The organism is Pseudomonas quebecensis (genome assembly GCF_026410085.1).
Lineage (GTDB): Bacteria > Pseudomonadota > Gammaproteobacteria > Pseudomonadales > Pseudomonadaceae > Aquipseudomonas > Aquipseudomonas quebecensis.
Map to the genome: position 1 here is coordinate 3,125,186 of NZ_CP112866.1, position 54,820 is coordinate 3,180,005.

Here is a 54,820-nt window from a genome sequence, read left to right on the forward strand (position 1 = left end):
AGGGGATATGATCTATGACACTATAAAATTCATAAAACCAAAAGTTTTTACAATAGGATCCGGGTGGGTCGCTAGCGCTGGCGCACTGATATATGTAGCGGCTGATAAGGAAAATAGATACTCCCTACCCAACACTCGCTTTCTTCTCCATCAACCATCTGGTGGCTTTCACGGTAGAGCAGAAGATTTCGGCGCCTACTCAAAAGAAATTAGCTTTATGAAAGAGCGACTAAACAAAATATTCTCAGACGCCACTGGGCAACCCATAGAAATAATCAGACAAAATACAGAGCGCGACTTTTGGTTAAGCGCCGAAGAGTCAGTAAAATATGGACTGGTCCACAAAATAGTGACCTCTGAACATGAAATATTCTAAAACTTGCCGGCTTAAACAAAAATCTCATTTCTCATCCTTCGGCGAAAACTCAAAGAATGCGAAAATTTTAGAACAGAAAAAATCTTATACGATAAAAACCATAGACAACTTAGGCTATGACGAAAACCTAAATAAATGCAGTGATTTTCTGAACCCCCTTTCTGGTCCGTTCAGCTTGAAAGGAGCAAAATTTGGTGAAACCATTGCGCTAAATATAGAAGGCATTATACATACTCGTGATATTGGACTTTCATCTTGTGGACTTCTACCTACCCATTTAGATGAAACACTAAAAAAAGATGTTCTCGGTGAGCCAGTCATTTTTTGGAAAATTGAAGATGAATTTTGCTATCCCATTAAAGGCCGCCAAATTGATCGCTCAATCGCTTTGAGAAAGTCTCTAATGATCGGTTGTTTAAGAAGTGCTGAAAATCTTGGTGAAGCCTCCTTAAGCTCGTTGGATGTGGACCAATATGGCGGCAACTTTGATTGCAAGCTTTTTAAACAGGACGCATTAATTTTTCTACCCATTAGAAATGACAATGCTGAGTTTTATATAGGAGACGTTCATTATTGCCAATCCGATGGCGAAGTCGGCGGAACGGGCATAGAAGTTACAGCTGAAATAACATTTTCAGCAGAGGTCTGCAGTGCCCCCATACACAAGGGCCTACACGTCACTGTAGATAACCTCGTATATTTTATGGGCGTCGGATCGACCATAAACGACGGGATAGCCAAGGCTTTTTCACAAGGTTACGAAGCATTAACTCACAAAGGAATTAATGACAACCTAACTAGACTACTACTGGCCCATGGAAGCACATTACAGCTTATAAAAATTGGATATCCAAATATTGTAGCGATAGGTATAGAGTTAAAATACTTTTCATAGGCATTGGGGAGCAATCCATGAACGCCATCACAACTCCAAATATAAATATCGCCAAATAACTATTTTTAAACATCTCAGAACGTTTGTGGAAAAGCTTTGACTATTTACTAAAGAAAAACAGTCTAAACGATATGCCTTTTGCGGCATTAATAAATCAATTTCGAGACTCAAAAAAAGCACCTCCATTTTTCTTTGCCGCTCACCATATTATTTTAAATCATTGTACAAACAGAAATCCCATCTACAACTCTGCAGCATCTGAATTACTTAAAATTAATGCTCACACCAATTACAAAAAACTGTCCATAAACCCATTCTTGAAATCAACTAGCTCTCAAGAGTCAATCTGCCTTAACGCGATATTTTCCGACATTAGACATACTTATGGAAATGATGACTTCTTGCCTATTGCGTTTGACAGTCCCGAGCAGTCCTATCCTACAAAGCTCATGATTGAGTCAGCCATCGACATCATAAAAACCGCCGCACCCTCACTTTATGATGAAATTGAATTTATCATTGAGGAAATAAGAATATTCAGCTCTGGAAACATTAGAGCCGGGTCAAACTTTAATACACTAGGCCTCATCTACATCAGCCAGCAAGAAGAAACAGATGATGTGTCGAGGTATATTGAACATGTCACTCACGAATCAGCTCATAACTTATTGTACGCACACTGGACAATCGATCCAATTTTCAACAATCATTCAGAACAGCTCTATTACACCCCTTTCAGGAATGACAAACGGCCTTTAAGCGCAATATTTCACGCTATGTTTGTCCTCGCGAGAACGGTATACATCTTTGATCAAATTCATCGTAGCTCACCGCACAGCCTAAACTTCAAAAACATTAAAACAAACTATAATGAACGTGGAAACCCCGCTTCATTCAGAACTAAATTCTTACAGACCGCCAGCATTATTTCGAAAAATGCAAAACTCACGATCTACGGCCAAGAAATTTATAATGGCTGCCTGCAAATGGTTGAAGATTGTGAGTTAGAAATATGAGAAAACCAATCGATACCTAACTGTTGGTAGTTATATTTTAACCCGCGAAACCAGAGTTTTTAGGCTTCCTTTTACTTTTATATAAATAGTTCCTCTCCACCCTTTCCAAGTGAATGACCGTTTTCTTGTATTGGCGATGTGGGAGGCCCCTCCCACATTGGTTCTGCAAAACTCTCCCAACCGTTATTTGGAAACCGGCATCGCAAACTCCGCGCCCTGTTCGATGCTCTCCGACCAGCGCTGCATGATCGACTTCTGCTTGGTGTAAAAGCGCACGCCCTCAGTGCCGTAAGCATGCATGTCGCCGAACAGGCTCCTCTTCCAGCCACCGAAGCCGTGCCAGGCCATCGGCACTGGGATCGGTACGTTGATGCCGACCATGCCCACTTCGATGCGTCGCGCAAATTCGCGGGCGATGTGGCCGTCGCGGGTGAAGCAGCTGACGCCGTTGCCGAACTCGTGGTCGTTGACCAGCTTTACCGCTTCGGCGAAGTCATTCACGCGCACGCAGGCCAGTACCGGGCCGAAGATTTCTTCGCGGTAGATGCTCATCTCTTTGGTCACGTGATCGAACAGTGTCGCGCCGAGCCAGAAGCCGTTTTCCAGGCCCGGTTCGCTGGGCACGTAGTCACGCCCGTCCAGCAGCAACTGTGCGCCGGCCTGCACGCCTTGTTCGATGTAGCCGCTGATGCGTTCCAGGGCGGCGCGAGAGACGATGGGGCCCATCTCGGCTTTAAGGTCGCGGCCATCAGTGATGCGCAGGTGCTTGGCGCGTTCGGTCAGGGCGGCGATGACTTTGTCACCCACATCGCCCACCAGCACCGCCACGGAAATCGCCATGCAGCGTTCGCCGGCACTGCCATAGGCGGCGCCCATTAAGGCGTCGACGGTTTTTTCGATGTCGGCGTCGGGCATTACCACCATGTGGTTTTTCGCACCGCCCAGGCCCTGCACGCGCTTGCCGTGGCGCGCGCCGGTTTCGTAGATGTACTGCGCAATCGGCGTGGAGCCGACGAAGCTCACGGCCTTGACATCGGGGTGTTCGATCAGCGCGTCCACCGCTTCCTTGTCGCCCTGTACCACGTTGAACACACCCTTGGGCAGGCCGGCTTCACGCAGCAACTCGGCCATGAACAACGACGCACTCGGGTCGGTCGGGCTGGGTTTGAGGATGAAGGTGTTGCCCGCCGCGATGGCGATGGGGTACATCCACATCGGCACCATCACCGGGAAGTTGAACGGCGTGACGCCGGCCACAACGCCCAGGGGTTGGCGCATGGTCCAGTTGTCCATTCCCCGGGAAACCTGGTCGGAATGCTCGCCCTTGAGCAGGTTGGGAATGCCGCAGGCGAATTCGAGGATATCGATGCCACGGTCGACCTCGCCCTGGGCGTCGGTGAACACCTTGCCGTGTTCGGCGACGATGATGCGCGCCAGGTCGTCTTTGCGTTCACGCAGCAGGTGCAGGTACTGGAACAGCACGCGGGCGCGGCGGATCGGCGGGGTGTCGGCCCAACCGGCGAAAGCGGCCTGGGCGGCGGCGACGGCTTCGGACACAGTCTGTTGGCTGGCCAGCGCAACGCGAGCGGTTTTCTCGCCGGTGGCCGGGTTGTAGACATCCTGATAGCGATCATCGCGGGAAACGCGCTGGTCGTTAATGTAGTGCTCGATGGTGCTGGTCATGGCAGTCGATCCCGGTGGGTAGCGTTGGGACACACCTTAGGCTTTCGCTTTGTTTCGAACCAGAGCAGAATCCAGAACTTATTGTCCTTACAGATGAACAATCCAGGCATGGAAAAATCCGAGATCGAAGGCTTGTGGACCCACATACACTGGCTCTCCGTGCTGGAAGAACACGGCACCTACACCGCCGCCGCCGCGCGTCTGGGGGTGAGTAAGTCCGCCGTCAGCCAGCGGATTTCCGACCTGGAAAAAGCCACCGGCACCCGCCTGGTGACGCGCACCACCCGCAGCGTGCGGCTGACCGAGGCCGGGCGATCATTGACCCGCGACGTGCGCAGTGCCTATGAGCAGATCGCTCGCAGCTTTTCGTCGGTGCGCGACGCCGCCGGGGAAATCCGCGGCCTGGTGCGCCTCACCGCGCCGGTGGCGTTTGCCCGCCAGCAATTGGTGCCGCACCTGTCGGGGTTCCTGCAGCAATACCCGCAGGTGCGAATCCAACTGGACGTGTCCGATGCCCTCAGTTCACTCGCCGCCGAGGGCTATGACCTGGCGGTACGTCATGGTTTTCAGGTGCCGGAAACCCATGTGGCCTGGAAGCTGTGCGACACCGGATCGGTGCTGGTCGCCACCCAGGATTACCTGCAACGCCACGGCGAACCGCGCGAGCCCGGCGAGCTGTCGGCGCACAACTGCCTGTTCTACCCGCGCGGCAGCGACCAACCGGCCTGGACCTTCGAACGCAACCACAAAACCGTCGAACGCATCACCGTGCCCATCGCCGGCAGCTTCGCCACCAACAATAGCGAAGCCTTGCGCGATGCGGCCCTGCACCACCTGGGCATCGCCCTGCTCCCCGATTTCAGCGCCCACGCCGCGCTGGCCAGCGGCAAACTGGTACAGGTGCTTAAAGGCTGGACCCTCAAGGGCGCGTTTGCCGATGAGATCTATTTGATCCGCCCGTACTCACCCCATGTGCCCAAGTCGGTAAGTGCGTTGGTGGGATATCTGAAAGGCAGGCTATCCGGTGGGTTTGCATTCAAAGGGTAATATTTATCCGTTGCCAGAAAGAACTAAAAGTCCATAATGGACAAATTAGTTTACGCCGGAGACACCCATGCTCACTCCTCCTTTTGTGATCGACCAGACCCAGGCCCGCCAACACCTGGACCGCCTCGACGTACCGCAGATCCTGCGGGCGCTGTTCCGCGACCTGGCCGCCGGGCACGCGGTGCAGCCGGCGCAACAGCTCGTGGCATTCCCCCACGGCGCCGGTGACTTCATTAACTACCTCGGTGTGCTGGCCAATGAGGGGGTGTATGGGGTCAAGACTTCGCCCTACATCGTGCGCGAACAAGGGCCACTGGTGACGGCGTGGACGCTGCTGATGTCGATGCACACCGGCCAGCCGTTGCTGCTGTGCGACGCCGCCGAACTGACCACCGCACGCACGGCCGCCACCACGGCGCTGGCGGTGGACGCACTGGCCGCTCCGCAGGCCCAACGCTTGGCGATTATCGGCAGCGGCAAAGTAGCCCAGGCCCATGTGCAGTATGTGAAGAACCTGCGGGACTGGCAGAGCATTCGTGTGTTTTCGCCGAGCGCGGTCACGGCCAATCACGACACCCTCCATTGCCTTGACCCGCGCCTGAGCGTCGCCGCCAGCTGCGAGGCGGCGGTGGACGACGCCGACGTGATCCTGCTGTGCACTTCCTCGGCAGGCCCCGTACTCGACCCGGCGCGCCTGAGTAAGCCGGCGCTGATCACCTCCATCAGCACCAACGCACCGCGCGCCCATGAAGTGCCGCCCCACAGCCTCACGAACATGCAGGTGTTCTGCGACTATCGCCAGACCACCCCCGCCGCGGCCGGTGAAATGCTGATCGCCGCCGAACAGCACGGCTGGCACCCCCGCATGGTGCTCGGCGACCTGCCCGAGCTGCTCAGCGACCTGGCGCCACGCCCGACCTATGATCGCCACGTCTTCTTCCGCTCCATCGGCCTGGGCCTGGAAGACATTGCCCTGGCCAATGCCCTCTGGAGACAGCTATGAACCACGCGGACTACATCATCATCGGCGGCGGCATTGCCGGAGCGTCCACGGGGTTCTGGCTGTCGCCGCACGGCAAGGTGATCGTGCTGGAACGTGAAAGCCACCCGGCCTATCACTCCACCGGGCGTTCGGCGGCGCTCTATACCGCCGCCTACGGCACCCCGCAGGTGCGCGCGCTGACCCTGGCCAGCCGCGACTTTTTCGACCACCCGCCCGCCGGTTTCTGTGAACACCCGTTGCTCACGCCACGGGGCGAAATGACCGTGGACTTCACCGGCGACCCAGCCGAATTGAACGCGCAATACCTCAGCGCCAAGGCCACCGTGCCCCAGGTCGTGCAGCTCAGCGTCGATGAAGCCTGTGAGATGTTACCGATCCTGCGGCGGGAAAAAGTCCACGGCGCACTCTACGACCCGACCGCCAGCGACATCGACACCGACGCCCTGCACCAAGGCTATCTGCGCGGTATCCGGCGCAATGGCGGCGAGGTGCGTACCGACAGCGCTGTGCTGGGGTTGAGTCGCGAACGTGCCGGCCTTTGGCAGGTCAGCACCGGGGACGCCACCTTCACCGCGCCGATCATTATCAACGCCGCCGGCGCCTGGGCCGACCTTATCGGCGAGCTGGCCGGCGCGGCGCCCATTGGCCTGCAACCCAAGCGGCGCTCGGCGTTTATCTTCGCCGGCCCCGAAGGCGTGGACAGCCATGGGTGGCCGATGCTGGTGGCGCTGGACGAAGCCTTCTACATGAAGCCCGACGCGGGCATGTTCCTCGGTTCGCCGGCCAATGCCGACCCGGTGCAGGCTCAAGATGTGCAGCCTGAAGAGTTGGATATCGCCATGGGCATCTACCAGATCGAAGAAGCCACCACCTTGAGCATCCGCCGCCCCACCCGCACCTGGGCCGGGCTGCGCAGTTTTGTGCACGATGGCGATCTGCTCAGCGGCTTCGATCCCCAGGTGCCGGGGCTGTTCTGGGTCGCGGCACAAGGCGGTTACGGCATTCAGACCTCACCGGCGATGGGCCAGGCCAGCGCGGCACTGGTGCGCGGAGCACCGCTGCCGCAGGCACTGACCCGCTTCGGGCTGGACGCTGGTATGCTCTCCCCCGCCCGCCTGGAGCCCCATTGATGAATACCGCCGAACACGACAAGGCCCTGCAGAATTTCCGCGCGATTGCCGACGCCATCGCCACGTTGTTTTTCCCACATGCCGAAGTGGTGCTGCATGACTTGCGCACGCAGACCGTCGATTACATCGCCAACAACCTGTCCAAGCGCGCCATCGGCGATGATTCGGCGCTGGAGGACCTGCTCAGCGATGACGTCAGCGAAGTAAATATCGGCCCGTACGAAAAGCTCAACTGGGACGGTCAGAAAATCCGCAGCCTGAGTACCGTGCTGCGTGACACCCAGGATCGTCCGCTGGCGGTGCTGTGCATCAACCTGAACATCTCGCTGTTCGAAAACGCCAAGGCCGCGCTGGACCTGTTCCTGTCGCCGAGCAAACTGATTCCACAGCCGGATGCCCTGTTTCGCGATGACTGGCAGGAGCGTATCAACACCTTCCTCCACGCCTGGATGCGCGAACGCCAACTGAGCCTGAACCTGCTGACCCGTGACCACAAACGCGAACTGGTACTGGCGCTGCATGCCGAAGGCGCGTTCAAGGGCAAGAGTGCCTCGAACTACGTGGCCAATGTGCTGGGCATGGGGCGGGCGACGGTCTACAAGCACTTGAAGGAACTCAAGGGCTGATCGAATGGGGTCACGGGCCTGATTGCAGTAGTGACTGACATTTATCGGGGGCAAGCCCCTCCCACACTTGGAGCACCGGGCATCAGCCATACCCTTTGGAAGGGGGCTTGTCTGTGGGAGAGGGCTTGCCCCCGATGGCGCCCTTTCAGTCGCCGTAAATATCCGACTTGAAGTACCGCTGTGAGATTTTCTGATACTCCCCACTGGCGCGAATGCCGTCGATGGCGCTGTTGAGTTCGCTGACCAACGCGCTATTGCCCTTGCGCACCGCGATGCCCGCGCCTTCGCCCACGTATTTCGGGTCTTTGAGTTCCGGACCGACGAAGGCGTAGCCCTTGCCGCGTGGCATCTGCAGGAAATCGTTCAACGGGATGGTGTCGGCAAAGATCGCATCCAGGCGCCCGGCCGCCAGGTCCATGTAGATTTCTTCGTTATTGCCGTAGCGCTTGACGTTGATGCCCTTGGGCTCGAACACCTCGGTGGCGTAACGGTCGGTGGTGGTGGCGCGCTGTACCCCGACGGTCTTGCCCTTGAGGCTGGCGTACTGGTCATCCACCACCGCGCCTTCCTTCATCACCAGGCGCGAGGAGGTGAAATAGTATTTGTGGGTGAAGTCCACCGACCTCTTGCGGTCTTCATTGATGGTCATGGACGACAGGGCCATGTCGATTTTCTTCACTTTGAGGGAAGGAATCAGGCCATCGAACTCACCTTCGACCCACACACACTTAACCTTCATCTGCGCGCACAACGCATTGCCGATGTCGTAGTCGAAGCCGACGATCTTGCCCTCTTCGGTCTTGGAGGCGAACGGCGGATAAGCCGCCTCGATGCCGATGCGCAGGGTTTTCTCAGCGGCCAGCAAATGGTTGGCGGCAAGCGGGCTCAAGGCCAGGGCGGGGATCAGCAAGCGTTTCTTCATGGGGGTGTCTCGCAGGTTGTTGTTGGTTTGGCAAGAGTGAAGAAAAATGCAACGCAGTTTTTTGTACTTATAAATCCATACTGGACTTTTATGTACATCACGTCAATTACACACCGCTGCGACGTTTCCCCATGCACTATTTTGAACGTTCGCATGCCCCGCTCCCTCAATACTGAAGGACGACCTGGAGGCAAGCGCCATGGCAGCAAACAAGCGTGAAGCGTCGCAACCATCCGATTGGGATGCGCAATTGGCTAGAAACACCGAATTGTTCTTCGAAGCCGACCGCCTGGAACAGGCGGCCTACGACATCATCGGCACCAGCCTGGCGGATGCCGCCGCGTGGCTGCGCTTTACCGAAGCCAAGCAGGTCGCCGACGCCAAGCGCACCGAGGCGTATCAGGACCTGATGCGCATCCGGCGCGCCATGGAGCAGGAGCGTTCGCCGGCGCCAAAATCCGCAGAGCAAAAAAAACCCGGCGGCGCATGACTGCGTCGTCGGGCAAACGAAGCGACCAGCTTCAGTAACGCGGTTTGACGGCCTTCCAATCCGGTTGATAACGCTGCATCTGTTTCACATCGTCGCGCTGACGAATACCGCAGCTCAGATACTGATCATGCAGCTTGCCCAATTGGCCATGGTCCAGTTCCAGGCCCAGCCCCGGAGCGCGGGTGATCTGCACACAACCATCGACAATCGGCACTTTGCCGCCCTTGATCACCTCTTCGTCCGGCGCCTGCCAGGGGTAATGGGTGTCGCACGCGTAGTCCAGATTGGGCACCGCGGCCGCCACATGGGCCATAGCCATCAGGCTGATGCCCAGGTGCGAGTTGGAATGCATCGACACGCCCAGGCCGAAGGTCTGGCACATCTTCGAAAGCACCTGAGTGTCACGCAGGCCGCCCCAATAGTGGTGGTCGGCGAGCACAATCTGCACGCTGTTCAGCGCCACGCTGCGGCGGAACTCATCGAAATCGGTGACCACCATGTTGGTCGCCAGCGCTAACCCGGTGCGTTTGTGCAGGTCGGCCATACCGTCGAGGCCGGGGGTCGGATCTTCGTAATACTGCAGGTCGTCGCCCAGTAACTCGGCCATGCGTATTGCCGTGTCGAGGGACCAGTTGCCGTTCGGATCGATGCGCAGCGGCACGCCCGGGAAGGCTTTTTTCAGCGCCTTAATACACGCCACTTCATGCTCGGGGTCCAGCGCCCCGGCCTTGAGTTTGATGCTCTTGAAACCATAGGTGTCGATCATGCGCCGCGCCTGCGCGACGATCTGCTGCTCATTGAGCGCCTCGCCCCAGGGGTCGGGTGCGTAGGGAGCACCAACGTGCTCGGCATATTTGAAAAACAGGTAGGCACTGAACGGGATGCGCTCGCGGATCGCCCCGCCCAGCAGGTCCACCAACGGCACGTTCAAGGCGTGGGCCTGGAGATCGAGCAAGGCCACCTCGAACGCCGAATACGCATTGCTGACTGCTTTGCTGGCATGGGAGCCCGGCGCCAATTCCGCTCCGGGCAGACTCGCCGGCGTATGGGCCGCGACGGTAGCCTGGACGATAGCGCGCAAGCCGTTGAGATTGAACGGGTCGAGGCCGATCAGCTGCGGCTGCACCCGTTGCTGGATCGCCAGTGCCGGCGCATCGCCGTAACTTTCGCCAAGGCCGATGTAGCCGGTGTCACTCTCCACCTCGATGATCGAGCGCAGTGCGAACGGTTCATGGATACCGCTGGCGTTGAGCAACGGCGGGTCGCGAAAAGCAATCGGGGTGACGGTAACGCGGACAATTTTCAAGAGACGGCTCCCTGCAGGCCTGAGCGCATGGCGTGATGATCGGTGGAAGGTTCGGCAACGGCAGGCTTGACGCTCACCGCGTTAACAGGCGCACCGGCACGCGGCGCGGTGCGTGCAAAAAACACCAGCACCGCCGCCACCAGCGAAGTCGCGGCCAGGCCATACAAGCCGCCCTCGATGGAGCCGGTGGTCTGCTCGAGCAATCCGAACGTGGTGGGCGCGACGAAGCCACCGAGGTTGCCCACCGAATTGATCAAGGCAATCACCGCCGCCGCGATCCGCGCGTCCAGGTAACCCTGGGGGATCGGCCAGAACAGCGCCGAGGCGGCTTTAAAACCAATCGCGGCAAAACAGATGGCGACAAAGGCAAACACCGGCCCGCCGATGGTGGACATGAACATGCCGACCGCCGCGATCACCAGCATCAGCGCAACCCAGGCCTGCTGGTGCTTCCACTTGCTGGCCAGGGAGGCGAAACCGTACATGGCGACGATGGAAATCAACCACGGAATCGAATTGAACAAGCCCACCTGGAAGTCCCCCAGGTCGCCCATTTTTTTGATCATGCTCGGCAGCCAGAACGTGGCGCCGTAGATGGTCAGGGCGATCGAGAAGTAGATGAAACAAAACAGCGCGATCTGTTTGTCGGCCAGCAGCTTGAACAGGGATGGACGACTGACCTGGGCGGCTTCACGGGCCTGCTGCTCATGGTCGATGGCGCTGACCAATGCATGCTTTTCCTGCGCGCTGAGCCAGCTCGCCTCGCGGGGATGGGACTGCAGCCAACACCATACGAACCCGCAGAGCACGATGGAGGCAAACCCTTCGATCAGGAACATCCATTGCCAGCCGTGCAGGCTCAGGCCGCTCACGCCCAGCAGCGCGCCCGACACCGGCCCGGAAATCACCGAGGCGATGGCCGAGCCGCTCAAAAAAATCGCCATGGCCTTGCCACGCTCGGCGGCCGGCAGCCACTGGGTAAAGTAATAAATGATGCCGGGAAAAAACCCCGCTTCGGCGGCGCCGAGAACAAAGCGCAGCACGTAGAAGCTGGTTTCGCCTTGTACAAAGGCCATGGCCATCGCGGCCGCGCCCCAGGTGAACATGATGCGCGTCAGCCAGGCCCGTGCGCCGTAGCGTTGCAGTAACAGGTTGGAGGGCACTTCGAAAATCGCGTATCCGATAAAAAACAGCCCGGCGCCCAGGCCGTAGGCCGCCGCGCCAATGCCCAGGTCGGTTTCCATGTGGCTGCGCACAAAACCGATATTGACCCGGTCGATATAGTTAACGATGAACATCACCACGAACAGCGGCAGCACGTGACGTTTGACCTTGGCAGCCGCACGCGCGAGCACGGTGGGGTCCGGCGGGTTGTGGAAGGTATCCAAGGGCGACTCCCGATCATTATTTTTGTAGGGACGCATCGATCATGGACGCCTGGCATTGATCCCGTCTAATCTAACTTGGCATTCGATTGATACCAGGATTAGATCAATGTTTGAGCTGACCCAGCTGCGCTGCTTTACCACCGTGGCCACCGAGCTGAATTTTCGCCGTGCCGCCGAGCGGCTGAACATGACCCAGCCGCCCCTCAGCCGACAGATCCAGTTGCTCGAACATCACCTGGGCGTGGAACTGTTTGCGCGCACTACCCGCAGCGTCGCGCTCACCGCCGCCGGCCGGGCGTTTTTTATCGAAGCGCAGAACCTGCTCGAACGCGCCCAGCAGGCGGCCATCACCGCGCGCCGCTTCGCCGAGGGCGATATCGGCACGGTCAATATCAGCTTCGTCGGCAGCGCGGTGTATGAGTTTCTGCCCAAGGTCATTGCCGAAGCGCGGCTCAAGCAGCCTCAGGTCAAGATCGACCTGTCGGAGATGAACACCTACCAGCAATACGAAGCCCTGCGCGCGCGGCGCATCGACCTGGGCATCGTGCGCGCGCCGTTGCTGGAACCGGGCTATGCCACCGAATGCCTGGTGCGCGAGCCCTTTGTGCTGGCGGTGCCGAGTGCGCACCGCCTGGCCGATGCCGAGGCGGTCAGCGTGCAGGACCTGGACGCGCAACCCTTCCTGATGTACGCCCATGCCGCGTACCCGCCGTTTAACGAGCTGCTTACCGGCCTGCTGCGCTCGGCGCGCGTGGCGCCGGACTACGTGCAGTGGCTGGGCTCGTCCCTGACCATTCTGGCGCTGGTCAACGCCGGCATGGGCCTGGCCCTGGTGCCGCGCTGCGCCAGCAGCGTGGTGTTCAAAAACGTGGTGTTCCGCGACATTGACCTGGGCGAAGGGGCGCAGAGCGAACTGCACCTGATCTGGCGTGAAGGCAACGACAACCCAGCCTTCACCATGCTGCTGGAGGGTATTCGCAACGCCGTGCGGGACGGCTGGGCCTGAGCGCGGCCCGCCTGAACGATCAGGGTGACCGCCGTGCAGTCATCCGATTCTCTCGAATACTTGCCTGATCCTCCGAACTTGCAGGTAATCGCATAGATAGCCCTTGCGCAGTCGACTAGAGTTCGACGATGGGCGACCTATCGCCCTCCCTATAAGAAAACAGTATCCCTAACCGAAGATCAGCAGGTGAGCCAGTCATGGAGCTACGAATCAACCAGAAGACCTATCAGGTCGATGCCGACGCCGACACGCCGTTGCTGTGGGTGATCCGCGATGACTTGGGGCTGACCGGCACCAAGTACGGCTGCGGACTGGCTCAATGCGGCGCCTGCTCGGTGCTGGTTGACGGCAACGTGGTGCGTTCGTGCGTGACGCCGGTGGCCGGTGTGGTGGGCCGTGAGGTCACCACGATCGAAGCGATCGAAGCCGATGAAATCGGCAAACGCGTGGTCAGCGCCTGGGTCGAGCATCAGGTGGCGCAGTGCGGTTACTGCCAGTCCGGGCAGGTGATGGCGGCCACTGCGCTGCTCAAGCACACCCCGGCGCCGACGGTGGAGCAGATCGACGCGGCGATGGTCAACCTGTGCCGTTGCGGCACCTACAACGCCATTCATGCCGCCGTGCAGGACCTGGCGACCGGGAAGGAGCACGCTTGATGAACACGCCTGAACTGATTCCCGGCCTGCCCCTGGGCGAACCGATCAACCTGTCCCGCCGGCGTTTTCTGGCCAGCACCGCCGTGGGCGCGCTGGTCATCGGCTTCGGCCTGCCGCTGGGCGCGTCCAGGGTACAGGCCGCTACCGGTGCGGCCGCCGAACGCGGCACTCAGGTGCCGGCATTCCTGGAAATTCGTCCCGACGGCAGCGTGCGCCTGCTCAGCCCCTTCATGGAAGGCGGCCAAGGCACGCACACCGCCATGGCGCAGATCGTCGGCGAGGAGCTGGACGCCGACCCCGCCACTTTCATCGTTGAAGCGGCACCACCCGGCGACGCCTATGTGGTGATGGAAAACGGCATGCGCATCACCGGCGGCAGCATGTCGGTGCGCATGAGCTACCCGACCATGCGCCGCCTCGGCGCCCTTGCCCGCGCCATGCTGCTGCAGGCCGGCGCGCAACAGCTCGGCGTGCCGGTGGCGCAGTTGACCACCCAACCGGGCCGTGTGGTGCACGCCGCGTCCGGCCGCTCGCTGGGTTACGGCGAGCTGGCCAGCCGCGCTCTGGACATGCCGGTGCCCGATCCGGCCAGCGTCACCCTGCGCGACCCGAGCCAGTTCCGCTGGATCGGCAAACCGGTCAAGCGCGTCGACGCCTACGACAAGTCTACCGGCAAGGCTCTGTACAGCATCGACCTGAAAGTCGACGGCATGCTCCATGCCGCCGTGCAGCATGCGCCGCGCCTGGGTATGACCGTCGGCAGCCTGCGCAACCAGGCTCAGGTCGAGGCCATGAAGGGCGTGCATTCCGTGCATCAATTGCCCGGCGCGGTGGCGGTGGTGGCCGAGCGCTGGTGGCATGCCAAACGCGCGGTGGAAGCGATCCAGGTGGACTGGCAGGAACCGACCGCCGATTCCACCGTGCGGGCGATGCCGGCGGATTTTTCCAGCGACGCTTACCGTGATTTCCTCGCGGCCCAGCAAGGCCCGGCCCGTGACGATGAAAACGAAGGCGATGTGGCCGGTGCGCTGTCGAGCGCCAAAACCGAGGTCGAAGCGACGTACCACAACCAATACGTCAACCACGCGCAACTGGAGCCGCCATCGGCACTGGCGCGCTTCAACCCGGACGGTTCGCTGGACATCTGGCTGCCCAACCAGGCGCCGGACATGTTCCGCGCCGACATCGCCAAACGCACCGGCCTGGCGCCCGAGCGCATCAACCTGCATTCACCGCTGTTGGGCGGTTTTTTCGGTCGGCACTTCCTGTACGACTCAGCCAGCCCTTACCCGCAGGCCATTGCCCTGACCAAGGCGGTGGGTCGCCCGATCAAGCTGATCTGGAGTCGTGAAGAAGAATTCCTGCGCGATGTTTTGCGCCCGGTGGCGGTGGTCAAGTTCCGCGCCGCGCTGGACGCTGACGGCCTGCCCGTGGCCATCGAAGCGGTGAGCGCCACCGAAGGCCCCACCGAAGCCATTGCCGGCAAACAGGGCGACAAACTCGACCCCACCGCCCTTGAAGGGCTGTCGGGCAAGAGTTATGCGATCCCCAACAAGCGCATCGCACAGATCTACGTCAAAGGCCCGGCCATGCTTGGCTACTGGCGGTCGGTGGGCAATTCGCTCAACGACTTTTTCTATGAAGCGTTCCTTGATGAGCTGGCCGACAAAGGCGGTCGCGACCCGTACGAGCTGCGCCTGCACCTGCTGCGCGACAACCCGCGGCTGACCACGCTGCTCAAGGCGGCGGCTGAGTTGTCCGGCGGCTGGAAGCGCGGCCCTTATACCGCCGAAGACGGCACCCGCCGCGCGCGGGGCGTGGCCATGGCCTCGCCGTTTGGCTCGCATGCGGCAGTGATCGCCGAGGTGTCGATCGATAAAGGCCAGGTCAAGGTGCATCACATCTGGGAAGCCATTGACCCCGGCAGCATCGTCAATCCGGCCATCGTAGAGGCGCAGGTCAACGGCGCCGTGGCCCTGGGCCTGTCGCAAACCTTGCTGGAAGAAGCGGTGTACGTGGACGGCAAGCCACGGGCGCGCAACTACGACCTTTACCCGATCCTGCCACCTTCGCGGATGGCCCAGGTGCATGTGAAGATCGTCGAGAGCGGCGAAAAAATGGGCGGCATCGGCGAACCACCCCTGCCGGCCGTGGCGCCGGCGGTAGTCAACGCCGTGGCGCAACTGACCGGCCAGCGCGTGCGCAGCCTGCCATTGAGCCGACACACTTTCAGCTGACCGACCGAGACCGCCCATGAACAACCGATTCGCAAGAACCCTCGGCTGGTTGGCCGTGCCCTGCCTGGTCGCCGCCGGCGCGCTGGCGTGGTACGTCACCCGTCAGCCTGTTACCGCGTTCGAGCAGCCGCAAGCTGCCGAGTTCGACCCTGCGCTGGTCAGTCGTGGCGAGTACGTCGCGCGCCTGAGCGACTGCGTGGCCTGTCACAGCCTGCCCGGCAAGGCGCCGTTCGCCGGCGGCCTGGAAATGGCCACGCCACTGGGCAATATCCACGCCACCAACGTGACGCCGGACCCCACCCACGGCATCGGCCGCTACAGCCTCGCCGACTTCGACCGCGCGGTACGCCACGGCGTAGCGCCCGGCGGGCGGCGTCTGTACCCGGCCATGCCCTACCCCTCCTATGCCAAGCTCAGTGACGATGATGTGCGCGCGCTCTACGCATTCTTTATGAAGGGCGTACAACCGGCGAACCAGGCCAACATCCCCAGCGACATCCCCTGGCCACTGAACATGCGCTGGCCGATTGCGCTGTGGAACGGGCTGTTCGCGCCGAACGCCACGTATGCGACCAAGCCCGCGCAGGACGCGCTGTGGAACCGGGGTGCCTATATCGTTCAGGGTCCCGGCCATTGCGGCAGCTGCCACACGCCGCGCGGCCTGGCCTTCAACGAAAAGGCCCTGGACGAAGCCGGTACGCCGTTCCTCGCCGGCGCGCTGCTCGACGGCTGGTACGCTCCCAGCCTGCGCCAGGACCCCAATACCGGCCTGGGCCGCTGGAGCGAGGCGCAGATCGTGCAGTTCCTCAAGACCGGTCGCAACCAGCACGCGGTTGTGTACGGTTCGATGACGGAAGCGTTCAACAACTCGACTCAGTTCATGAACGACGACGACCTGGCCGCCATCGCCCGCTACCTCAAGTCCTTGCCTGGCGACCCACAGCGCGACGGTGCACCCTGGGCTTACCAGGCCGTTGCCGCCAACGCCCGCACGGACGCTCCGGGCGCCCACACCTATGCCACCCGCTGCGCGTCCTGCCATGGCGCGGACGGCAAAGGCCAGCCCGACTGGATGCCGCCGCTGGCGGGGGCCACCTCAGCCTTGGCCACAGAAACCGCCTCGGCCATTAACATCACCCTCAACGGCGCCCAGCGCGTAGTAGCCGCCGGCGTTCCGGACGCCTATCGCATGCCGGCCTTGCGCGAGCAACTGTCCGACCAGGACATCGCCGAAGTGCTGACCTACGTACGCAGCTCCTGGGGTAACCACGGCGGCGCGGTCGAGGCCAAGGCCGTCGGCAAACTGCGCGAGCACACTGACCCGGCGAGCAGCACGCCGATCATCCTGCAGATGCGCTGAGCTGCGGCGTCAAACCAACGAGCGGGCAAGCTCTGCAGACGCAGAGCTTGCCCGCCAAGGCCGCAGCACTGCCGCGCCTAAAGGCCAACCGCCTCATCCAGAAAACGCATCACGCCTTTCAACGCATATTCAGCGGCGAGTACCTGCACCTGGTCGCGCGAACCGATGAAGCGTTCCTTGCGGCTGAATACCTTGACTGCGCCATTGAGGTGATACGCCCAGGCAAAACACACGGTGCCCGGCGGGATGCCATCGATGCTGTCAGGTCCCAGCAGCCCAGTGGTGGCGACGGCCACCTGCGCAGGGCTATCGCGCAAGGCGCCCTGGGCCATTTCGCGGGCCACTTCGCAGCTGGTGAGGTTGAACGTCGCGATGGTGTAGGCACTGACACCCAACAAGCGTTGCTTGGCTTCTTCGGAATACACCACGTACCCGCACTCGATACACGCACCACTGCCCTCCACCTGCGACAGCAGCGCAATGATCTTGCCGGCCGTGCACGACTCGGCGGTGGTGAGCAGCAGGCGATGTTGTTTCAGGCAATCAACAGTGGCTGCGGCGATTGACATGCACTTCCCTCCTCTGGATAGACAGCGCGCGCTACTCCTTGGAAAGCGAGCGCCGGGTAAAAATTCGGCACCGGACCGCTCCCTATCGGACTCAGCCCTTGCTGTGTTCCGGTGACGATGGCCCTTTGGTTATGCCACGCGGCCCGGCGACGCTCCAGATCACCGCGCCGACAAACGGCAGCAGGATCACCAATGCGGTCCATCCCAGCTTGGTGCGCGAGGTTTTGCTGCTGCGCCAGACACTGTTGATGATCCACAGGTCGAGCAACACCAGGATCACGGCCAGCCCTGCCCAGAAGTAAGTAGTTTGCATACGACACCTCCTAGAGTGAGTGATGCACTGTTAGGCTGCACGCCAAGTCCAGAGGTTCACTTTGCTGATAAGCGAAGCGGCAACTAATCGAAGCGACAAACAGCTAGCAAGTTAATATCAAGCACTGCACTTCAGCGCGCCAAAACTTATACGAAGCGGTGTTAACAACCGGCATTTTGTATAAGTTTTTCCCACTCATTACCGTTCATCGCCATTTTAAAAATTTCTTCAAGCATTTCCGCCACTGGCGTTATCGGAATAAGTGTCCGTTGTTGCAATGGGCATTCACATACCTAACTTGATTAATGTGGAGATGCATCATGCCTACCAGTAATAAAAACCCCGGCAACTTCGCCAACGACCACGAACGCGCATCCGAAGCAGGCCGCAAAGGCGGCCAGGCGTCTGGCGGCAATTTTGCCAACGACCGCGAGAAAGCCTCGGAGGCTGGGCGTAAAGGCGGCCAGCACAGCCACGGCGGCGGCCGCAAGTCGTAAATGCACCAGGATCAAAGCGCTATGTAATCGCAACTTTCGTGACACTTTTAAGCAATGTTCGCGCGTCTCAGCTTGGCGCAAGTTGTGCGTGAGGCCGTGCAGCGCAGATAACTTAAGCGCTTCAGTGAAAGTTGCGTCACCCTTATAAACATGAGGTAAGCGACAATGAGCACTCAAGATAAACAAGGCCAAATGAGCGTCAGCGAAGCGGGCAAAAAAGGCGGCGAGGCAACTTCCGCCAGCCACGATAAGGAGTTTTATCAAGAGATTGGCAGTAAAGGCGGCCAGAACAGTGGCGGCAACTTCAAGAATGATCCTGAGCGCGCCGCCGAAGCCGGCAGCAAAGGCGGTCAGAACAGTGGTGGAAACTTCAAGAACGATCCCGGACGCGCCGCCGAGGCGGGCAGCAAAGGTGGGCAAAGCAGTGGAGGAAACTTTGCCAACGACCGCGAAAAAGCCTCGGAAGCCGGGCGCAAAGGCGGCGAGCACAGCCATGGTGGCGGGCGCAACAGTTGAGGCGCCGATGCAGGGGAGCGGCACCGCTCCCCTGTTTTTTTAACGCTGCTGATGGCTCACGCCCACAGCGCCAGACCTGCCCATACGCGGCCTGGATGTACGCGTTGCCGTTCATTGCCTGAGGAGATGTGTGATGTTTTTACATAACAAGCGACTTCAATACACCGTCCGTGTCGCCGAACCCAACCCGGGCCTGGCGAACCTGCTGCTGGAACAATTCGGCGGTGCCCAGGGAGAGTTGGCAGCGGCTTCGCGCTACTTCACCCAGGCGCTGGCCGAGGACGATCCAGGTCGCAAAGACCTGCTGATGGACATTGCCACCGAGGAGCTCAGCCATCTGGAGGTCATCGGTTCGATCATCGTCATGCTCAACAAAGGCGCCAAGGGTCGCATCGCCGAAGGCGTCGAAGAAGAAGGTGAGCTGTACCGCTCACTCAATGGCGCGGGCAATGACTCTCATATCACCAGCCTGTTGTACGGCGCCGGTTCACCCTTGACCAACTCGGCGGGCGTGCCATGGACGGCGGCTTATATCGACACCATCGGCGAACCCACGGCCGACATGCGTTCCAATATTGCCGCCGAAGCGCGGGCCAAGATTGTGTATGAGCGGTTGATGAACGTCACGGACGACCCTGGCGTGAAAGAAGCACTGGGTTTTCTGATGACGCGGGAAATCGCCCATCAACTGTCCTTCGAAAAAGCCTTGCATGCGATTCAACCCAACTTTCCCCAGGGCAAGCTGCCGGGCATGCCTGAGTTCAGCCACGTCTACTTCAATATGTCGCAAGGCACGGAGGATAAACGCGGCCCATGGAACGAAGGGGACGCGTGGGAGTTTGTGGAAAACCCGCTCCCGGCCGTGGACGGCGGCGACGGCCTTGCCAGCGTGCAACTGAGCGCCGAAGACGAAGCCCGGCTGGATCAAATGAAAGCCCGCACCCTGTCCGACCCGCTCAGCGACCCGGTGACGGGCGCAGATTTGGGTGCCTCGAAGCAGCCGTAACAACGGCGACGGGGGCAGGCCTCACTGCGGCCTGTCCTCGCCTCCCAGGATCGCGGCGCGACACGCGGCCAGGATTTCATCGGCCAACGCCGAGTCGTCCGGGCATGCACGGGACATGATCAACCCACCCAGCACCTGTGCCATCAATGCAAGCGTGCCGGCACGCGAAGCGGTCGGGTCCTGCGCTTGTGCCTCTGCTTTGGCCGCATGCAACACACCCAGTTGGGCTTCGATGCCGGCGGCAAATGCAACGCGAACCTCGTCTTCCTTACGTGCGGCATCACCGCACAACGCCGCCAGTGTGCAACCTGTGGCGCGCTGATCGCGGTGCTCGCGCGACAGGTACACGTTTACGAACGCCTCGGTCGAAGCCCCCGCCGTGCGCGCGGCCGACTGCGCCAGGCCACAGGCTGATGCTTGTGCCATGAGGTCAGCCTTGGACTCGAAGTGTTTGTAGAACCCGCCCTGGGTAAAACCTGCCGCCGCCATCAGGTCAGCGATGCCCACACCGTCATACCCACGCTCGCGAAACAGCGCCGAGGCCGTTTCCACGATGTGCGCGCGATTGGCCTGAGCCTGTTGTTTAGAGACTTTCATGGTCCACCTGAATCTTTTACGTACGTGCCGCAAGCATACATTGATGTCGACCAACATCAAAACATTGACATTTTAGATTTCGGTCGTAATCATTAAGCCCTCTCCATCACCCGCGACACTCTTCAGGAAACTCACCATGACCATGCTCCCTACTGTTCTGATTACTGGCGCCTCCTCCGGCATCGGCGCCACCTATGCCAGGCGCTTCGCCCGTCGTGGCCATGACTTGGTGCTGGTCGCTCGCGACAACGCGCGCCTGGAGGCATTGGCCGTACAGTTACGCGAGGAAAACGGTGTGGCCGTGGAGGTGTTCCAGGCCGACCTGACCCTGGCCGCCGACCTCGCGTCGGTGGAAACCCGCCTGCGCGACGATGCACGCATCGGCATCCTGATCAATAACGCGGGCATGGCGCAGTCCGGAGGCTTTGTTCAACAGAGCGCCGAAGCCGTCGATCAACTGATCGCCCTCAACGTCGTGGCGCTGACACGCCTGGCTGCCGCCGTGGCGCCGCGCTTTGCGCAGGCCGGCAGCGGTTCGATCATCAACCTGGGCTCGGTGGTGGGTTTTGCGCCCGAGTTCGGCATGTCGGTGTACGGCGCGACAAAGGCATTCGTGCTGTTCCTGTCCCAGGGACTGAGCGTGGAATTGGCGGCCAAGGGCGTGTACATCCAGGCCGTCCTGCCCGCCGCCACTCGCACCGAAATCTGGGAACGCGCCGGCATCGATATTAATGCGCTGCCGGAAGTGATGGACGTGGATGAGCTGGTGGACGCGGCCCTGCTGGGTTTCGACCGTCGCGAGCCGGTGACCATCCCGCCATTGCACGTCGAAGGCCGTTGGGACCAACTGGACCAGGCGCGCCAGGGGCTGCTCGCGGATATCCGCCAGGCGCACGCCGCCGAGCGTTATCAGGCGCAGGCCTGAGTCCTATAGCCTGGCCGGGGCCTATGCTTGAGCCTCGGCGTCGATGCACAGATCAATCGCCACGGTATCGAGACGGTCACGTTGCAGGGTCGCCAGACTCTGCAACGTTTTTGCGTGGACGGCGTCCGCGGCGTCCTTGAGTCGTTGCCACTCTTCAAGGCTGATGACGTCGCGCAGCACTAGCTCATCGGCTCGGCTGATCAAGGTCTGGTGGAAGTCATCGGGATGATCCAGGCGATAGCTGTCGTCCTCGAGCAGCAAGTGCCAGCCTCGAATTGCCATTGCCTTGTCGGTTTTCTCCATCGTCACAGGCCCCCTTCATGCCAGCCAGCACCGTGCCTCGCACATCACTTATGCTCATCCGCCTTGCCTTCCTGCATCTGCACGGAGGACTTGGTGGAGCTGCTATTGCCTTTTGTGGCGTTGTCCGAATTGTCGAAGCAGCCGTGCAGCAGGAACAGGCTGCACAAGCCCAGGCACATCGATAACTTTTTCATGATCGTTCACCAGGTAATGAAACAAATGGCCCCGACGCCAGCGCGTTGCCTGCGCCAGCCCTTGTTTAGTCTGGCCGGGAGCACCGGCTATACGTTCAACAAATTCGGCACAGGCCTGACGAGCGGTGACGGCAACACGGCGTTGAAAATCTGAATTATTTGCCCGATGCGCCCTCTGTTTTTCAAACCGCAGGTAGTTGAAGGAGGGGTCTTGAGTGAGCTGAATTGGGTCCAATGGCCTGCCATGGTGGTGACGGTAATCGCGGCCTGGCTGATTGGATCGCAACGACCGGCGCGACGAATGACGGGTTTCTGCTGCTTTATCGCGAGTAACGTGCTGTGGGTAATCTGGGGCGCGTACGCGCAGGCCTACGCGCTGATCGTGCTGCAAATCTGCCTGTGCCTGATGAACCTGCGCGGATTCAGGAAGAACTTTCTGAATCGCTAGCAAGCACGCTTCACCCCGCGTTCCGGCTGCGCTGGTTTTTTCGAAATCCTCGCGCGTTCATGCCCAAAAGAATGCCCTCCAGCAGGATCAGCGCGAACGCCTGGGTGTGCCAGCCCCACACGATCCACAAGGCATTACTGAGGATGAACCCCCAGAATGCAAGCATGCGGCGACGCGGTCGTTGCGAGCCGATAAACCAGGCCGAAATCACCGTCACCACCATGGCAGGCCACTGCACCCAATCCATCAAATCCAAACAAACCTCCTTTGGTAAACCTGCTCGTCGGTGAATAAAACGGGGCTCAGCCCAAGGCTGTATCGAGAAACATCATGACCGCGAAACCCAGCATCAGCCCGAGGGTGGCCGGAGTTTCGTGGCCGTTGCGGTGGGTTTCCGGAATCACTTCGTGGGAGACGACGAAGATCATCGCGCCTGCCGCCAGCCCCAATGCAATCGGATAACCCAGGGCAAAGCCGCTGGAAATCCCCAGCCCCACCACGGCGCCCAGCGGTTCCATCAGCCCCGAACCCACCGCGATCAGCATCGCACGCAGCGCCGAGACGCCGGTGACCCGTAGCGCCAAAGCGACCGCCAGGCCCTCGGGAATGTCCTGGATGGCGATGGCGGTGGTCAGTGGCATGCCGACGTGCAAGTCGCCATCGGCAAAGCTGACACCGATGGCCATGCCTTCCGGCAGGTTGTGCAGGGTGATGGCGAGCACGAACAGCCAGACACGATTGAAACGTTCAGTCTGCGGGCCTTTACGCCCACTTTTCGAATGCTCGTGGGGCACGAAGCGATCCAGGCCGACCATCAGCGCCACGCCCAACGCCAGCCCCAACACCACGGTGCAAGCAGCCGACAACTGATGGCCGGTAATCGATTGTGCGGCCTCTATACCGGGCAGAATCAGTGAAAACGAGCTGGCCGCGAGCATCATGCCGGCCGCGAAACCCAGCATGACATCCTGGGTCCGCGCGCTGATCTCACGCAGCACGATGGCCGCAATGGCGCCCAGGGCCGTGGCAGCGAAACCGCTGAACCCGCCCAGCAGGGCGTAGTGCAAATGGGTCGTGTCACCCTCGACGACGGCGTTGTAGCCGCTGGCCAGCAACCACAGCGTCACCGCGACTGTGCAGGACCAGAACAATGCGCCGGTCCATCCCAGGCTTGAGGCCCGGTGCAGCCAGGGACGCGACGGTGCTGGAGCGGACGACGTAGAGGGGTCGGGCATCAGTGACTCCATGGGGGTGCTCTTGCAGACCGGGCGATTGAATCAACTGTCTTAGGATTTGAGTGTTTGCGTTGAAGTTCCAACGTTTTGACCTACGTGCTCGGCAAGCACGGGTATGGCACCTGTCGTCGGCCCATCGAGCGATAAAAACAAACTTTCCCTGCACGCAAGCTATCCATAGGAGGCATTCGATCACCAACAGAAGGGACTCCAGCATGGGTGCAATTCATACAATCCCTGGCGTCAGAGCGGCCTGCGCTACGGCAGTGGCGTTGCTGCTCGGCGCCTGCGCCGCCGACAATTCAGCCTCCAACGTGGTTGCGCCGGGCGATGCGCCCTCGCCCACCACGCGCTCTTTAGAGGCCGGTGCGGCGCTGTTGCAATCACGCCCGCCGGTTGAAGCGTTGAACGCGTACCTCGACGGTTTCCATTTCTACAACGGCCACATGGACGCCCAAATGGAGGCGCACCACTACTGCGCGATTCTTAATGAAGAAGTGATTCAGTGCGTGATTTACGACGGCAATCGCAAGGATGCCAAGTTGATGGGCGTGGAATACATCATCAGCGAGCGCCTGTTCAGCGGCCTGCCCAAAGCCGAACAGGCGCTGTGGCACAGCCATGTGCACGAGGTGAAATCCGGCCAATTGATCGCGCCTGGAATTCCCGAGGTGGCCGAGCATGCCTTGATGGAAAAGCTCGTACACACCTACGGCAAGACCTGGCACACCTGGCACACCGACCTCAATAAAGACCTGCCTCTGGGCGTGCCCCAATTGATGATGGGCTTCACGGCCGATGGCCAGGCCAACCCGCAACAGGTGGCCGAGCGCGATCGTCGGTTCGGCATCGACAGCGCGCAGAAGCGCAAGGCCCGTGCCGACATACCGACCCCCACTGTGGCGCCGGGCGCGGATGCGTGGCGCCATGGCAACGTGTTCCAAATTGCGGACCCGACCAACACGCCCCATCAGCACTGAATTTACCGATTGAGGAACCGCCCCATGCCCTCGCTCAAGATCGCCACATTCAATGTCAACGGCATCGGCGCGCGCCTGCCGAACCTGTTGCGCTGGCTGGAGAAAGAACGCCCGGACATTGTCTGCCTGCAGGAGCTGAAAGCGGCGGACAAAGCGTTCCCCGCCAAGACTCTGGAAACGGCGGGCTATGGGTCTGTGCACCACGGTCAGGCCTCCTGGAACGGTGTCGCCATTCTGGCCCGCGACGCCGAACCGCTGCTGATTCATCGAGGCCTGCCGGGCGCCGAGGACGACACCCAGTCGCGCTATCTGGAAGCGGCGGTATTGGGGGTGGTGGTCGGCTGCCTGTACCTGCCTAACGGCAATCCGCAGCCTGGGCCGAAATTCGACTACAAACTGCAATGGTTCGAACGGCTGATCCAGCACGCGCAGCGCCTGCAGGCCAGCGAACACCCGGTGGTGCTGGCGGGTGACTACAACGTTGTGCCCACCGACCTGGACATTTACAGCACACGCTCCTGGCTCAAGGACGCCCTCCTGCAGCCGGAAAGCCGTGCGTGTTACCAAAAGCTGCTGGAGCAAGGCTGGATCGACTCGATACGGCATCTGTATCCGGACGAACGCGTTTACACGTTCTGGGACTATTTCCGCCAGCATTGGCAGAAAAATTCCGGGCTGCGTATCGACCACCTATTGCTGAACCCGATACTCGCGCCGCGCCTGCGCAATGCGGGCGTGGATGCATGGGTACGCAACGAAGAACATGCCAGCGACCATGCGCCCGTGTGGGTCGAGATCGCGCCTGAAACGCGCCATGGGTAAGCGTACCGTCCCGCTCCAGGCCTCCTCCCGCTACCCGACCACGCCCGATGGCCGCTATTTCGTAGTCAGGGGCATCCTGTGGCGCTGCAGCAATCCGCAGTTGCCGGAAACGGTCCGCCAGGATCTGGTCAAGCAACTGATGACTGCGCGTCGCCAGGTAAAAGCCGCCAAGGCGAGCGGCGATGACGACGCGCTAAAAGACGCGCGCTCCAAGGTGCAGCGGGCCAAGGTTGGCTTGGGTGAGCGCGGCCCGGTGTGGTGGGATGACGGGGCTGATGACTTTAACCGGCATAAGGTCGCGAATACGCCCTACGCCGCGTGGCATGCCGCATTAACCACCGCCACGGTCTAGCGCATGCGCAAGACGGTGGCGGCGGCCTTTAACTCGGCGCCGCCACGGGGGTCGCCAGGCGGTTACAGCCATACAGCACGACACCCAGCAGCATCAGCGCGCCACCGCGCAGCCAAGTGTCGAGGCTCTGCTGGCTGAGCAGAATCAGGCACGACACGATGGCCAGCACCGGCACCCAGGTCGGTACGCGGAAGTGATCCTTGTCGACAGGGTCGCGGCGCAGCACCAGCACCGCCAGGTTGGTGCTGAGGAACACGAACAGCAGCAACAGCACCACGGTTTCGGCCAGGGCTGCGAGGGTACCGGTAAGGGTCAGCGCCATGGCCACCCCGGTGGTGGCGATGATTGCAAACAGCGGCGTCCGGCGTTTGGACAGCACCCGCGACAGCGGAGTCGGCAACAGCCCCATGCGCGCCATGCCATAGGCCAGGCGACTGGCCATGATCATGGTCAACAGTGCGCCGTTGGCCACCGCCACCAAGGCAATAAAGGCGAACAACTGCGGCGGAATATCCAGGCCCGAGGCCCGTACCACTTCCAGCAACGGCGCCGAGGTCGCCATCAGTTGATCCATCGGCAGCACCACGGAGGCGGCCACACCGACCGCCATATACACGACACCGGCGGTGATCAGCGCACCGAACAGCGCACGCGGGTAGACCGTGCGTACGCCACGGATTTCTTCCGCCAAGTTGGCCGATGTCTCAAAGCCAACGAACGAATAGAACGCCAATAACGCGGCCCCCAGCACCGCGAGCATCGGGTTGACGCCGGCTTTGAATTCCACGGCACGCCCAAGGTTCGCCTCACCCGCGTGGAAACACCACACCGCAGCGACCACCACCAGTAACAATCCGGAGAGCTCGATGCAGGTCATCACCATATTCGCGCCCAATGACTCCTTGATTCCGCGTGCATTGAGCAGGGCAATGACCGTCAGGAACACCAGAGCAGCCAGGGTCGGTGGAACCTTGAGAAACGCCGCCAGGTAGTCGCCGGTAAATGCCAGGGAAAGCCCCGCCGCACTGGTGACCGCAGCCGCCAGCATGCTGAAGCCCACCAGGAACGAAACCAGCGGCGACTTGAACGCCTTCTCGGCAAACACCGACGCTGCGCCGGCATGGGGGTACTTGGTTACCAGTTCCGCATACGAGCCGGCCGTGAGCATGGCGAAGAACAATGCCACCAGCAATGGCACCCAAATCGCACCGCCTACCTGACCTGCGATAGTGCCGGCCAGCGCATACACGCCGGCACCGAGGACATCGCCAAGGATGAACAAAAACAGCATTGGCCCGGTCACGGCGCGGCGCAGCGACGGTTTGGCGGATGAAGCGGGGCTGAAACTGGATTCGGTCATGGGCGGCTCTGCAGGCAAGTTGTCTAACAATGGAAGCGACCAGCGCGGACAAAGTTCATTTAACTCACACCTGGCCAACCGTTTGGTGAGCAGGTGCCCTGCTTTACGCGCCGAGCACCTGGAACAGGGTTACTTCTTGGCTTCTTTATCCGGGTCTGCGGAGCGTTCCAGAAATGCCTGGGTCAGTTGCGGCAAATGCTCCAGCAACCACTGAGCCATGGCGATCTCCTGGGGCAGAATCTGCTCGCACGCCGCCTGAGTCTCGGCGTCTCCGGCCTCTCGCGCTGCTGCAGTCAGCACGGTATAGGAGGCGATCTCCATGTTCTCGAAGACATAGCCGGCCATCGCCCCCTTGATCACCTCGTCGCTCATCAAAGAGCCACCAACGGCCTGCCCGAAGGCCATCAGCTTGCCTCCCATGTCTTTGAGCGTCGAAGCTGAACCACCCAGGCGGGTCAGGCACTGGTCAATGAGTGCCTGCTGGCCGAGGGTTTCCTGGATATGTTGGTCGATACGTGCCTTGAGCTGCGGGTAATGCTCCAGGCGTTCGGATTGTGCCTTGAGCATCTTTTCGGCCTGCTGCTCCATCGCGTGGGCATCGCGCAACCAGTCAAGTACGTTTTCTTGTGGTGTCGCCATGGTGTTAATCCTCCTGAATATGAGAAAAAAGCAGGCGAGCTGGCCAAGCCGGAACTCATCGGAACGGGCCCCTTGTACTGATACTCGCCTCCCCTGCATGTGAAGCGAAAATGCACTGTAAAATTTCAAAACCAACGCGCGTATGGCGACCAGTGGTCATGCCCTTGCCGCCAAGCGAAACGGAACCTGGGCCTGCTTTGGACAATGAGGATTGCGCCGCCAATGGAGGCCGACTCGACGAAGCACTGGAAGAACGTTTCCGGCCAGCGACCCCATCACGCCTTGAGCGTTTGCACCGAGGGCATGCTTGTGAAAAAGAGTGAACTGCCAGTCAAGACCTGCGTGACGTGTGGCCTGCCGTTCACTTGGAGAAAGAAATGGGCGCGGTGCTGGGAACAGGTGCGTTACTGCTCGGAGCGCTGCCGACGTGGCAAGAGCCAAGTCCGCCCATGACATGAAAGGCGCGAAGCCTCTTGTCATCGGACGGTTTCACACCTAGGGTGTGAAAAACTTATACAGGCAACAACCCTATGTACAAGAATGAGCAATGGCCGCTGACCCTTTATTTTGATGGCGATTGCCCACTCTGCGCGCGAGAAATCAAGCTGCTACGCCGCCGAGCCTCTTGTGCGCGGCTGTTGTTCGTAGATATCAGTGACCCTGCCTTTGACGCGCAATCGCTGGGCGTGAGCCTGGACGCAATGGGCGCCGCCCTGCACGCCCGGTTCAGCGATGGCACCTGGGTCACCGGCCTGGACGCGACACTCTGGAGCTGGCGCGCGGCCGGGATGGGAATCTGGGCCGCACCGCTGTCATGGCGTCCGCTTCGGCCGTTGTTCAATCTCGGCTATCGTATGTTCGCCCGCTCGCGCCCATATCTGGCGTGGCTGCCACACCCGGATGGCAGCCGCCGCTGCCATGACGGCCGCTGCGCGGTGCCGCCTGCGCCAGGCACGGGCGCACACTCGGTGGCACCCTCTGAATCCATCAAGCCAGGAAATAAATAGCCACCCACCGCCCTCGCGACGGCAGTTTCTTTACTGATGGGCCGCCGGTGGCAGCAGGACGGGCGAGGTGATGGTGGTGATGTATTGCCGGTGAGGTCGGGTGGTGAGCCTAAATTCCAGGCAAAAAAAAGCCACTCATTGAGTGGCTTTTTCTTTGTGTTTGGAGCGGGAAACGAGACTCGAACTCGCGACCCCGACCTTGGCAAGGTCGTGCTCTACCAACTGAGCTATTCCCGCGTCTTGGTGGTGCGCATTCTATAGAATCTCCCGCACCCGTCAACCCCTTGATTCAAAAAAGTTTTATTTCTTTTCAACGGTGGTGCGCAGATGAGGCCAGGCGGCGCGTAGGTACTGGAGCATTGACCACAGCGTCAGGCCGGCGGCGATGAGCAATAATGCGTAGCCCAGCAGGACCCAGAACGTGAAGTCCGACGGGTTCGCCAGCAGGATCACCAGGGCGAGCATCTGTGCGGCGGTTTTCCATTTGCCCATGTTCGATACAGCTACATGGGCGCGGGCGCCGATTTCGGCCATCCATTCGCGCAGTGCCGACACCACGATCTCGCGACCGATGATTACGGCGGCTGGCAGCGTAAGCCAGAGGTTGCCATGTTCCTGCACCAGCAGGACCAGGGCGACGGCCACCATGAGCTTATCGGCCACGGGGTCTAGGAATGCGCCAAACGGCGTGCTCTGCTCCAGGCGGCGTGCCAGGTAACCGTCGAGCCAGTCGGTCGCGGCCGCGAACGCGAACACCGAACTTGAGGCCACATAGCTCCACTGGTACGGCAAATAAAACAACAAAATGAAAATCGGGATGAGCAGGACGCGTAGAACGGTGATCAGATTAGGGATATTCATCGGCACAACTGGCTACGAGGTGGAAAGGCATTCTATTCGCTGTGCAGATTCGCATAAATCAACTCAGCGAGCTTTTTACTGATACCGGGTGCTTTGGCTATCTCGTCAATGCTGGCACGGGACAGCTCCTGCAAGCCACCAAAATGTTTGAGCAAGTCGCGGCGTCGCGTCGGCCCCACCCCCGCTACCCCTTCCAGGGTTGAGGTTCGCCGGGTTTTACCACGACGGGCGCGATGGCCGGTAATGGCGAAACGGTGGGCTTCATCGCGGATCTGTTGAATCAAATGCAAGGCAGGCGAGTCGCCCTTCAAGGTGAACTCATGGGCGGCATCATTCAAGTACAACGTTTCGAAGCCTGCCTTGCGCGTGGTGCCCTTCGCCACGCCCAGCAGGATCAGGTCGGGCACCGCCAGTTCGTTGAGTACGTCACGGGCCATCGATAGCTGCCCCTTACCACCGTCCACCAGCAGGATGTCCGGGAGCTTGCCCTCGCCGTCCTTCAATTTGCTGAAGCGCCGGGTAAGCGCCTGGTGCATGGCGGCGTAGTCGTCGCCTGCGGTGACGCCTTCGATGTTGTAACGCCGGTAATCGGATTTGATCGGCCCTTCCGGACCGAATACCACGCAGGAAGCCACCGTGGCCTCACCGCTGGAGTGACTGATGTCATAGCATTCAAGACGTTGCGGCGGCTCGTCCAGGTTGAGCACTTCAGCCAGAGCGTCGAAGCGCGCGGCGACGTGCTGTCGATTGGCCAGGCGCGCGCTCAGGGCCTGCTCGGCATTGGTCACGGCCAGTTGTTGCCAGCGCGCACGGGTGCCGCGCACGCGGTGGCTGATGTCCAATTCGCGGCCGCGCAGTTCGTGAATCGCCTCGATCAAGGCCGGGAAGTCTTCATGCACTACGTTGACGATCAACTCCGAAGGCAGGTCGCGCTCCGGACTGCTGACATAGTACTGGCCAAGGAACGCCGCCATGACTTCGGCCACCTCCTCGTCGATACCCGTCTGCGGGAAGAAGTTCTTGCTGCCCAATACGCGCCCGCCGCGCACGCTGATCAGGTGCACGCAGGCGCCGCCCGGATTGACGAACGCGGCGATCACATCGACATCACCGCTGCCGCCTTCCATGCTCTGCTGGTCCTGCACGCGACGCAGCAGCGAGATCTGGTCGCGCAGTTCAGCCGCGCGCTCGAAATCCAGGGTGCTGGCAGCCTGCTCCATGGCGCCGGACAACTCATCGGTCAGCGCATTGCTGCGACCTTCGAGGAACATCACCGAATGGCGTACATCTTCGGCATACTCCGCAGGATCAACGAGTCCCACGCAGGGCGCCTTGCAACGTTTGATCTGGTATTGCAGACAGGGCCGTGTGCGATTCTTGAAAAAGCTGTCTTCGCACTGACGCACAAAGAAAGTCTTTTGCAGCAGGCTCAGACTTTCACGAATCGCGCCCGCGCTGGGATAAGGCCCGAAGTACTTGCCCTTCTGCTTCTTTGCTCCACGATGAATACTCAGGCGTGGGAAGTTGCCGTCGGAAAGAAATACGTACGGATAGGATTTATCGTCACGAAGCAGGATGTTATAGGGCGGCCGCCACTCTTTGATCAGTGTCTGCTCAAGCAGCAGCGCCTCGGTTTCATTAGCGGTGATGGTGGTTTCGACCTGGGCGATACGGGCTACCAGGGCAGCAGTTTTCGGCGCGAGGCCGCTCTTGCGAAAGTAGCTCGCCAGGCGGTTCTTCAGGTTCTTGGCTTTACCCACATAAAGCAGGCGCGCCTCGCTGTCGAACATGCGGTATACGCCGGGGCGGCCGCTGCAGGTCGAGAGAAAGGCACTGGGATCAAACGGCGTGGTCATGTCAGGCGCTGGCGTCCACCATGCCGTGGCGCACCGCGAGCAGGGTCAATTCAACATCACTGCTGATGGCGAGCTTCTCGAAAATGCGATAGCGGTAGGTGTTCACGGTCTTGGGCGACAGGCACAGCTTGTCGGAAATCGCCTGCACTTTCTGGCAACCGACGATCATCAGGGCGATCTGGATTTCCCGCTCGGACAAGGCATCGAAGGGCGAGTCGCTGGTGGGCTGGAACGATTTGATCGCCAACTGCTGGGCAATCTGCGGGCTGATATAACGCTGGCCGGCAAACACCAGGCGAATGGCCTGCACCATCTCGGCAAGGCCGGCCCCCTTGGTCAGGTAACCGGCCGCCCCCGCCTGCAGCAAACGCGTGGGGAAGGGATCTTCCTCGCACACCGTAACCACCACGACCTTGATATCAGGATGGCTGCGTAATAATTTGGTGGTCGCGCCCAGGCCGCCGATGCCGGGCATCTTGACGTCCATCAAAACCACATCGGGCTTCAACTCCCGGGCCTTGATCAGGGACTCTTCCCCTGACTCGGCCTGACCGACTACTTGCAGGCCGTCGATGTCAGCCAGCATTCGTGTAATGCCTGTACGAACGAGATCATGGTCATCGACTACTAGCACCCTAATCAAGCAGACACCTCGCGATATGGTCTTATAGGTTGCTGAACACCTTAGCAAAAAACCAAGGCGCAGACCTAGCTGCACGCGTCATATATATGGAGTTTGAATAAGCAGACGCCATCCGCCTAGGGGCGGATGGCCGGATTTGCTGGGCGAAAGGTCAGGATTCCGAAGGCTGAACCTTGAGTTTTCCGCTCACTGAGGCGCAATGTTCGGCCAGGGTGGAGGTGAGGCGACGAATTGCATCCTGATCCTCCTTGAACATCGCCCGGTAGTCACCCAATACTTTCTCTTCAATCTGGCTCAGATTGTCGAGCTGGATCGGCGTGGCCGTGCCGGTCAACACATAAAGCACATCCACGCCCTTTGCGGCGACGCGTGACAAATAGTCGGCCTTAGGCGCCCGCCCGCCGTTTTCGTATTTACCCTGCGCGTTGGCTTCGACGCCTCCTATTTCACCGAAAACTTTCTGCGACAGGCCAAGTCGCTCTCTTTCTTGCCTCAAACGCGAACCGATTCCACTCATTTGGATGTATGATCCTAGTTGGCACACCCCAAGAGGTGACACTCTCATCTCTTCGTCAAACGAACTTGAACGGTTTTGAACTATGCCCGGAATCCGCACTGCTGCACAAGCCAAAGCCTGGCTGGAACATCAAGGAAAGTCAGTTCAAGCATTCGCCCGTGAACATGGCGTCGATCCGGCAACCACCTATCAAGTGCTCGCTGGGCGCAAAAAGGGACGACGTGGAGAAGCCCATAAGGTAGCGGTCCTTCTGGGCATGAAAGAAGGGATCATCCTTTCCGAGGCTGATGGCCAAAAAAAGGGCCAGGAAGTTGTCTCCTGAGACCAGTATGCGCTTATTAGACTGTTGCGCATGATTTAGCTTGGGCGGCAAACCCGCTCCATGCGCCAGAAGCAGTCCTCCTCACCGACGATGTTAAAACCCATACGCTCGTAGAGCCTGCGCGCCGGGTTGGTCTTGAACACAGTCAATCGCAAAAGCCCGCGCGATTGCGCTTTGACGGCCATCTGCTGCAACACCCAACTGCCAGCGCCAAGCCCGCGAAACGTCTCGAGCATATGCAATTCGCGAATATAGAGCGCCTTGCTGTCGCGACTCAGGCTGATAAAGCCGAGCACCGCCGCGTCCTGGCAAATCAGCCAGTTCTCTCGTCCGCCCCACGCCACGTCGAAGCCATCGCTGGACCACAGTAACCCGTACTGCACGTAGTAATGGCGCATTGCCTCATACGTCAGGGTTCGGGCGAAGGCTCGGTCGAGGTCGGTGGCCGCGCGCAGGCTGAACGTCATCAAAACACGACCACTTGACCGGCCCATACGCCGTTGTCACGACGCGCCACTAATAACGCCTCACCCACACCGGGCACAGCGGCGAGCAGTTGACCGTTGGCGGCCCATACCGCGCTGCGCCCGGCGCTGGCCCAGCCGCCCGACGGGCCGCCGTGATTGGCCATCAACACCAGCAAGCCATGCTCGGCGGCGTAGCCTTGAAGCTGCGCGCAGTCTTTGGCATACCCGCCCTCGCTGATCAGCACTGCGGCGGCATACACACTCGCGCCTGCGTGAACGGCGGCGCGCGGATGGCTGGCATGGGTAAAATCTGCGCACACCGCTAACGCAATCTGCTCGCCGCCGAGCTTCAAGGCTTCGCCGCCCGGCCCCGCGACGAATGCCACCTCTTCGCCAGGGTGCAGATGCTGCTTTGCATAGACCGCCAGCGAACCGTCCGCCCCCAGCACCAGCGCGCCAATCATCACGTCGGCGTCGGGGCTCGGTCGGATCGGCATCCCCACCACGGCAGTCAAGCGCAGATCCCTGGCCTTCTCACGCAATGGCCTCAACTGCACGGCGTCTGGCGTGATCGCCAGGCGCTCCGCGAGTGACGGTTCATAGCCGGTCAGCGACAGCTCCGGAAACACCAACAGCTGCGCGCCCTGCTGCGCTGCCGCCTGCATGAACGCCAAGTGTCGCTGAATATTGGCAGGCACATTGCCGGGGATGGAAATCGTTTGAGCGGCAGCAAGGGTCAAGGCGGTCATGAGGATGTCCGGGCATCGCGTATCAACATGTAAACAGCATATCGGCACTCGCCCCATAGTCGTAAGTCCCTTTACGCAATAGAAATTACCGATTGAATCCAACCGCGCGCCTCGAGTAAGCTCGCTCCATCTTTTGGAGACACAACATGCTGCGCCTTTCCCACACTCAGATTTGCCCTGCCGCAAGCGCCCAGCGCTCGCTGTCGGCTACCTGTGTGAGCGGTTCGAGCGCAGCTGTCAGCTTTTATTTTGGGTATTGGTTTAGCCACTGGCGCGCCTGATACCTGAAATCGGCGGCCACTACTCAAGGGGTCGCCTGCCAGAGAAATCTAACCCCCGGTCGGCTCCCCGACCGGGGGTTTTGTTTTTCCAGGCCTCCATTTTTTGCTTGATCACCAACACTTAACAGGAATCACACCATGAACGACGCCACCTATTACCGCTACGACACCTTCACTGCATGGCGATTTAGCCAGCTCCGCTCGGGACAGCCTGCCGCCTCCGATCGGTCGCCCATGGGTGGCAAACCTACACACATCGCCGATACGGCCAATTGTCGAACACCCCAGTAGGGCTGAGCGCGGGAATCGCCCGCCGCTTGCCCAGGAAGCCTTGAATATGAACTCCTCCGTCACCGCCCTGCCCGTTTCCAGCCTGATCAGCGCCAATGAAGCCCTTACCCTGCGCCTGCCCAGTGCCCTTGAGCTCAAGCACCAGTTGCCGCTCAGCCCATTCCTTGTCGAACAGGTCCACGCCCATCGCCAGGCCGTGCGATCCATCCTTAATGGCGACGATTCGCGTCTGCTGGTGATCGTCGGCCCGTGCTCGATCCACGATCCCGAGTCGGCCATGGAATACGCACGCAAGTTGAAGAAACTCGCCCTTGAAGTCAGCGATCAAATGCTGCTGGTGATCCGTGCCTATGTCGAGAAACCGCGCACCACCATCGGCTGGAAAGGACTGGCGTATGACCCTCATCTGGATGGCAGCGATGACATGGCCGCAGGCCTCACGCTGTCGCGCCAGTTGATGCGGGAAATGCTGCGCCTGGGCCTGCCGGTCGCCACCGAGCTGCTGCAGCCCATGGCCGCGGGCTACTTCGATGACCTGCTCAGTTGGGTAGCGATTGGCGCGCGCACCACCGAATCGCAGATTCACCGCGAGATGGCCAGCGGCCTGGACATGCCCGTGGGCTTCAAGAACGGCACCGATGGCGGTGTCGCGATTGCCTGTGACGCCATGCGTTCGGCGGCCCACCCCCATCGTCACTTCGGCGTCGACGGCCAGGGGCACCCGGCGATCATCCAGACGCCAGGCAACCCCGACACCCACCTGGTACTGCGCGGCGGCCACCGTGGCCCCAACTACGATGCGCAAAGCGTGGCGCAGGTCAAACACGACCTGGCCAAATCCAAGGTAGCGGCACAGGTGATGGTCGATTGCAGCCATGCCAACAGTGGTAAGGACCCACTGCGTCAGCCGGCGGTGTTCAACGATGTACTGGAGCAACGTTTACAGGGCGATACGTCGCTGATCGGCATGATGCTCGAAAGCCACCTGTTCGAAGGCTGCCAACCCTTGGGCGCGTCGATGCGCTACGGCGTTTCGGTCACCGACGGTTGCCTGGGCTGGGACACTACCGAGCATCTGTTGCGCAGCGCAGCACAACGCTTGCGCCAGACCCGCTGACTCAACCGAACTTGCTCGCGGGCATAACTCGCGGGCAAGTGCGTATTGCAGCCGTATCCTGCGCCGTGCAGCGCTGCGCAGTGGGAACTAGATGCCGGCCACCGGCTGGCGGGATAGCTCGCGCAGCCACGGCAACACTCGCAGGCCGGTGGCGGCCGCGGGTGGGTCGATGATATCCATGAAGTGTTCGAGGTTGACGTTGTCCGGCACGCCCGGCAGGCGCACCAGTACCGTGGGCGCGGCACCGGCAGGCGCGCATGGGTCCAGGTGGTCGTACACCAGTACATGACGCACCTGCGGTTGCGGCTCGCACGCCTGCACCAGCAGCCCCGCATTGATGATCAGCACATCAAACGGCTCGGCCGGGATAGCCGCGAGTATCTGGACCTCGTCAAAGGTTTGTACCGGGACAATCCGGTGGTACCCCAACTGATTGAGCATTTTCTCGATGTACAGTCGTTGCAGGTGCTGTTCATCGGCAATCAGGATAGTCAGTGCTTTGTTCGGCATGGCGACCCCCATGGGCAGGCAGCGCTCGTCGTTGAGCCTGGCCCATTCTCCAGACATATTCCGACGACAAAATCAGGCATGTTCCCGGTTCGCGTAGGAGTTATCCCAAATCCACCGAATGGCGCTGACTCGCAGTCATACCTGATTGCAGTAACGCTCGAGGCTGTGCTGCAAAGCGTCGATGGCTGCGCCCAATGCGTCGACCGCCGTGCCCAGGGCATCGCGCGCCTGGCATTCGCAGGCGTTCTCCAGCGCCTCGGCACAGGCGATGAGGGCCTGGGCCTTGACCATGCGCGCGCCCCCTTTGACCCGATGGGCAAGGTCATGCAGCTTGGAAAAATCCGCCTGCTGGCAAAGGCTTGGCAGCTCGGCGCGATCCTCTTTGAGGCTGTCGAGCAATGGCCCGAGCAATTCCCGCAGCTCATCGATGTCACCGCCCGTAAGTGCGGTCAGTGCACTTAAGTCGTACAGCGCGTCGAGGTCGCCCCCCGTGGCACAGGCCGTCCGGGACGCCAAGGCCGCGCGCAGGTCCTCCAGGCCGGTCGGCTTGAACAGGCAGCCGTCCATGCCGGCCTGGCGGCAACGCTCGACCTCGTCGGGCTGGGCATTGGCAGTGAAGCCCAGCACCAGGCACGGCACCAGGCCGCGCTGGCGCTCCTGCGCGCGGATATCGCGCGCCAGCGCATAGCCATCCTTAAGCGGCATGTTGCAATCAGTAATCACCCCATCGAAATGCCCGGCCTGCCACACCGCAAGCCCCTGGACGCCGTTATCGGCCGTCACAATACGATGCCCCAGAAAGCTCAACTGCCGCGCCAGCAACAAGCGGTTGGCCGGGTAGTCGTCCACCACCAGGATGCTCAGCGCACGGGCCGGTGGGATGTGCGCCACGGGTGAAGAAACCGGTGCGGCAGTGGTGAGTGCCACGGTCACCGTCACATCCACCCGTGTGCCTTTGCCCAACATGCTGCTCAGGTGCAACTGACCGCCCATCATCTCGCACAGGTTGCGACTGATCACCAGGCCCAGGCCCGAACCGCTGCGCGCCGACTGCTCGTGATTGCCGCCCTGGATGAACGGATTGAACAAACGCTGCTGGTCCTCGGCGCTGATGCCGATGCCTGTGTCTTCCACCCACAACCGCAGGTTCAAGTGGCCGTCAGCAGCCGCGGTACCCTGCGCCCCCAGGCGCACCTCGCCACGGGGGGTGAACTTGATCGCGTTGCCCAGCAGGTTCGACACCACCTGCTTGAAACGCAGCGGATCAATCAGCACCGCGCAATCGATCAAGGGGTCGAGCTCAACGTGCAGCAGCAGACCCTTGTCACGCGCCAGCCCCTCGAACACCCGTGCCACCGAGGTCAGCAATTCGTGCAGGTTGGCCGGGCCAAGGGCCAGGGATAAATGGCCGGATTCAATGCGCGCAATATCGAGAATATCGCCGATCAGCTCCAGCATGCTGCGCGACGCCACCGACGCCACCTGCAGCGCATCGAGGTCGGCCCGGCCCTGCTCGGCGTTCTTCAACGCCAGTTCGATCATGCCGATCACGGCGTTCATGGGCGTGCGGATTTCATGACTCATGGTTGCCAGGAACGTGGTCTTGGCACGGTTGGCGGCGTCGGCGTCCTCCTTGGCCTCCTGCAACTGACCCAGCAAGCGCTGGCGCTCGCTCACGTCGACCCAGCCGGCGATCATGCCCACGACTTTTTCGTCACCGTCACGGTACGGCAGCATCCACTGATAAATAGTCAACACGTCGCCGCTGGGCACCTTGAGCACCCGGTCGTGGACCTGCGGCTCGCCGCGCTCCATCAAATGCAGGTAATCGGCGTGGAACGACTGAGCCTGCGGTGGGTTGCCGGTGTCGGTTTCCACCACGGTCTTGCCGATCACGTCCTCCAGTTTAAAACCGAACACATCCAGGTAGGCATTGTTGCAGGCCATCAGCCGTCCCTGGCGATCACGCACGTAAATTGGATGCGGCGTGCCGTCGATCAGCACGCTCATGAACCGCATCTGGTCGCTCAAGGCCCGTTCGGCCTGGGCGCGCTTGCGGATCAGGTTACGCAGGTAGAACACCCAGCCCAGCGTCACCAGCAGCAGCAAAGCGGCCAGGCCGAAGCCTTGGATAATCACACTGCGATGACGGCTCCAGTAACTGTCTTCGAGGATGATTTCGTTGCGCCAATGGTTGGTCAGCTCATCCATCTCTTCCGGGGTAATACTCAACAGCGCCTTGTCGAGAATCGAATACAGTTCCAGCTGGCCACGATTGACGCCGAACGTAATGCGCGCAGGCTCGGTGCCGACAGTGCTGGTGATACGCAGACGGTCACGGTAATGGCGCGCAATCATATAGCGCGCGCTGATCAGCGATACCGCCGCAGCGTCCACGCTGCCGTTGGCCACCAGCGCCAGGGCCTGCTCGGGGTTCTCCACGTCGACAAAGCCGATCCGCGGGTAGTTGCGGCTGATCTGCGCAGCCAGGCCGTCGCCGGCGATCAGCGCCAGACGCTTGTCCGGCATGTCTTCCAGGGTAACCAAGGGTTCATTGCCCGAGGCCACCACCAGCACATAGGGGTTGGACAAATAGGGTCGCGTAAAGCGAATCTTCTCGGACCGCTCCACGCTCGGTGTGACGACCGCCAGCATGTCCACACGCCCGGTACCGGCCTCGTCGATCTGCCGCGGCAGCGAGCTGCCCCGCTCCATATCGAACTTCAAGCCGGTGCGCAGGCTGATGCGCGTCAGCACCTCGGCGCTCAAGCCTTCGAATTGCCCCTGCTCGTTGAAAAACGACAGCGGTACGAATTTGTCCAGGACCGCCACTTTGACCCGTGGGTGTTTTTCCAGCCAGCGCTGCTCGCTTTCGCTCAAGCGCAGCCGGTCGGCTTCCAGGAAGCCGCTGCCGCCCGCGCTCCAGCGCCGCAGGATTTCCATCTGCTGGTTGGCGGGCACGGCGGCCAGGGCGGTGTTGACGATATTGAGCAGCCGCGCGTCGCCCTTGGCGAAGGCAAACCCGAACGGGTTGACCTCCAGCGCGGAAAAGTCCGCCAGGCGTACGTTATTCAGATGGTTCTTGTTGATCAGGTAGCGCGCGCTGATAGCGTCGCCGAGGTAAACATCCGCCTGGCCGAACGCGACCGCGCCGATGGCTTCGAAGGTCGAGGCAAACAGCATTAACTGCGCATGCGGGTAAAAAGCCTGGACCGCGGCGGGTTGCATATAGTGGTAGAGCATCGCCACGCGCTTGCCCGCCAGGTCGGCACTGAGCGCGTGGCTGTCGCCGGCGCGCGTAACCAGGGCCGGCTGATCATTGGCATAGGACCGCGACAGCACCAATTGCGGGTCGGCCGCCTCGTAGCCGTTGGCCGATCCGACGAAGTCCACGGCGCCGGTCTTGAGGGCTTCAATCACTTCATCGCGGGTATCGTAGCGACGCACCTCGACACTGACGTTCAGTGCCATGGCGATCAGCGAGGCATAGTCCGCCGTGATGCCTTCCAGCTCGTGCTTGTTGTTGCTCAGGTCAAACGGCGCGTAATCCGGCCCGGACACTCCCATGACCAACGTGCGCCGCTCGCGCAACCAGCGCCAGTCAGATTCGTCCAGGGGCACGGAAGGGTTTTCGAGGGTGGAGTGACCCAGCAGCCGCAGGTGGTGCGGCTCGTCCAGGGCCATCGTCGTCAGAGGCAACAGCCCTGTCAGCAGGATGGCCGTGAATGTGACCAGCCGGGACGTGTTCATCTCAGATCAGGTGGTTGCGCTGGGCGAACTTGGACAAATGCACCACCGAAGACATGCGCAGTTTCTCCTTGAGGCGGGTCTTGTAAGTGCTGATGGTCTTGTGGCTCAGCAGCATGTCCTCGGCGATCTCCTTATTGCCCAGACCCAACGCCAGCTTTTGCAGCACGGCCAGCTCGCGGTCCGACAACGAGTCCACCAGCTCCTGCTCGGAAGACTGCAGATCGTCGCGACGTACCGAACTGGTAGGCAGGCTGGGAAAGCAACTGTAGCCGGAGCGGATCGCCCTGATGGCTTTTTGCAGTTCATCAAGCTCACCCGTCTTGGAGACGAACCCCATTGCACCGGCGCGCATGCAGCGCGTTGAGAAGAACACTGCCAGGTATGAGGTCAGCACCAGGATCTTGCAGGGCAGCTCCAGGGCCTTGATCCGACTGATCACCTCCAACCCACCAAGCTTGGGCATCGCAAGATCGAGAATAATCAAGTCCGGGCGTTCCTCGCGCGCGATCTGCATGGCATCGGCGCCATTGCCCGCCTGATAGATCTTGTCGAAGCCTTCCTGCCTCAACAGATATTTGACGGTGGCACGTATAAAAGGATGATCGTCCACAATTAAAGCTTTGTTGCTCATAAGACTCCCCTGGGAGATCAGTACGCTTACATATCACGCGGGGCCTATCTACCTGTGAAAAGTAACAGTTCCGACAGACGGTACTGATTGCTCAGCGCCCCCTTCAGGCCATTCAGGCCCCTCCTTTGAAACACAGTGACAACGTAGAGCTGCGCCTTGAATGGCTGGGCAGGCGCAAGCGCGCAACCATAGCAATGGAGCGTGTGTGCAAATGAAGGGTTAGTCCCGAATGCTTGTAGGATTTTTCCTCGCTACGGCCGGGTCGACCTTGCGCGCGAAAGCGTAGGCCCCAAGGCCCTATTCGGTGGTGCTGGGGCTCCAGAACGCCTGCACCACCAGGGTGGACAGGGAGATACGCGCCACCAGTGCATCCAACTCATCGCCGTCCACCGATGTCACGGCCAGGGTGGCCTCGATCTCGACTTCCTCCGGGCCAAACGGGCGCACATCCACGTCGCTGGCCGGGTAGTTGCAGCGCGCCAGCTCGGCTTCGAGCAGAGCCAGCACAGCCTTTTGCTGGGTACGCCGGGCGATGACGTAAAGGATATTGGTGACCTCCGCCGACACCACATCCAGCGGCTGGCGGTTGATGTTGTTGACGATCGGCCGTAGCAACGTGTTGGCCGCCAGCACGAACAAGGTCCCCAGCAGCGCCTCGAGAATCAGGTCGGCGCCGGCGCAGGCTCCCACCGCCGCCGACGCCCAGAGCGTGGCGGCGGTGTTGAGCCCGCGCACGTTACCCTCCTCGCGCATGATCACCCCGGCGCCCAGGAAACCGATGCCCGATACCACGTACGCCACCACGCGCACGGCACCGTCCGCACCACCGAGGCGGTTGGCCATATCGACGAAAATCGCCGCGCCCACCGCCACCAGCACATTGGTGCGCAGCCCCGCCGTGCGCTGGCGGTACTGGCGCTCGAAGCCGATCAGGCCCCCGAGGATAAACGCAGCGGTCAGGCTGACCAGGGTATCGACCAGGGAGTCGAGGTTGACGTTGTTGATTGCCTGCATGGTAAATCGTCCCGTTTCACTGCCAGCCGAACTTACGGATGTAGTAGCCCTTCACCGCCTGGGTCAGCCCCATGTACGCCAGCAGAATCAACGGCAGGAACACAAAGTACAGCGACGGCAGCGCCTGCAATTTGAAGTAATGCGCCAGCGGCCCCATCGGCAGGAAGATGCCCACCGCCATGATCACGCCCGTCATCACCATCAACGGCATCGCCGCGCGGCTTTGCAGGAACGGGATCTTCGGGGTGCGGATCATATGCACGATCAGTGTCTGGGTCAGCAGGCCCACCACGAACCAGCCGGACTGGAACAGCGTCTGATGGTCCGGTGTGTTGGCATCGAACACATACCACATGAGTGCAAACGTGGTGATGTCGAAGATCGAACTGATCGGCCCGAAAAACAGCATGAAACGTCCCACATCCCCTGGCTGCCAACGTTGCGGCTTGGCCAGCATGTCCGCGTCGACGTTGTCGAACGGAATGGCGATCTGCGAAATGTCATACAGCAGGTTCTGCACCAGCAGGTGCATCGGCAGCATCGGCAGGAACGGAATAAACGCGCTGGCCACCAGCACCGAGAACACGTTGCCGAAGTTGGAGCTGGCGGTCATCTTGATGTACTTGAGCATGTTGGCGAAGGTGCGCCGGCCTTCCAGCACGCCCTCCTCCAGGATCATCAGGCTCTTTTCCAGCAGGATGATGTCGGCCGCTTCCTTGGCGATGTCCACCGCGCTGTCCACCGAAATGCCGATATCCGCGGTGCGCAGTGCCGGCGCATCGTTGATGCCGTCGCCCATAAAGCCCACCACATGTCCGTTGGCCTTGAGCAGGCGCACGATGCGTTCCTTGTGAGCCGGGGTGAGCTTGGCGAACACATTGGTGGTCTCCACCGCCGCGGCCAATTCGGCGTCCGTCATCGCTTCGATGTCGTTACCCATCAGCAGGCCCTGTTGCTCCAGGCCCACTTCGCGGCAGATCTTGGCGGTGACCAGTTCGTTATCGCCGGTCAGCACTTTGACCGCGACACCGTGGGCCTTGAGCGCCTTGAGCGCCGGCGCGGTGCTCTCCTTGGGCGGATCGAGAAAGGCCACGTAACCGATCAGCGTCAGGTTGTTTTCATCGGCCAGGCTGTAGGTATCGCGCCCCGCCGCCATCGGTTGCGCGGCCACGGCCACCACGCGCAGGCCTTCTTCATTGAACGCGGCGGTGACCTGGCGGATGCGCGCCAGCAGTTCATCGGTCAGCGCTTCATTGGTCTCGCCATGACGCACGCTGTTGCACACCGACAGGATCTCTTCCACGGCGCCCTTGCAGATCAGTAGGTGCGGCAAGCCTTGCTCGGCCACCACCACCGACATGCGCCGACGGTTGAAGTCGAAGGGAATCTCATCGACTTTCTGGAACGCCGTGCCCACCTTCAGCTCACGGTGCACTTCCACGTGTTCGAGCACCGCCACGTCCAGCAGGTTTTTCAGGCCGGTCTGGTAGTAGCTGTTGAGGTAGGCCATTTCCAAGACGTCGTCGGACTCTTCGCCCCACACGTCGACATGGCGTGCCAGGAAAATCTTGTCCTGGGTCAGGGTGCCGGTCTTGTCGGTGCACAGTACATCCATCGCGCCGAAGTTCTGGATTGCGTCCAGGCGCTTGACGATGACTTTTTTGCGCGACAGAAACACCGCGCCCTTGGCCAGGGTGGAAGTGACGATCATCGGCAGCATTTCCGGGGTCAGGCCCACGGCAATCGACAATGCGAACAGCAGCGCTTCGGTCCAGTCGCCTTTGGTGAAGCCGTTAATGAACAGCACCAGCGGCGCCATCACGAACATGAAGCGGATCAGCAACCAACTGACCTTGTTCACCCCATGCTGGAACGAAGTGGTGGCGCGATCGGTCGCGGTGACCCGTTGGGCCAGCGCGCCGAAATAGGTGCTGTTGCCGGTGGTGAGGATCACCGCCGTGGCCGCGCCGGACACCACGTTGGTGCCCATGAACAGAATGTTTTCCAGGTCCAGCGGGTTACGGGTCGCGGCGTCCTGCTGGTGGGCGAATTTCTCCACCGGCATCGATTCGCCGGTCATCGCCGCCTGGCTGACAAACAGGTCCTTGGCGCTGAGCACGCGGCAATCGGCGGGGATCATGTCACCGGCCGACAGTACGATCACATCGCCCGGCACCAGCTGCTTGATCGGCAGTTCGATGCGCTTGCCGTCATCCCGGCGCAGCACCGTGGCGGTGTTGCTGACCATGGCTTTCAACGCATCGGCGGCCTTGTTGGACTTGGCTTCCTGCCAGAAGCGCAGCAGGGTCGAGAGCACCACCATGGAGAAGATCACCGTGGCGGCTTTCATGTCCTCGGTCAGCCAGGAGATCACCGCCAACAGGGTCAGCAGCAGGTTGAACGGGTTCTTATAGCAATGCCACAGGTGCACCCACCATGGCAGCGGTTGCTCATGCTCGACCTCGTTGAGGCCGTATTGCACACGCAGGGCGTCGGCTTCGGCGGTGGTCAGGCCGTCGGTGTGGCTGCCCAGCGTGCCGAGCAACGGCACGGCGCTGCTGTTGGCCGCCCCCACCAGGGTTTGCGCCAAAGTCGGTGGCACTTCGCGGCTGACGCTGGCGTCGGTCACGGTTTCGAGCATGGCCAGGCGACGGAAGTGCCGGGCTATGTGCCGGGTCCGCAGGAAGCCGGCGAAGAACTCTTTAAGCAGAGCGAGGTTCATGATTGTTACTCCTGCGCGAGGAAACCGTCGTGCAGGTACGGCCCGTCCGCACCGCGCCCTGGAACAGGCACAGCCAAACATGGCCCGCCCGCCGTAAGAGGCAGGCGCGTCCGTGGCAGCCCGAGGTGAGTCGGGTGCTGGTCAGCGTCGAAGAGAGAGGATCGAGGCACAGCCGGAATGGGCTGCGGCCGGGATGCCGCTTCTCGCGTTAATGGCGAGACAACGGCATCGAAAGAATGCGCGTTACCTTGCCAAGTATGTGCCGGTTACCGGAACCGGCCGACTACTGTCACTCGAACAAGTACCCACTGAGGGTCTCCGCAATTGATGAAAACGCGCGAAGCTTACGCCCCGATTTCTGCCGAGTAAACCGTAGGAAAGTTTCCGCATGATGAATAAGAAAGTTCTTCAGGATGGGTTCAGGAAGCGTCTATTGAGCAGCGGACACCTGGGTCAAGGGGCATCCGCTCGATCTCGCGGCACCTGGCACAAATACTCATCCATCCCCCCGCCACACAAAGCCATGACCTGGATCGACACGCTATTTTCCTGGCGTCCCATGACAATCCCTCCGCGCGTGCGCACCGGCACATAGCCGAGCCGGGACCAGAAACGCTCGGCCTTGCGATTGCCGATCACCACCGTCAGCCGCAACCATCGGGCACCGTTGTTAACCGCCCACTCCTGCAAGCCTGCATGCAGGCGCCGGGCAAACCCAGTGCCGTGCAAGCGTGTGTGCACCAGAAGCAAACCGATATGCCACACGCCGGCAGCAAGCACATCGGCAGCCATATTCACGACCGCGACCAACTGCCCGTCTGCATCGTGGTAACCCAGCCAATACATCCGTCGACACTGCCAACCTGGCGGCAACGGGCTCTGCAGCTCTTCGCGCGCCTCGGTCGGTCGGGCGGGCTCGCCATTGACCGCGATGAAATAATCCGGCGCTTGTTCAAAAAAATACTGCAACTGGGCCTCATCGGCAGCGTGCAATTCACCCACGCAAATGCCTTCAATGCAGCATTCTGGCAAATCCCCCATGTCGCGCTCCCCGCTCCCGATCATTTGCCCAGGGATCAATCATCCCGCGTCAGCACTTCCAGCAACTCGATCTCAAAGTACAAATCACTGTTGGGCTTGATATGCGCACCCATCGAACGCTCGCCATACGCAAGGTGCGCCGGCACGAACAATTTACGCACCCCACCCACCTGCATCCCCATCAGGCCCTGATCCCAACCCTTGATCACACGCCCGGTGCCGATCACGCACTGGAAGGGCTTGCCGCGTTCCCAAGAGGAATCGAACACGGTGCCGTCCGCCAGCGTGCCGGTGTATTGAGTGGTGATCAGCGCGCCTTTGACTGCGGCCTTGCCGGAGCCTGGGCGGATGTCAGTGATCTGGAGTTCGTTGGAGTTCATGGAGGGCTCGTTGGAAGTAGAAAGCGCAGATTTTTAGCAGACTTGAGTGGGTTTGGCACGTCTGAGACAGCGTTCATGCGCGCTCCACCTACAGATAACAGTGACATAACCTCGGGGAAAACACATCCAGCTGATTTCCACACTCGACATGTATGTTCAACCTAAGGAAACCATTATTTCTGAATAAGTAAGATAAAAATGACCATTGGATCCAGCTTCAATTGCCCCGCAGATATCGCTCAGCAAAATCATCGCAAAAAGCGAACCGCAAACGAAAAATGGAGAGCGTCGTTCCCCAATCCCCCTGACTTGTGCTTCGACTATCGCACACTAGTTGAGCAAGACAATGGAATTGCCCAAACGACCGACGCCAGCCACAGAATCTGCGTGATAGGTGCAGGTATTACCGGCTTAACGACTGCTCGCGAATTACATAGATGCGGTTTCAAAAATATTACGCTGATTGAAAAATCAACACGCGTGGGGGGCCGTCATCTTACAGCCCTCGGCAATAACAATACGGCAACTGTCGGCCGCCCTCCTTTTGAGTTAGGTGCAATGAGAATGCCTTTTTTTAATAAGACAAATGAGCCTCCTAAGGAAGGCCGTTCGCTCATGGCCTATTATGCAAGCGAGTTCGAACTGGTCCATTCTGACTTTCCAAACCCCGGCAGCGCTGCTGTCCAGTCAACCGGCATCTATTTGCGAGAAGGCTGCCTGGCAGGAAAAAGTGATCCGACCATGCTTATTTGGAAAAATGAAGATGGGAAAACAGCTCCACCTGGAGATATCTTAGGTCCGGTCTTCACCAAATGGAAAACATTTTCCGAGCGAATGACATTACATATAGCCCAACATTACGGCAGTGAATACTGGGAAACAATGTGGGCCGAAATAGTAAAAAAATACGAAGCAATTTCATTTCGAAATCTTGTAAAAATGCCCGCTATAGATCATTGGTTACAGAGTGATCCTGGAAATTTTGGTGGAATGGGTATGACTGCGCAAGAGTCTGCTATTTTTTACTCCATCGGTATTGGTGACGGTAGTTGGGGAGCATTCTACGACGTCTGTTCAATTTATCCGATACGCACCGCAATGTTCGGTTTCAGCAGCCACCTACAGTTAATTCATGGGCGCGTGCACCCGGATGGTACGCCCATGCCATCACCGTATCTTGACGTTAGAGAAATAAGTGACTCAAGAGGACTTAGATTTAGCAAACCCAATTATATTGGTCTCGCCTCGCTGGCCGAATCTCTATTATTCATAAAACCTAGAGAGACCACGGAATCATTGTATGAACACCTGATAAAAAACCCTAACGGCCTATTAACAAACAGCGCTGTGACAAAAATCAAAAAACTCAAAAATGGCAAGACGAGGGTTTATTACGACTGGAACTCCACACACCCTCACATAGCGAAACAAGAATTTATCGATGCCGACTCTGTCGTCATGACACTTCCTTCGTGGCTCATAGAAACGCAAATTCTGCTGGAGGGATTCAATCAAAAAATGCTGCCTTTTGAAACGACAACTGCTTACAAGACGGCACACTGGGAAAGTAGCTGCAAAGTATATGCACCGCTCAAGAAATCTTTTTTAAATAACAACAAGAACATACCGCAAGCAATAGTAACCGACACATTCATACACGACGCCTACACTTACCGTTACAACAACAGCAACACCTACGACTGCATTTTATTGAGCTACACATGGGAAGATGATGCATTAAAACTCTCGTCATTCAGCAACAAGGAACTCGTCGACAAGTGCATAGCAGAACTGGACAGAATACTTCTGAATTCCGACAACATTAGAGAACGCATATCGCCCTATATAGGACGTGAGCAAGCCGTCGTCCAGAGATGGATGCAAGACAAAAACTCTTTGGGTTGTGCAAAGCTCTATCGTCCGGGGACCTATTACGAAGCAGTAGGACTTATGAAATACAACAGAGACTTCTCTTTTATCTCTGGACTTTACCTTTGCGGCGAATCCTTTTCCGTAGACGCAGGCTGGACCGAGCCCTGCTTTAGAGGAGCCGTCGATACCGTGATTAACATCTGTAACAAAACTAAAGCGAGCTTCAACGGCGGCTTTAGCATGCGAGATTACCCTGAATACAAAACAGAGTACGCAGTACTTGTAAAGGAAACTGACTACAAGACAAACGGAATTGTCTGACTTCCATTTAAACATCAACCCGCCTCTTATAAACATTCAACCACTTCCGGTTGCATAACAATAAGAGGTTTACCTCATGAACTCTCCAATAAGCCCCGCCCGCGTCGCCGTCATTCAGTTCGACCCACAGGTTGGAATAGCCAATCGAGAAGACAACCTGCGTCAAAGCCTCGCGCTCGCAGCCGAAGCGGCAAACGGTGGCGCCAATCTGATCGTGCTGCCGGAATTGTCCAATTGCGGTTATTTCTTCAGCAGCCGGCAGGACGCATTCGATCACGCAGAGCCTGTGCCGAACGGACCAAGCGTTCGCGAATGGACGGACTTTGCCTGCAGGCACCAGGTGTACCTGGCAGCCGGTCTGAACGAGATAGACGGCAGTCAGCTGTTCAACACAGCAGTGTTGCTGGGACCCGATGGGTTCATAGGCAAGTACCGCAAAGCCCATCTATGGAACCTGGAAAAGCTCTGGTTCACACCCGGCGACACCGGGTTTCCGGTGTTTGAAACGCCCATAGGCCGCATCGGCCTGTTGATCTGCTGGGACATCTGGTTCCCGGAAGTGCCACGTATCCTCAGCCAACAAGGCGCCGATATTATCTGCAGCCTGAACAACTGGGTGTGGACGCCGCCGCCGCTGTTCGATGAAGCCGGCAAGTGCATGGCCTCGTACCTGACCATGACCGCCGCGCATGTGAACAACGTGTTTATCGCCGCCGCCAGCCGCATTGGCCAAGAGCGGGATGCACGCTACCTCGGCTGCTCGTTGATTGCCGGAACCAATGGCTGGCCGATCGGTGAAGTGGCGTCGGCCAATCGCCAGGAAATTCTATTTGCCGACATCGACGTCACCAGCGCCCGCAGCGCGCCGATCTGGAACAGCCTCAATGACCTGCAACGCGACCGACGCAATGATCTATACGATCAGATGCTGGGCTATGCCCATCATCCTGCCCTGCCTCGCTGAGCGGAGGGCCATTCATGGAGCCTTTACTGACCAAGAAGACGTCCGCGCGTTCACGCCTGGATATAACGGTCCTGACCCTGGGACTCATTGCGACCTTGTTGATGCTCTGGGTGGTCTCCAACCACCAGGGCTCATGGCCTGGCTACCGCGACATGGTCACGGCCCTGCCGCATCCGGCGGCGTGGTTGCGCTGGGTCACAGGCGATATCAGCGAGGTCGCGTTCTACAAGCATGAGCTGGCATCACTGGGCCTGCTGAGCGGCGCTTATCTGGCCTGGTGGGCAAGCCGACAGGGCAAAGCCTGGCAGGGCTTTTCCATCTCTTATGGCACTGGCTTATGGCCCTGGCTGGTGACCAGCTCATTGATCGGCCTATTGCTCAGTAACCTGCTGTGGGGCTGGAGTGTCACGGCAGACACTTGGCAGCCGACCTTCGCGGCGTTTGTTTCATTGCCGGCAGCGATGGTGCTGATGTTTGGCGGTGGCTGGAAGGTCACCCTCAACGGCGCAGTGCTGGGCGCGCTGCTGGTTACGCCCATGTGCCTGCTGATCGTGAACCTGGTGTGCGTACCGATGGGCCTGCCCGCTGTAATCGGCAACGTGCTGGGCATGGCAATCGGGAGCGTCCTTGCATTCATACTGTGCCATCGGGTGCCCTCGCTGGTGCGTTCGAACTGCATCGCCCCAGAGAGGCCGGCCCCTGTTGCGCCTGCTCGCTATGGTGTGGTCTGGAGCGTGCGTCGAGTGCTGGCCGACTTTTCCGAAGCGCCATTTTTCGGCAATGAACTGGCCAGTCTCGGTCTGTTGGCGGGTGCGTTGCTCGCCTATGCGCTCAACCCGATAAGTCCGGCGTATGGCTCGGGCCTGCTCTTGTACATGATCGGCGCACAGGCAATGACATCGGCAGCTGGGGTGGTGATATGGCGCCGGCAATGGATACGGCACGGCTGGTATCCCACCTACGTTCCGCTGGTGTCAGTGGTCCCGGCGGCTGTGTTGACCCATGGCGGAAGCTGGACGGTAATGGGAGCCAGTGCACTGCTTGGCGCACTGGTCGCACCACCGCTGGCCTTTGCGATTGCGTCGAGGCTACCCGGGCATTTTCACCCCTATATCGGCAACGTGATCTCAATGGCGTTGAGTACGCTGATGATCGTGCCCATCGTCGGCTGGTTGGCGAGTTAACGTTTCGCGGGCACGGGCCGAACCAATCGGCCCGTGCATTCGCCTCCCGCACTGGGAAATGGCTCTGCACTATCATGAGGCCAGGGTGTCGTAATTTGCATGCGCCCATACTCAGGAGAAACCATGCCCCAGGATGTCCTTGCCAAAGAAACCAACCGCCGCCAGCTGCAGCAGATCATCTCCGGACTCTCCGACGGAATCATCCTGGCCGAAGTCGACCAGACAATCCTTTGGGCCAATGAAGCCGCGCTGACCATGCACGGGGTGGATGATGTCGCGGCATTGGGCGCCAATACCCGGGAATATGCTGAACGCTTTGCCTTGCGTTATCGCAATAATCATCCCGTGCAGTTGGAAAACTACCCCCTCGCCCGCGCGGCGGCTGGTGATGAATTCAGCGATGTGGTGGTGGAGGTCACCCCCACCGCCGGCGAAGAGAAAACCTGGGTTCACCGCCTACGCAGCCTGGTGATCAGCGATGCCCGTGGTGAGCCTGAATTGCTGGTGCTGATCCTCAGCGACGCCACTGAATGGGCCAGCGCCGAGCAGCGTTTCGAAAAAACCTTCAATGCCAACCCAGCGCCCGCAGTGATCTGCCGCCTGAGCGACCTGCGTTACATCAAGGTGAACCAGGGCTTCCTGGAAATGACCGGCTATAACCGCGACCAGGTCATCGGCCGCTCGGTGTACGAGCTCGACGTGCTCGAACACGCCGAGCGCAGGGACCTGGCCATTCAGCGCCTGGGCGAAGGTGCGACTATTCCACAGATGCAGGCCGAGCTGAAACTGCCCGAAGGCGGCAGCAAGTTGGTGATCGTCGCTGGCCAGCCGCTGGATATGAATGAAGAAGATTGCATGCTGTTCTCCTTCACCGACCTGGAACCGCGACGCAAGGCGGAAATCGCTTTGCGCCAGAGTGAAGAGCGCTTCGCCAAATCGTTCCGCCTGACGCCGGTGCCGACGCTGGTGTGCAACGCCGCCAACCGGCAAGTGGTGGATATCAACGAAGCCTTCATGACTATCACCGGGCACACCAGTGAAGAATTGATCGGCAAATCCATCGAAGACATCCACTTCATCGACAGCCCGCAAGCGGGCGCCCAGCTCTTCGCCACCCTGGAAAAAGCCGGCAATCTCGACGGCCAGGACCTCAAGGTGCGCAAGAAAGGCAATGAGGTCATCGACTGCGTGGTGTGGGCCGACACCGTAGTCATTCAGGATATGCCGTGCTATCTGCTGGTGATGATGAACATCACCGAGCGCAAACGCTCCGAACTGGAACTGGTGGCGGCCATTGAGGAAGTGATGCAGGACGCGTCCTGGTTCAGCCAGACGTTGATCGAGAAACTGGCCAATGCCAAGGGCGTCAACAGCCCCGACCTGCCGAACGTGGCGTTTACCGACCTCACCGCCCGCGAGCGCGACGTGCTGGGCCTGATCTGCGAAGGCCTGGCCGACAAGGAGATCGCTCTGCGTCTGAAACTGGCGCCCAATACGGTGCGCAACCATGTCGCGACGGTGTATTCCAAGCTGGGTGTGCACAGCCGCAGCGCGGCAATCGTCTGGGCCCGTGAGCGCGGGCTGTTTGCCGGGGAATTACGCCTTAAAAACAGGCGCTGATCATGCAAATGCACTAGTGCAGCTAGTGCGAATTCGCCTTATAGCGCAGCGGTGCAATCAATAACCTTTCAGGCGTCGAATTGGATGCCTGAAGGAACCCGAATGTTTACCCTCGCTCAACTGCGAAATTGCATCGAAGAAGGCCTGTCGCCACTGACCTGCGAATTTACCCTGTGTCGGGATGCCTCATTGACCCTCAAGGTCTATGACGCCGAAACCGGCCGAGTGGACCTGGTAGTGACCGGGATCAGCACCAACCGGCTGCAGACCCAAGAGCAAGTGAAAAAAATGGTGGAAGAGCTGCGCTACGAGTTGCAAAGCAACAATGTGGGCAAGCTCACGCTGGACGACCTTCCTTTATCGACCACGTAATAAAACCCGCTCTCCTGCGGCAGGTAACACGGCCCTTGCGGCCGGTTACCTTTATCCGAGGCACTTGACGTTACCAGCGGGTTACTTCTTGACGGGGGTAATCTCGAGGATCGTACCGTTAGTGGTTTTGAGCAGCACAAACTTGTCGCCCACACGCGTCCATTGGCTTTCTTCCTCTGGTTGCTTGAGGCCGCGTTTTTTCCAGTCGGTGACCGCCGACTCCTTGCGCATCAGCATATCCGGCGCGCGATCGCCCTCTTTCAAATCACGGGCGTTAATGTTGGAAGGTTGCACGGTTTCCTGCGGAGTATCACCGGCCTGAGCGACAAAGCTGGCGGTGGACAGGCTGGCGGCGACCAGCAGGCAGGCGGTTAGAATTTTGGATTTCATGGGTGCTCCTTCAATGAATGATGCGTACCCAGGTTCAGACCCCTGACGCGCGCAATCATTCACCGCATGAAATCCGCTTGATATCGCGCACTGTGCTTGTGCCACTCCAGGTTCCCCGCGATCCAGGCTTTGAGCCCGTTGAGATAACGCTTCAATAACGGACTTGCCTCTTTGAGCAGTACACGCTCCGCCGCTTCGTATTCCAGCATCACGCCGTCATGGATATCAGCAATCCTGTCTATCGCCTCTTGAAGCGAGCACTGGTGTTGTGCCGCAAGCAGATACGGCAGTTTGAACGTACCCACCTCGTTCAAATGCTCCTTATAGGCCGAGTACAAATCGTTGACTAATGTGGTCGCTAGCGCCGCCAGCGCAGTGACTCGGTGGACCTGCGGCTGCGAATACAGATTAGCCGGGACTTCATAGCCACCGATGGCGTCAATCAATACCAGGCACGGCCAGAAGCTGTTGATATGACGACTGGCAAGGTACTCAGCGACGGTCGGCCGGGAGTCATAAACACGCCACGCCCCCTCGGCGGCCATTGCTACAAACATCGCGATACTGATTTGACGCACCCTGGCGACTTGGGACGGCGTGCAAAACTGGCCGACGCGCTGCATATAGGCGCGCAGCCCCACCAGTACCGGATCGCCGTTGAGCTGGATCTCCAGTTGGGCGTCGAAGGGCGTGGGCAGGTAAGCGGGGTCCATGGCGGCAATCGCGAACGATAAACGCGGGGCGACCTGACCGGGGTCGCAACCCAGTGAGCGGTCATCGCAGTAATGGTCGTCGACGGCAAACAGCGCCGCCAGGCACTGGCCTTGCAACAACAGGCGGTCGGGATCGTCGGTGTCCACATGACACAACATGGCATAGCGACCGAAATCCGAGGCGCGGATGTTGTCCCACTTGCCAGGGAAAATGCCGATGTGTTCAATCCATTCCATCAGTCGTTCATTCACCACCCGCCCCAATGCGTTATCTATGCGCATGGGAGATGGGCAACGAAGCGCACGCACCTTAAAAGGCGGAATAACCGACGGTGAGGCAGCCGAAAATGGGTCCATAGCAATATGCCTGATCGTTGTGACTGGGCGGTACCGCTGACCCGACTGCGTGAGTGATGTCTAGAAAATTAGCCAAGAACTTAACGTTTCGCCATGTCGAGGTTAGAACAGGTGGCTCTCTCTGCCTATTTACCTGATTGACGGGCACTCCATCACGGGCCTCGCCACCGGCGATCGCCCACCGATGCGTCGATTGCCATCGTGAAATTAATCCTGTAATTTTTCATGAAATTTTAAGAAATAAATTTCATGACCCCACAAGAAGAACTCGCCACCCTTGCCGCGCTGATCCATGACTTGCGCAAGCACAAGAAGCTCACCCTCGCCCAGCTGGCGCAGAAAATCGAGCGCTCGGTAGGCTTTCTCTCTCAGGTCGAACGCGGTTTGTCGCGCCCGACCGTGGCCGACCTGACCGCCATCAGCCACGCCCTCGACGTGCCCACCACCTACTTCTACAGCCAGCCCAAGCCCAAGGCGATTGAGTGGGTAACCCGCCCCAGCGAGCGGCGCACGGTGTATTACGCCAATGGCATCACCGACATCCTGGTGTCGCCGAGCATGAGCGGCGCTTTTTCCATCCTCGACAGCCTGCTGGCGCCGGGCGCCAACAGCGGTGAACAGACCATGAGCGACCGCGCCGAACAGGCCGGTTTTGTGCTGGAAGGCGAATTGACGCTGTGGGTAGACGGTGAAAGCGACGCGGTCACGCTCGGCCCCGGCGACAGCTTTCACCTGGCCAGTTTCGCCCATTGCCGCTACGCCAACCTCACCGACCTGCCCACCCGCGTGCTGTGGGTTTACAACTAGGAGCATTACCCGTGAAAAGCCAATCCGCCACGCTGCTGGCCGAAGTACGGACCTTTCGCCAGCACCATCCGGACGTGCGTTATGTCGACTTGATCGCCCTGGACATTCCGGGGCATTTCTATGGCAAACGCTACCCGATCGAGATGCTCGAAAAGGTCGCCGCC

General features: G+C 59.8%; 60 protein-coding genes, 1 tRNA gene and 1 pseudogene (2 of these 62 cut by a window edge). 33 read left to right on the forward strand and 29 right to left on the reverse strand.

Annotation, left to right across the window (positions count from 1 at the left end; all coding sequences use genetic code 11):
* The 3 genes from OSC50_RS14435 to OSC50_RS14445 form a co-directional block, all read left to right on the forward strand.
* Positions 1-376, forward strand: partial view of an ATP-dependent Clp protease proteolytic subunit gene (locus OSC50_RS14435; RefSeq protein ID WP_181080800.1) — the 3' portion only. The gene continues 233 nt to the left of window position 1, outside the view; the window shows 376 of its 609 coding nt (coding positions 234-609); its start codon lies beyond the left edge, outside the window; its stop codon occupies positions 374-376.
* On the forward strand, positions 363-1,271 hold the full coding sequence (locus OSC50_RS14440; protein WP_266248861.1) for an acetamidase/formamidase family protein: 909 nt from the start codon (positions 363-365) through the stop codon (positions 1,269-1,271). Before OSC50_RS14435 ends, OSC50_RS14440 begins: the two co-directional genes overlap by 14 nt.
* Before the next feature lie 131 nt (positions 1,272-1,402).
* Positions 1,403-2,287 (forward strand): aKG-HExxH-type peptide beta-hydroxylase, encoded by an 885-nt coding sequence (locus OSC50_RS14445; RefSeq protein ID WP_266248859.1) that lies wholly within the window; start codon positions 1,403-1,405, stop codon positions 2,285-2,287.
* A 183-nt stretch (positions 2,288-2,470) separates the two neighbouring features.
* Here the strand turns inward: OSC50_RS14445 and OSC50_RS14450 are convergent, their stop codons facing one another.
* Entirely contained in the window at positions 2,471-3,970 is a 1,500-nt protein-coding gene (locus OSC50_RS14450) for a CoA-acylating methylmalonate-semialdehyde dehydrogenase (protein WP_266248857.1), read from the reverse strand.
* Positions 3,971-4,078: 108 nt separating this feature from the next.
* On the opposite strand from OSC50_RS14450, the gene OSC50_RS14455 reads away from it, so the two are divergent.
* From OSC50_RS14455 to OSC50_RS14470, 4 genes are all read left to right on the forward strand, one after another.
* Positions 4,079-5,017 carry a LysR family transcriptional regulator gene (locus OSC50_RS14455; protein WP_266248855.1) on the forward strand — a complete coding sequence of 313 codons (939 nt, stop codon included), beginning with the start codon at positions 4,079-4,081 and terminating at the stop codon, positions 5,015-5,017.
* Positions 5,018-5,084: 67 nt separating this feature from the next.
* Positions 5,085-6,020, forward strand: coding sequence for an ornithine cyclodeaminase family protein (locus OSC50_RS14460; RefSeq protein ID WP_181080796.1), 936 nt, complete (start codon positions 5,085-5,087; stop codon positions 6,018-6,020).
* A complete protein-coding gene (locus OSC50_RS14465) occupies positions 6,017-7,150 on the forward strand; it encodes an NAD(P)/FAD-dependent oxidoreductase (protein ID WP_266248853.1) in 1,134 nt (377 codons plus the stop codon). Before OSC50_RS14460 ends, OSC50_RS14465 begins: the two co-directional genes overlap by 4 nt.
* Entirely contained in the window at positions 7,150-7,776 is a 627-nt protein-coding gene (locus OSC50_RS14470) for a helix-turn-helix transcriptional regulator (RefSeq protein ID WP_181080794.1), read from the forward strand. The genes OSC50_RS14465 and OSC50_RS14470 overlap by 1 nt, the downstream gene beginning before the upstream one ends.
* A 145-nt stretch (positions 7,777-7,921) precedes the next feature.
* Here OSC50_RS14470 and OSC50_RS14475 read toward each other — a convergent pair whose 3' ends face one another.
* Complete coding sequence (locus tag OSC50_RS14475) at positions 7,922-8,698, reverse strand: ABC transporter substrate-binding protein (protein WP_266248851.1); 777 nt, start codon at positions 8,696-8,698, stop codon at positions 7,922-7,924.
* 199 nt (positions 8,699-8,897) lie between these two features.
* Between OSC50_RS14475 and OSC50_RS14480 the strand changes: the two genes are divergently transcribed.
* The gene (locus OSC50_RS14480) at positions 8,898-9,188 is read left to right on the forward strand and encodes a hypothetical protein (protein WP_181080792.1); all 291 of its coding nucleotides are present in this window, start codon (positions 8,898-8,900) and stop codon (positions 9,186-9,188) included.
* A 31-nt stretch (positions 9,189-9,219) separates the two neighbouring features.
* Here the strand turns inward: OSC50_RS14480 and OSC50_RS14485 are convergent, their stop codons facing one another.
* Positions 9,220-10,494: a glucarate dehydratase family protein gene (locus OSC50_RS14485; RefSeq protein WP_266248849.1), complete on the reverse strand. Its 1,275-nt coding sequence runs from the start codon at positions 10,492-10,494 to the stop codon at positions 9,220-9,222.
* Positions 10,491-11,918, reverse strand: coding sequence for an MFS transporter (locus OSC50_RS14490; RefSeq protein ID WP_414704483.1), 1,428 nt, complete (start codon positions 11,916-11,918; stop codon positions 10,491-10,493). Before OSC50_RS14490 ends, OSC50_RS14485 begins: the two co-directional genes overlap by 4 nt.
* A 70-nt stretch (positions 11,919-11,988) precedes the next feature.
* Here OSC50_RS14490 and OSC50_RS14495 point away from each other — a divergent pair, with 70 nt between their 5' ends.
* From OSC50_RS14495 to OSC50_RS14510, 4 genes are all read left to right on the forward strand, one after another.
* Positions 11,989-12,888: a LysR family transcriptional regulator gene (locus OSC50_RS14495; protein WP_253506600.1), complete on the forward strand. Its 900-nt coding sequence runs from the start codon at positions 11,989-11,991 to the stop codon at positions 12,886-12,888.
* A gap of 197 nt (positions 12,889-13,085) precedes the next feature.
* Positions 13,086-13,544 (forward strand): (2Fe-2S)-binding protein, encoded by a 459-nt coding sequence (locus tag OSC50_RS14500; protein WP_181080788.1) that lies wholly within the window; start codon positions 13,086-13,088, stop codon positions 13,542-13,544.
* A complete protein-coding gene (locus OSC50_RS14505; protein WP_266248843.1) occupies positions 13,544-15,781 on the forward strand; it encodes a xanthine dehydrogenase family protein molybdopterin-binding subunit in 2,238 nt (745 codons plus the stop codon). The genes OSC50_RS14500 and OSC50_RS14505 overlap by 1 nt, the downstream gene beginning before the upstream one ends.
* Positions 15,782-15,797: 16 nt before the next feature.
* Positions 15,798-17,141 (forward strand): c-type cytochrome, encoded by a 1,344-nt coding sequence (locus tag OSC50_RS14510; protein ID WP_266248842.1) that lies wholly within the window; start codon positions 15,798-15,800, stop codon positions 17,139-17,141.
* A gap of 77 nt (positions 17,142-17,218) precedes the next feature.
* Here the strand turns inward: OSC50_RS14510 and OSC50_RS14515 are convergent, their stop codons facing one another.
* Complete coding sequence (locus OSC50_RS14515; protein WP_266248840.1) at positions 17,219-17,710, reverse strand: CinA family protein; 492 nt, start codon at positions 17,708-17,710, stop codon at positions 17,219-17,221.
* 91 nt (positions 17,711-17,801) lie between these two features.
* Positions 17,802-18,023 carry a PLD nuclease N-terminal domain-containing protein gene (locus OSC50_RS14520; RefSeq protein WP_181080784.1) on the reverse strand — a complete coding sequence of 74 codons (222 nt, stop codon included), beginning with the start codon at positions 18,021-18,023 and terminating at the stop codon, positions 17,802-17,804.
* 344 nt (positions 18,024-18,367) lie between these two features.
* Here OSC50_RS14520 and OSC50_RS14525 point away from each other — a divergent pair.
* The 3 genes and pseudogenes from OSC50_RS14525 to OSC50_RS14535 all read left to right on the forward strand — a co-directional run.
* A pseudogene (locus tag OSC50_RS14525) lies at positions 18,368-18,520 on the forward strand (con-10 family general stress protein); the annotation flags it as partial.
* A 165-nt stretch (positions 18,521-18,685) separates the two neighbouring features.
* A complete protein-coding gene (locus OSC50_RS14530) occupies positions 18,686-19,036 on the forward strand; it encodes a con-10 family general stress protein (protein ID WP_181080782.1) in 351 nt (116 codons plus the stop codon).
* Between the two features lie 133 nt (positions 19,037-19,169).
* Positions 19,170-20,042 carry a manganese catalase family protein gene (locus OSC50_RS14535; RefSeq protein ID WP_181080781.1) on the forward strand — a complete coding sequence of 291 codons (873 nt, stop codon included), beginning with the start codon at positions 19,170-19,172 and terminating at the stop codon, positions 20,040-20,042.
* 21 nt (positions 20,043-20,063) lie between these two features.
* Here the strand turns inward: OSC50_RS14535 and OSC50_RS14540 are convergent, their stop codons facing one another.
* Entirely contained in the window at positions 20,064-20,639 is a 576-nt protein-coding gene (locus tag OSC50_RS14540; protein WP_181080780.1) for a TetR family transcriptional regulator, read from the reverse strand.
* A 136-nt stretch (positions 20,640-20,775) separates the two neighbouring features.
* On the opposite strand from OSC50_RS14540, the gene OSC50_RS14545 reads away from it, so the two are divergent.
* Complete coding sequence (locus OSC50_RS14545) at positions 20,776-21,564, forward strand: SDR family NAD(P)-dependent oxidoreductase (protein WP_266248837.1); 789 nt, start codon at positions 20,776-20,778, stop codon at positions 21,562-21,564.
* 21 nt (positions 21,565-21,585) lie between these two features.
* Here OSC50_RS14545 and OSC50_RS14550 read toward each other — a convergent pair whose 3' ends face one another.
* Positions 21,586-21,867 carry a hypothetical protein gene (locus OSC50_RS14550; RefSeq protein ID WP_181080778.1) on the reverse strand — a complete coding sequence of 94 codons (282 nt, stop codon included), beginning with the start codon at positions 21,865-21,867 and terminating at the stop codon, positions 21,586-21,588.
* A 44-nt stretch (positions 21,868-21,911) separates the two neighbouring features.
* Positions 21,912-22,061 carry a hypothetical protein gene (locus OSC50_RS14555; protein WP_181080777.1) on the reverse strand — a complete coding sequence of 50 codons (150 nt, stop codon included), beginning with the start codon at positions 22,059-22,061 and terminating at the stop codon, positions 21,912-21,914.
* On the opposite strand from OSC50_RS14555, the gene OSC50_RS14560 reads away from it, so the two are divergent.
* Both OSC50_RS14560 and OSC50_RS14565 read left to right on the forward strand, forming a co-directional pair.
* A complete protein-coding gene (locus OSC50_RS14560) occupies positions 22,060-22,215 on the forward strand; it encodes a hypothetical protein (protein ID WP_181080776.1) in 156 nt (51 codons plus the stop codon). The two genes, OSC50_RS14555 and OSC50_RS14560, sit on opposite strands and share 2 nt — an antisense overlap.
* Positions 22,216-22,272: 57 nt before the next feature.
* Positions 22,273-22,509: a hypothetical protein gene (locus OSC50_RS14565; protein ID WP_181080775.1), complete on the forward strand. Its 237-nt coding sequence runs from the start codon at positions 22,273-22,275 to the stop codon at positions 22,507-22,509.
* A 10-nt stretch (positions 22,510-22,519) separates the two neighbouring features.
* Here OSC50_RS14565 and OSC50_RS14570 read toward each other — a convergent pair whose 3' ends face one another.
* Together OSC50_RS14570 and OSC50_RS14575 are read right to left on the reverse strand one after the other, a co-directional pair.
* Positions 22,520-22,765 (reverse strand): hypothetical protein, encoded by a 246-nt coding sequence (locus OSC50_RS14570; protein WP_253506557.1) that lies wholly within the window; start codon positions 22,763-22,765, stop codon positions 22,520-22,522.
* Positions 22,766-22,811: 46 nt separating this feature from the next.
* Positions 22,812-23,744, reverse strand: a complete 933-nt coding sequence (locus OSC50_RS14575) for a ZIP family metal transporter (RefSeq protein ID WP_266248835.1) — start codon at positions 23,742-23,744, stop codon at positions 22,812-22,814.
* Positions 23,745-23,959: 215 nt separating this feature from the next.
* Here OSC50_RS14575 and OSC50_RS14580 point away from each other — a divergent pair, with 215 nt between their 5' ends.
* From OSC50_RS14580 to OSC50_RS14590, 3 genes are read left to right on the forward strand one after another with little or no spacing between them, the layout of a single operon-like run.
* Positions 23,960-24,724, forward strand: a complete 765-nt coding sequence (locus OSC50_RS14580; RefSeq protein WP_181080772.1) for an OBAP family protein — start codon at positions 23,960-23,962, stop codon at positions 24,722-24,724.
* Positions 24,725-24,748: 24 nt separating this feature from the next.
* Positions 24,749-25,546, forward strand: a complete 798-nt coding sequence (gene xth / locus OSC50_RS14585; protein ID WP_266248833.1) for an exodeoxyribonuclease III — start codon at positions 24,749-24,751, stop codon at positions 25,544-25,546.
* Entirely contained in the window at positions 25,539-25,898 is a 360-nt protein-coding gene (locus OSC50_RS14590) for a hypothetical protein (RefSeq protein WP_266248831.1), read from the forward strand. The genes xth and OSC50_RS14590 overlap by 8 nt, the downstream gene beginning before the upstream one ends.
* 28 nt (positions 25,899-25,926) lie before the next feature.
* Here the strand turns inward: OSC50_RS14590 and OSC50_RS14595 are convergent, their stop codons facing one another.
* Positions 25,927-27,258, reverse strand: a complete 1,332-nt coding sequence (locus OSC50_RS14595) for an APC family permease (protein ID WP_181080769.1) — start codon at positions 27,256-27,258, stop codon at positions 25,927-25,929.
* Between the two features lie 129 nt (positions 27,259-27,387).
* The gene (locus tag OSC50_RS14600) at positions 27,388-27,897 is read right to left on the reverse strand and encodes a ferritin-like domain-containing protein (protein ID WP_266248829.1); all 510 of its coding nucleotides are present in this window, start codon (positions 27,895-27,897) and stop codon (positions 27,388-27,390) included.
* 309 nt (positions 27,898-28,206) lie between these two features.
* Between OSC50_RS14600 and OSC50_RS14605 the strand changes: the two genes are divergently transcribed.
* Together OSC50_RS14605 and OSC50_RS14610 are read left to right on the forward strand one after the other, a co-directional pair.
* Positions 28,207-28,350, forward strand: coding sequence for a DUF2256 domain-containing protein (locus OSC50_RS14605; protein ID WP_181080830.1), 144 nt, complete (start codon positions 28,207-28,209; stop codon positions 28,348-28,350).
* A gap of 77 nt (positions 28,351-28,427) precedes the next feature.
* A complete protein-coding gene (locus OSC50_RS14610; RefSeq protein ID WP_266248828.1) occupies positions 28,428-28,904 on the forward strand; it encodes a thiol-disulfide oxidoreductase DCC family protein in 477 nt (158 codons plus the stop codon).
* 161 nt (positions 28,905-29,065) lie between these two features.
* On the opposite strand, the gene OSC50_RS14615 is transcribed toward OSC50_RS14610, so the two are convergent.
* The 5 genes from OSC50_RS14615 to OSC50_RS14635 form a co-directional block, all read right to left on the reverse strand.
* A tRNA-Gly gene (locus tag OSC50_RS14615) sits at positions 29,066-29,141 on the reverse strand.
* Between the two features lie 63 nt (positions 29,142-29,204).
* Positions 29,205-29,765, reverse strand: coding sequence for a CDP-diacylglycerol--glycerol-3-phosphate 3-phosphatidyltransferase (pgsA, locus tag OSC50_RS14620; RefSeq protein ID WP_181080766.1), 561 nt, complete (start codon positions 29,763-29,765; stop codon positions 29,205-29,207).
* A gap of 32 nt (positions 29,766-29,797) precedes the next feature.
* The gene (gene uvrC / locus OSC50_RS14625; RefSeq protein WP_181080765.1) at positions 29,798-31,621 is read right to left on the reverse strand and encodes an excinuclease ABC subunit UvrC; all 1,824 of its coding nucleotides are present in this window, start codon (positions 31,619-31,621) and stop codon (positions 29,798-29,800) included.
* A 1-nt stretch (position 31,622) separates the two neighbouring features.
* Entirely contained in the window at positions 31,623-32,264 is a 642-nt protein-coding gene (gacA, locus tag OSC50_RS14630; protein ID WP_010566015.1) for a response regulator transcription factor GacA, read from the reverse strand.
* Between the two features lie 151 nt (positions 32,265-32,415).
* On the reverse strand, positions 32,416-32,781 hold the full coding sequence (locus tag OSC50_RS14635) for a helix-turn-helix domain-containing protein (protein WP_266248825.1): 366 nt from the start codon (positions 32,779-32,781) through the stop codon (positions 32,416-32,418).
* Positions 32,782-32,863: 82 nt separating this feature from the next.
* Here OSC50_RS14635 and OSC50_RS14640 point away from each other — a divergent pair, with 82 nt between their 5' ends.
* Positions 32,864-33,103: a DNA-binding protein gene (locus OSC50_RS14640; protein WP_253506533.1), complete on the forward strand. Its 240-nt coding sequence runs from the start codon at positions 32,864-32,866 to the stop codon at positions 33,101-33,103.
* A 35-nt stretch (positions 33,104-33,138) separates the two neighbouring features.
* Here OSC50_RS14640 and OSC50_RS14645 read toward each other — a convergent pair whose 3' ends face one another.
* Positions 33,139-33,570 carry a GNAT family N-acetyltransferase gene (locus OSC50_RS14645; RefSeq protein WP_253506529.1) on the reverse strand — a complete coding sequence of 144 codons (432 nt, stop codon included), beginning with the start codon at positions 33,568-33,570 and terminating at the stop codon, positions 33,139-33,141.
* Complete coding sequence (locus OSC50_RS14650; protein ID WP_266248823.1) at positions 33,570-34,319, reverse strand: carbon-nitrogen hydrolase family protein; 750 nt, start codon at positions 34,317-34,319, stop codon at positions 33,570-33,572. The genes OSC50_RS14645 and OSC50_RS14650 overlap by 1 nt, the downstream gene beginning before the upstream one ends.
* Before the next feature lie 419 nt (positions 34,320-34,738).
* On the opposite strand from OSC50_RS14650, the gene OSC50_RS14655 reads away from it, so the two are divergent.
* Positions 34,739-34,891 carry a hypothetical protein gene (locus OSC50_RS14655; protein WP_253506521.1) on the forward strand — a complete coding sequence of 51 codons (153 nt, stop codon included), beginning with the start codon at positions 34,739-34,741 and terminating at the stop codon, positions 34,889-34,891.
* Positions 34,892-34,937: 46 nt separating this feature from the next.
* The gene (locus OSC50_RS14660) at positions 34,938-36,008 is read left to right on the forward strand and encodes a 3-deoxy-7-phosphoheptulonate synthase (protein WP_181080760.1); all 1,071 of its coding nucleotides are present in this window, start codon (positions 34,938-34,940) and stop codon (positions 36,006-36,008) included.
* Positions 36,009-36,095: 87 nt separating this feature from the next.
* Here OSC50_RS14660 and OSC50_RS14665 read toward each other — a convergent pair whose 3' ends face one another.
* From OSC50_RS14665 to OSC50_RS14695, 7 genes are all read right to left on the reverse strand, one after another.
* Positions 36,096-36,518, reverse strand: a complete 423-nt coding sequence (locus OSC50_RS14665; protein ID WP_266249711.1) for an ANTAR domain-containing protein — start codon at positions 36,516-36,518, stop codon at positions 36,096-36,098.
* 135 nt (positions 36,519-36,653) lie between these two features.
* Positions 36,654-40,268: a transporter substrate-binding domain-containing protein gene (locus OSC50_RS14670; protein ID WP_266248821.1), complete on the reverse strand. Its 3,615-nt coding sequence runs from the start codon at positions 40,266-40,268 to the stop codon at positions 36,654-36,656.
* A gap of 1 nt (position 40,269) precedes the next feature.
* The gene (locus OSC50_RS14675) at positions 40,270-40,899 is read right to left on the reverse strand and encodes a response regulator transcription factor (protein ID WP_181080758.1); all 630 of its coding nucleotides are present in this window, start codon (positions 40,897-40,899) and stop codon (positions 40,270-40,272) included.
* A 297-nt stretch (positions 40,900-41,196) separates the two neighbouring features.
* Complete coding sequence (locus tag OSC50_RS14680; RefSeq protein WP_266248819.1) at positions 41,197-41,913, reverse strand: MgtC/SapB family protein; 717 nt, start codon at positions 41,911-41,913, stop codon at positions 41,197-41,199.
* 16 nt (positions 41,914-41,929) lie between these two features.
* Positions 41,930-44,635: a magnesium-translocating P-type ATPase gene (mgtA, locus tag OSC50_RS14685; protein ID WP_266248818.1), complete on the reverse strand. Its 2,706-nt coding sequence runs from the start codon at positions 44,633-44,635 to the stop codon at positions 41,930-41,932.
* A 453-nt stretch (positions 44,636-45,088) separates the two neighbouring features.
* The gene (locus OSC50_RS14690; protein ID WP_414704471.1) at positions 45,089-45,700 is read right to left on the reverse strand and encodes a GNAT family N-acetyltransferase; all 612 of its coding nucleotides are present in this window, start codon (positions 45,698-45,700) and stop codon (positions 45,089-45,091) included.
* A gap of 11 nt (positions 45,701-45,711) precedes the next feature.
* On the reverse strand, positions 45,712-46,056 hold the full coding sequence (locus OSC50_RS14695; RefSeq protein ID WP_266248815.1) for an FKBP-type peptidyl-prolyl cis-trans isomerase: 345 nt from the start codon (positions 46,054-46,056) through the stop codon (positions 45,712-45,714).
* Between the two features lie 198 nt (positions 46,057-46,254).
* Between OSC50_RS14695 and OSC50_RS14700 the strand changes: the two genes are divergently transcribed.
* From OSC50_RS14700 to OSC50_RS14720, 5 genes are all read left to right on the forward strand, one after another.
* On the forward strand, positions 46,255-48,249 hold the full coding sequence (locus OSC50_RS14700) for a flavin monoamine oxidase family protein (RefSeq protein ID WP_266248813.1): 1,995 nt from the start codon (positions 46,255-46,257) through the stop codon (positions 48,247-48,249).
* 76 nt (positions 48,250-48,325) lie between these two features.
* On the forward strand, positions 48,326-49,213 hold the full coding sequence (locus OSC50_RS14705; protein WP_181080753.1) for a nitrilase family protein: 888 nt from the start codon (positions 48,326-48,328) through the stop codon (positions 49,211-49,213).
* A gap of 14 nt (positions 49,214-49,227) precedes the next feature.
* Complete coding sequence (locus OSC50_RS14710) at positions 49,228-50,397, forward strand: hypothetical protein (protein WP_181080752.1); 1,170 nt, start codon at positions 49,228-49,230, stop codon at positions 50,395-50,397.
* Positions 50,398-50,520: 123 nt separating this feature from the next.
* On the forward strand, positions 50,521-52,017 hold the full coding sequence (locus OSC50_RS14715) for a PAS domain S-box protein (RefSeq protein WP_253506494.1): 1,497 nt from the start codon (positions 50,521-50,523) through the stop codon (positions 52,015-52,017).
* Positions 52,018-52,119: 102 nt separating this feature from the next.
* Entirely contained in the window at positions 52,120-52,389 is a 270-nt protein-coding gene (locus OSC50_RS14720; protein ID WP_181080750.1) for a DUF1652 domain-containing protein, read from the forward strand.
* 81 nt (positions 52,390-52,470) lie between these two features.
* On the opposite strand, the gene OSC50_RS14725 is transcribed toward OSC50_RS14720, so the two are convergent.
* On the reverse strand, positions 52,471-52,779 hold the full coding sequence (locus OSC50_RS14725; protein ID WP_181080749.1) for an RcnB family protein: 309 nt from the start codon (positions 52,777-52,779) through the stop codon (positions 52,471-52,473).
* A 59-nt stretch (positions 52,780-52,838) separates the two neighbouring features.
* On the reverse strand, positions 52,839-53,729 hold the full coding sequence (locus OSC50_RS14730; RefSeq protein WP_266248809.1) for a terpene synthase family protein: 891 nt from the start codon (positions 53,727-53,729) through the stop codon (positions 52,839-52,841).
* A 369-nt stretch (positions 53,730-54,098) separates the two neighbouring features.
* Between OSC50_RS14730 and OSC50_RS14735 the strand changes: the two genes are divergently transcribed.
* Positions 54,099-54,656: a helix-turn-helix domain-containing protein gene (locus tag OSC50_RS14735; RefSeq protein ID WP_266248807.1), complete on the forward strand. Its 558-nt coding sequence runs from the start codon at positions 54,099-54,101 to the stop codon at positions 54,654-54,656.
* Positions 54,657-54,667: 11 nt separating this feature from the next.
* A protein-coding gene (locus tag OSC50_RS14740) for a glutamine synthetase family protein (RefSeq protein ID WP_266248805.1) crosses the window boundary here: on the forward strand, positions 54,668-54,820 show its start. It continues 1,194 nt past the right edge of the window; only the first 153 of its 1,347 coding nucleotides appear in the window; it begins with the start codon at positions 54,668-54,670; the stop codon falls past the right edge of the window.

What these genes read in the sequence shown, in the direction of transcription:
- OSC50_RS14440 (WP_266248861.1), top strand. Translation starts at nt 363, where the DNA reads ATGAAATATTCTAAAACTTGCCGGCTTAAACAAAAATCTCATTTCTCA.
- OSC50_RS14445 (WP_266248859.1), top strand. Translation starts at nt 1,403, where the DNA reads ATGCCTTTTGCGGCATTAATAAATCAATTTCGAGACTCAAAAAAAGCA.
- OSC50_RS14450 (WP_266248857.1), bottom strand. Translation starts at nt 3,970, where the DNA reads ATGACCAGCACCATCGAGCACTACATTAACGACCAGCGCGTTTCCCGC.
- OSC50_RS14455 (WP_266248855.1), top strand. Translation starts at nt 4,079, where the DNA reads ATGGAAAAATCCGAGATCGAAGGCTTGTGGACCCACATACACTGGCTC.
- OSC50_RS14460 (WP_181080796.1), top strand. Translation starts at nt 5,085, where the DNA reads ATGCTCACTCCTCCTTTTGTGATCGACCAGACCCAGGCCCGCCAACAC.
- OSC50_RS14465 (WP_266248853.1), top strand. Translation starts at nt 6,017, where the DNA reads ATGAACCACGCGGACTACATCATCATCGGCGGCGGCATTGCCGGAGCG.
- OSC50_RS14470 (WP_181080794.1), top strand. Translation starts at nt 7,150, where the DNA reads ATGAATACCGCCGAACACGACAAGGCCCTGCAGAATTTCCGCGCGATT.
- OSC50_RS14475 (WP_266248851.1), bottom strand. Translation starts at nt 8,698, where the DNA reads ATGAAGAAACGCTTGCTGATCCCCGCCCTGGCCTTGAGCCCGCTTGCC.
- OSC50_RS14480 (WP_181080792.1), top strand. Translation starts at nt 8,898, where the DNA reads ATGGCAGCAAACAAGCGTGAAGCGTCGCAACCATCCGATTGGGATGCG.
- OSC50_RS14490 (WP_414704483.1), bottom strand. Translation starts at nt 11,918, where the DNA reads ATGCGTCCCTACAAAAATAATGATCGGGAGTCGCCCTTGGATACCTTC.
- OSC50_RS14495 (WP_253506600.1), top strand. Translation starts at nt 11,989, where the DNA reads ATGTTTGAGCTGACCCAGCTGCGCTGCTTTACCACCGTGGCCACCGAG.
- OSC50_RS14500 (WP_181080788.1), top strand. Translation starts at nt 13,086, where the DNA reads ATGGAGCTACGAATCAACCAGAAGACCTATCAGGTCGATGCCGACGCC.
- OSC50_RS14505 (WP_266248843.1), top strand. Translation starts at nt 13,544, where the DNA reads ATGAACACGCCTGAACTGATTCCCGGCCTGCCCCTGGGCGAACCGATC.
- OSC50_RS14510 (WP_266248842.1), top strand. Translation starts at nt 15,798, where the DNA reads ATGAACAACCGATTCGCAAGAACCCTCGGCTGGTTGGCCGTGCCCTGC.
- OSC50_RS14515 (WP_266248840.1), bottom strand. Translation starts at nt 17,710, where the DNA reads ATGTCAATCGCCGCAGCCACTGTTGATTGCCTGAAACAACATCGCCTG.
- OSC50_RS14520 (WP_181080784.1), bottom strand. Translation starts at nt 18,023, where the DNA reads ATGCAAACTACTTACTTCTGGGCAGGGCTGGCCGTGATCCTGGTGTTG.
- OSC50_RS14530 (WP_181080782.1), top strand. Translation starts at nt 18,686, where the DNA reads ATGAGCACTCAAGATAAACAAGGCCAAATGAGCGTCAGCGAAGCGGGC.
- OSC50_RS14535 (WP_181080781.1), top strand. Translation starts at nt 19,170, where the DNA reads ATGTTTTTACATAACAAGCGACTTCAATACACCGTCCGTGTCGCCGAA.
- OSC50_RS14540 (WP_181080780.1), bottom strand. Translation starts at nt 20,639, where the DNA reads ATGAAAGTCTCTAAACAACAGGCTCAGGCCAATCGCGCGCACATCGTG.
- OSC50_RS14545 (WP_266248837.1), top strand. Translation starts at nt 20,776, where the DNA reads ATGACCATGCTCCCTACTGTTCTGATTACTGGCGCCTCCTCCGGCATC.
- OSC50_RS14550 (WP_181080778.1), bottom strand. Translation starts at nt 21,867, where the DNA reads ATGGAGAAAACCGACAAGGCAATGGCAATTCGAGGCTGGCACTTGCTG.
- OSC50_RS14560 (WP_181080776.1), top strand. Translation starts at nt 22,060, where the DNA reads ATGATCGTTCACCAGGTAATGAAACAAATGGCCCCGACGCCAGCGCGT.
- OSC50_RS14555 (WP_181080777.1), bottom strand. Translation starts at nt 22,061, where the DNA reads ATGAAAAAGTTATCGATGTGCCTGGGCTTGTGCAGCCTGTTCCTGCTG.
- OSC50_RS14575 (WP_266248835.1), bottom strand. Translation starts at nt 23,744, where the DNA reads ATGCCCGACCCCTCTACGTCGTCCGCTCCAGCACCGTCGCGTCCCTGG.
- OSC50_RS14580 (WP_181080772.1), top strand. Translation starts at nt 23,960, where the DNA reads ATGGGTGCAATTCATACAATCCCTGGCGTCAGAGCGGCCTGCGCTACG.
- xth (WP_266248833.1), top strand. Translation starts at nt 24,749, where the DNA reads ATGCCCTCGCTCAAGATCGCCACATTCAATGTCAACGGCATCGGCGCG.
- OSC50_RS14590 (WP_266248831.1), top strand. Translation starts at nt 25,539, where the DNA reads ATGGGTAAGCGTACCGTCCCGCTCCAGGCCTCCTCCCGCTACCCGACC.
- OSC50_RS14595 (WP_181080769.1), bottom strand. Translation starts at nt 27,258, where the DNA reads ATGACCGAATCCAGTTTCAGCCCCGCTTCATCCGCCAAACCGTCGCTG.
- OSC50_RS14600 (WP_266248829.1), bottom strand. Translation starts at nt 27,897, where the DNA reads ATGGCGACACCACAAGAAAACGTACTTGACTGGTTGCGCGATGCCCAC.
- OSC50_RS14610 (WP_266248828.1), top strand. Translation starts at nt 28,428, where the DNA reads ATGTACAAGAATGAGCAATGGCCGCTGACCCTTTATTTTGATGGCGAT.
- pgsA (WP_181080766.1), bottom strand. Translation starts at nt 29,765, where the DNA reads ATGAATATCCCTAATCTGATCACCGTTCTACGCGTCCTGCTCATCCCG.
- uvrC (WP_181080765.1), bottom strand. Translation starts at nt 31,621, where the DNA reads ATGACCACGCCGTTTGATCCCAGTGCCTTTCTCTCGACCTGCAGCGGC.
- OSC50_RS14635 (WP_266248825.1), bottom strand. Translation starts at nt 32,781, where the DNA reads ATGAGTGGAATCGGTTCGCGTTTGAGGCAAGAAAGAGAGCGACTTGGC.
- OSC50_RS14640 (WP_253506533.1), top strand. Translation starts at nt 32,864, where the DNA reads ATGCCCGGAATCCGCACTGCTGCACAAGCCAAAGCCTGGCTGGAACAT.
- OSC50_RS14645 (WP_253506529.1), bottom strand. Translation starts at nt 33,570, where the DNA reads ATGACGTTCAGCCTGCGCGCGGCCACCGACCTCGACCGAGCCTTCGCC.
- OSC50_RS14650 (WP_266248823.1), bottom strand. Translation starts at nt 34,319, where the DNA reads ATGACCGCCTTGACCCTTGCTGCCGCTCAAACGATTTCCATCCCCGGC.
- OSC50_RS14655 (WP_253506521.1), top strand. Translation starts at nt 34,739, where the DNA reads ATGAACGACGCCACCTATTACCGCTACGACACCTTCACTGCATGGCGA.
- OSC50_RS14660 (WP_181080760.1), top strand. Translation starts at nt 34,938, where the DNA reads ATGAACTCCTCCGTCACCGCCCTGCCCGTTTCCAGCCTGATCAGCGCC.
- OSC50_RS14665 (WP_266249711.1), bottom strand. Translation starts at nt 36,518, where the DNA reads ATGCCGAACAAAGCACTGACTATCCTGATTGCCGATGAACAGCACCTG.
- OSC50_RS14670 (WP_266248821.1), bottom strand. Translation starts at nt 40,268, where the DNA reads ATGAACACGTCCCGGCTGGTCACATTCACGGCCATCCTGCTGACAGGG.
- OSC50_RS14675 (WP_181080758.1), bottom strand. Translation starts at nt 40,899, where the DNA reads ATGAGCAACAAAGCTTTAATTGTGGACGATCATCCTTTTATACGTGCC.
- OSC50_RS14680 (WP_266248819.1), bottom strand. Translation starts at nt 41,913, where the DNA reads ATGCAGGCAATCAACAACGTCAACCTCGACTCCCTGGTCGATACCCTG.
- mgtA (WP_266248818.1), bottom strand. Translation starts at nt 44,635, where the DNA reads ATGAACCTCGCTCTGCTTAAAGAGTTCTTCGCCGGCTTCCTGCGGACC.
- OSC50_RS14690 (WP_414704471.1), bottom strand. Translation starts at nt 45,700, where the DNA reads ATGATCGGGAGCGGGGAGCGCGACATGGGGGATTTGCCAGAATGCTGC.
- OSC50_RS14695 (WP_266248815.1), bottom strand. Translation starts at nt 46,056, where the DNA reads ATGAACTCCAACGAACTCCAGATCACTGACATCCGCCCAGGCTCCGGC.
- OSC50_RS14700 (WP_266248813.1), top strand. Translation starts at nt 46,255, where the DNA reads ATGACCATTGGATCCAGCTTCAATTGCCCCGCAGATATCGCTCAGCAA.
- OSC50_RS14705 (WP_181080753.1), top strand. Translation starts at nt 48,326, where the DNA reads ATGAACTCTCCAATAAGCCCCGCCCGCGTCGCCGTCATTCAGTTCGAC.
- OSC50_RS14710 (WP_181080752.1), top strand. Translation starts at nt 49,228, where the DNA reads ATGGAGCCTTTACTGACCAAGAAGACGTCCGCGCGTTCACGCCTGGAT.
- OSC50_RS14715 (WP_253506494.1), top strand. Translation starts at nt 50,521, where the DNA reads ATGCCCCAGGATGTCCTTGCCAAAGAAACCAACCGCCGCCAGCTGCAG.
- OSC50_RS14720 (WP_181080750.1), top strand. Translation starts at nt 52,120, where the DNA reads ATGTTTACCCTCGCTCAACTGCGAAATTGCATCGAAGAAGGCCTGTCG.
- OSC50_RS14725 (WP_181080749.1), bottom strand. Translation starts at nt 52,779, where the DNA reads ATGAAATCCAAAATTCTAACCGCCTGCCTGCTGGTCGCCGCCAGCCTG.
- OSC50_RS14730 (WP_266248809.1), bottom strand. Translation starts at nt 53,729, where the DNA reads ATGGAATGGATTGAACACATCGGCATTTTCCCTGGCAAGTGGGACAAC.
- OSC50_RS14735 (WP_266248807.1), top strand. Translation starts at nt 54,099, where the DNA reads ATGACCCCACAAGAAGAACTCGCCACCCTTGCCGCGCTGATCCATGAC.